This window comes from Coprobacter fastidiosus (assembly GCF_982245605.1).
Genome location: NZ_CEVCIF010000019.1, coordinates 1 through 57,671, shown reverse-complemented (window position 1 = coordinate 57,671; position 57,671 = coordinate 1). Strand labels below are relative to the sequence as shown.

The following is a 57,671-nucleotide window of genomic DNA, read 5'->3' as shown; positions in this document are numbered from 1 at the left end:
CGACGATTAGGCTGTATGTCCGAAAAGAGTGCAAGCACTCAAATTCAGATGCAAAAGTAGTTATTTTAATTCAAATAACCAATTAAATAGTTTGTAATTATGAGACAATCAACAAAAAACAGAATCCTTTATTTGGTTACTTTTAATAGAGTAACTAAATTTGTAGCAAAATTATTTGGTATGACTTGCAAATTCAAGGACGGAGAAAACGTATGCCTTATATTTGACCGCAGCAAGAAATTTCAAGTGGTTTCAAATATTGTAATTGAGGGTAAGATACAATTAGTATATTTCAACGAATTGTCGGGTAAAATATGCGAGGCGAATATTGAACCCAGATACCTTGACTATTCTTATGTTGAGGGTGAACGTTTGAAAAAGTTGATAGAAAATTCTCCGGACGGTCTTAAAGGGATATTTTGACAGTTTGGAGAGTTCAAATGAAAATCTTATATTGGTGTAAATAGTATATAATTACGTTTCTTATATTCTTCAGGATGATCTTTTGAAAATTTGTCCTTATCGAAAAAAGACAGATGTTTCCGATACTTCAAAGATACTGAAATGAATACAAAATTCTGTATAAAGGATTAATAAATTGAGAATGTAAGATTATATAATAAATGTTGATCATACTCATTTCTATAAAAGTAGAGAAAAGTGCTATTATGATATTAATATAGATGTAGTTAGACTGAAGAGATCACAGTGTAAAGAAGAATATTTGATAAGTTGTAGGAATAATAGATTTTATTTTTCCCCTCGAATATAAATTAGGCTGTAATATTTTGTATTACAGCCTAACTGATATTGTAAGATTAAAGGGGGTTAGTCCTCGATAGCAGCCTGCGCCGCAGCGACCCGTGCGATAGGTACACGATAAGGACTGCAACTCACGTAATTCATGTTGAGAGAGGCACAGAACTTGACAGATGATGGTTCTCCGCCGTGTTCACCGCAAATACCGACTTTCAGTTTCGGTTTGGTAGCACGACCTTTTTCTGTACCCATACGTACTAATTGTCCTACACCTTGTTGATCGAGGATTGCAAACGGATCGTTTTTCAATATTCCTTTTTCTTGATATATTTTCAGGAACTTACCGGCATCATCTCGAGAGAATCCAAATGTCATTTGGGTCAAGTCATTTGTTCCGAAAGAGAAGAAATCGGCTACTTCCGCTATTTTATCGGCAGTTAATGCGGCGCGGGGAACTTCGATCATTGTTCCTACTTTATATTCGATTTGATCGTTGCGTTCCGAGAACACTTTTTCTGCAGTTTGATGAATGATAGCAGCCTGCATTTTCAATTCTTCGACTATGCCTACCAGAGGAACCATGATTTCAGGAATCACTTTTGCTCCTTTGGCTTTTGCATCGAGTGCAGCCTCGATAATGGCACGAGCTTGCATCTCGGTAATTTCAGGATATGTACATCCCAATCGGCAGCCACGATGTCCTAACATAGGGTTGAATTCTTCCAGAGAATCACATGCAAGTTTTACTTCTTCTATAGAAAGTCCCATCTCTGCGGCCAGTTCTTTTTGTGTAGCTAACTGGTGAGGTACGAATTCGTGCAAAGGAGGATCGAGAAGACGTATCGTTACTCCGAAACCGTCCATTGCCATAAAGATACCTTCGAAGTCCTGACGCTGCATAGGAAGCAGTTTCTTCAAAGCTTCTCTGCGGCCTTCTTCATCTTTAGAAAGAATCATTTCTCGCATGGCTTTAATTCGATCACCTTCGAAGAACATGTGTTCTGTACGGCAAAGTCCGATACCTTTTGCTCCGAATTTACGTGCAACGGCAGCATCCTTAGGCGTATCGGCATTGGTTCTTACATCCATTTTGGTGTATTTCTCCGCCAACTCCATAATTTTTGCAAAATCTCCGCTTAAATCGGCATCAACGGTATTTACCTGTCCGTCATAAACTTCTCCGGTCGATCCGTTCAGAGAAATCCAATCTCCTTCTTTATAAATGTGACCGCCCATTTCCAAAGTGCGGGCTTTATAATCTACTTTTATTTCTCCGGCTCCCGATACACAGCATTTCCCCATGCCACGAGCTACTACGGCTGCGTGAGACGTCATACCTCCTCGAGCTGTCAGAATACCTTGAGCTACGTTCATTCCGCGTAAATCTTCCGGAGACGTTTCGATCCGTACCAAAATTACTTTTTTCCTTTTTTCCGCCCATTCTTCTGCATCATCTGCGAAAAATACGATCATTCCGGTTGCTGCACCCGGAGATGCAGGAAGACCTTTGGCTACTACTTTAGCCTCTTTCATCGCTTTTTTATCGAATACCGGATGTAATAATTCGTCCAGTTTTTGCGGTTCCATTCTTTTGAGTACGGTTTTCTCGTCGATGACACCTTCCCGAAGCATATCCATGGCGATTTTTACCATGGCAGCTCCGGTACGTTTTCCGTTACGGGTTTGCAATAACCATAACTTACCGTCTTGAATCGTAAATTCAAGGTCCTGCATGTCTTTGAAATAGTCTTCGAGTTTCTGTTGTGTTTCGATCAGGTCTTTAGCACAAGCAGGCATCGCTTCTTCCAGTGAAGGATATTTGCTTGCACGTTCTTCTTCCGATATACCTTGCAATGCAGCCCATCTGCGAGATCCTTCGATCGTGATTTGTTGCGGAGTTCTGATTCCGGCAACCACGTCTTCTCCTTGTGCGTTGATCAGATATTCACCGTTAAATATATCTTCTCCGGTAGCGGCATCTCTCGTAAATGCAACTCCGGTAGCAGAAGTTTCACCCATATTTCCGAATACCATTGCCTGTACGTTTACGGCAGTTCCCCATTCTTCGGGGATTTGGTTCATGCGACGATAATAGATAGCCCGTTCGTTCATCCAACTATCGAATACGGCACAAATAGCTCCCCATAGTTGTTCCCATGGAGAATCCGGAAAATCTTTGCCTGTGCGTTCCTTTACAGCAGCTTTGAACTTCTTTACTAAGAGTTTGAGGTCTTCGACTTCCAGTTCGGTGTCGTTTTTTACCCCTTTTTGTTTTTTAACTTCGTCCATTACCTCTTCGAACGGATCGATATCTTCTTTACTTTTGGGTTTCATTCCCAATACAACATCTCCGTACATTTGAACGAAACGGCGGTAAGAGTCCCATGCAAAGCGAGGGTTTCCCGATTTTTTGGCAATACCTTCTACCGCTTCATCTGTCAGTCCTAAATTTAATACCGTATCCATCATACCCGGCATAGAGACTCTTGCTCCGGAACGAACGGAAACCAATAAGGGGTTTTTTGCATCACCGAATTTTGTTCCCATCAGATTCTCTACATGGGCCATCGCTTTTTCTACATCAGCCTTAATTAATTTTACAACTGCATCTTTCCCTTCTTTATTATAGGCTGTACAAACTTCAGTTGTGATCGTGAAACCGGGAGGTACAGGAACTCCGATCAGATTCATTTCAGCAAGATTGGCACCTTTTCCTCCCAACAGATTCTTCATGTCAGAACGGCCTTCTGCTTTGCCGTTCCCGAAAGTATAAACACTCTTCATAGTATAAATAAAATTATTAATATGTCTTTGTTCTTAAAATAAATGTAACAAAGGGTTAACTCTTTACAAAAATATGAGTTATGATTAAATATGCAAAAATTCTGAGAATAATTTTGACCTGTCATTGATTTTTGGAATATCCGTATAGATTGTTTAAGAAATATGCTTAACTTTGACCAAATTTGTTTTTGTTTTAAAAGTACTATTTTGGCACGTAAAAAGAAAGAGCTTCCTGTTATAGAACAGGTCGAAATTACAGATGTGGCTGCTGAAGGCAAGGCAATAGCTCGGATTGACGATTTAGTCGTTTTTGTTCCGTTTGCCGCTCCCGGAGATATTGTCGATTTGCAATTATATAGAAAAAAACATCGTTATGCTGAAGGGCGGATATTGAAGTATCATAAGTATTCCGAAATGCGTGTTGAGCCATTTTGTTCGCATTTTGGTGTATGTGGAGGATGCAAGTGGCAGCATATCCCGTATGAAAAACAAATAGCATATAAACAACAGCAGGTTTTTGATAACCTTTCTCGAATCGGAAAAATCGATTTACCGGAAATTTCTGCGATAAAAGGCTCGGAGAAGACTCGTTTTTACCGTAATAAGCTGGAATTTACTTTTTCGAATAAGTCTTGGCTTACTCAAGAAGAATTGCAGTCTACACAAACTTTTGATTCTCGAAATGCTTTAGGATTCCATATTCCCGGAATGTTCGATAAGGTACTGGATATACAAACTTGCTGGCTGCAGGATAATATCTCTAATGACATTCGGTTGGCTATTCGAAAATTCGCTCTTGATCATGATTATTCTTTTTTTGATCTGAGAGAGCAGCGGGGATTGATGCGTAATATCATAATTCGTACGGCATCAACTGGTGAGGTTATGTTGATCGTCGTTTTTTTTGAAAATGATAGGTCTAAGATTGACGCTATGATGGAATATCTTGCGGAGACCTTTCCTCAAATTACTTCTTTATTATATATAATAAACCAGAAAGCTAATGATACGATTACCGACCAAGAGGTTCATGTGTTCAAAGGTCGGGATTATATATTGGAGTCGATGGAGGGATTACAATTCAAAATAGGACCTAAATCTTTTTATCAGACCAATTCTGAACAGGCGTATGAGTTATATAAAGTAGCTCGAGATTTTGCTGGGCTTACCGGAGAAGAACTTGTTTATGACTTATATACGGGAACTGGGACTATTGCAAACTTTGTGGCCTGCCGTGCCCGAAAAGTGATAGGAATAGAGTATGTTCCGGAGGCGATTGAAGATGCAAAGGTAAATTCTGAATTGAATGGCATCAGTAATACATTGTTTTATGCCGGAGATATGAAGGATATTCTTACACAGGATTTTATAAATGAACATGGCCGACCTGACGCTATTATTACCGATCCTCCGAGAGCCGGGATGCATGATGATGTCATAAAGACCATTTTGTTTGCCGAACCTGTAAAAATCGTTTATGTCAGTTGTAATCCTGCAACTCAGGCGCGGGATCTGAATCTGTTGGATGAAAAATATCGTGTCGAAAAAGTTCAGCCGGTAGATATGTTTCCACATACTCATCATGTAGAAAATGTAGTATTGTTGGTAAAAAAATAAAGGGGGAAATAACGTTATCTCTCGTATTCGGAATAAATAAGGAAAATGGAAAGCTCAGGGGGACTTTTTGCTTTCCGTTTCTTTTTGTGTATTGATACTTGAAAAATAATTTAAAATAAGAAGATGGAAAAGGAAAGAACTTTAAGAGATTCTGTTCTCGTGCGTTGGTCTGCGTTGGGAATTGTCGCTTTCACCATGATGGCGGCATATTTTGTAAACGACATTATGGCTCCGCTGAAAACTATGTTAGAAGCTAATTTAGATTGGACCAGTCGTGATTTTGGATTCTTTACGGGAGCATATAGCTTTTTGAACGTATTTTTGTTGATGTTGATTTGGGGCGGCTTGATGCTTGACCGTTTCGGAATACGATTGACAGGAAAAATTGCTGCGATTTTGATGGTGTTCGGTACGGCTTTGCAGTATTATGGCATGACAGCGAATATTTCGACAGAAGCAACGTTTTTCGGTTACAAGCAAGGTGTTTTTATGGCGGCAGCCGGTTATTCTATTTTTGGAGTCGGAGCAGAAGTCGCAGGGATTACCGTTACTAAAATTATTGCAAAGTGGTTTAAAGGGAAAGAGCTCGGTACTGCGATGGGAATTCAAGTAGCATTGGCTCGTATAGGTTCTCAAGTCGCTTATTCGGTATCTATTCCTTTGGCAAAGAGTTTTTCTATATCGACTCCGGTACTTTTAGGTTTGGTTTTGTTAGTTGTCGGATTGGTGACGTTTTTTATATATGCTGTGATGGATCAAAAGCTTGATAAGCAAGAAGATTATGCAGAAGAGGAAGACGAGAGTAAGTTCAGTTTCAAAGATGTAAAAAATATTTTGATTAATCCGGGTTTCTGGTTGATCGCTTTATTATGCGTATTATTCTATTCCTGTGTATTCCCGTTCCAGAAATTTGCTTCCGAACTTATGATCAATAAATACGGAATCAGTGATAATTTGGCAGGTACAATTGCCGGATTGCCGGCTTTGGGAGCATTGATCCTAACACCTGTATTCGGTATTTATCTCGATTGCAAAGGAAAAGGTGCGAGTATTATGATGTTGGGGGCAGCAATGCTTATCGGAGTTCACTGTATCTACGCATTACCTTTCATCACCAATTATCTCGTGGCGATAATCCTGATGATTATTTTAGGTATTGCATTTTCTCTTGTTCCGTCAGCGATGTGGCCGAGCGTTACTAAAATTTTCCCTGCTCGCCAGTTGGGAACAGCGTATGCACTTATCTTTTTTATTCAGAATATAGGTTTGTGGGGAGTACCTAACCTTATCGGATGGGTATTAGATAATTATTGTATTGTCGGGAATGAAAATAATGCAAATCTTTATGATTATACGGTACCTATGTTTGTCTTTACCGGTTTTGCCACTTTATCGTTTATTGTTGCCTATTTGCTGAAAGTTGCAGATAAAAAATACGGCTATGGGTTGGAGAAGCCGAATATGAAAGATTGCTAAAAGTCGGAACAGTATTGTTGTTTATCTGTCTATAAGGAAATATGAAAGTACGAGGTAATCGGAATTTTAAGTGATGTTTATAAGTTAGACGAGTTAAATATTATCCGATTATAGAAAAGGTTCAAAATGATCTGCACCCCAAAAGTTAGACAAAAACTTTTGGGGTGCAAATCATTTTAACCGGTTACCTGTATTTTTATATCTTATTTTTTGAGATCAAACTAAAGGAAGTGGCTATAAACCTTGCATTAATTTTTTTATTAGAAAAATACACCGATACCGATTTTAAATCCGTATTCATTCCTTTGGTCGGTGAAACTGTATTTCCAATAAACGTCTGGTTCTATTGCGACATTTTGAGATACGAATATCGAATATCCCAAATCAGCTCCGAAATAAAAATAATCTCTTTTTCGGGTAATATTCGAACTGTATTCTCTAAGCCATACCTTGTCATACCCCAATTCTGCCGACAAATATAATTTCGAAAAAAGATAATATCGCAATCCCGTGTTTAAGTTTATGCTATTGTCCTTATAATCATTTTGTCGATCGACTTTAAATCCTACACCTACTAATAAAGCCAATCTGTCGCATAAAAAATTACCGCCTTTAAAACCCATTCCGAGTTTAAATCGATTATCTTTATCCAGATCGTTGTTTGTTCCGCTTAAGTCAAATGCCGTGAATTGCGGATTCAATAGCCAATGTCCTCTCTCTGTCTGGGCTGAAATAGAAAAGCTCAGGCAGATCAAACATGTGATGATTATTATTTTCTTTGACATATCGGTTTTGTTTTAGTTATTCAGATAAATCTTGTTGCTGTTGCCGTTCTCTTTTTAACCGTTCTTTTTTACGCAAAACGACCCTAAGTAAAAATATTACGATTAGAGTAACTAATATAATCGCAAAATATTCGACGTATTGGCCGGCTTCGATAAATTTGGGCCAGCCGATATAAGCCATAACACCCAAATAAATTAATAATATGATAGTTATTAAATTTGATTTTTTCATTTCTGTAATATACTGAATTAAAGCGAAATTAAACTATCTCTTGCAATGCAGATCTGTTTTTATAAAAATCAGAAAAACACTCTGTCGAAAGACTTTTATATATACGGACACAAGCCCATGCGTCGGTTGCTGCATATCTTTTTTGGGCATCAGAAAGTATATCGGCTTCCCAATTGGATAATCTTTGAGATTTGGATATTTTCTTTCCGAAAAGAATAGCATATATCTTTTGCAAGCTCATGTCTTCTATATTGAATTGTTTCACGTAGCTTTGCAGTTCGATAAAACCTTTTGGCTCGAACGGTGCTATTTTGTGAAGCATAGAAAAATCATCTTTTAATGACAACCCGATTTTTGTAATGTTCGGATTCTCGAATAGTGTTTTCAGTGTAGGAGTAAAACCTGTTCGGTTTATTCTGAAAAGAAAACAAGTATCTTCTGTTGCGATTTGTATGAGAGCTACAGTATGAGATTTCCCTTTTCTAAAAGAGGGACGGGTTTCGGTATCTACTCCCAGAATAGGAAAATCCGAAAGATATGAGATCGCTTTTTCTATATCTTGTTCATTTTGAACCACGATAATACGTCCTGAAAAAGCGTCTGTTTCCAGTTTAGATATTTCTTCTTTTGATATTTTTATTGGTTTGTATTTATTCATTCCATTTATTCCATTCATCCATGTTCATATCTTCCTTCCATGATTCTTGGCGTTGGGAAAATAGATTATTTCCGTTTGTCGGTTTTATGTTGTCATGATGATGCGTTTCTATATCTTCCGACTCTTCTGAGGAGTATTTTAACGAATGTAAAGCCCTTAAAACATTTACGAGTTTCTGTCCCCAATAATCCATAAAATTGTTTTTACATTCGTTCAAGGATACACGCATACATTCTTCGTTTCCCAAACTATATACCGATATGAAATCTTTAATATCTTGATATATATCGGTAAGATCTTCAGATATATATGCAATGATAGGACTTTCACTGTATTGCATATCTGCATGGAAAACCTCAAGATATGAATCTTGTTCACCTAATATTTGTTCTATACTATTGCGAATATATTCATAAATTTCTTCAGTAACAAAATGTTCTATATTTATGTCATATTCTTCGTTCTCCTCATTTGAGTCCGGAAGCAATATCGCTTTGAGATAGAGCAAAGGAAGAATCTTTACGGTGGTATCTATAAATTCGCATTTTTCGCTTTCCTGAACTTTTTCCATTAAGGCGCAAAATTCGACACCGACTGTAACAAACTCGATTGTGTTTTTTGAAAAAATATAGTTATCCATAATTTATGTTTGCGGTTGATATAATGCCTTTGACAGAATATATCGATATACATTCGAAGGCATATAATAGTTCATATTTTTTCCTTTGGAAATACCTTCTCTAATAAAAGTTGAAGATATTTCGATTATCGGACTTTTGGCTATTTGAATATTTTTGCCGTTTAAGGAATTTTTAGAAGTTATTTCATATCCGAGACGAGGATATATAAAAATAGGATAATTGTCTAAAATTTCCTGGTAGTCTTTCCAACGGTCGAAAATGAGCCAGTTATCCGAACCTATGATTAAATGAAATTCATTTTCGGGATATTTTTCTTTTAATGTTTTTAATGTTCGTACAGTGTACGAGGGTAGAGGCAAAGAAAATTCTATATCACAATATTTGAATTTCCGGTTTCCACGGATAGCTTTTTTTACCATCGTTATTCTGTGAATGTCCGATAACAAATCTCTCTTGGATTTCAGCGGATTTTGAGGTGATACGACAAACCATATTTCGTCCAGCTTTTCAAACTCGCAAAGATAGTTGGCGATAATTAGGTGTCCTGTATGTATCGGATTAAAAGATCCGGAGAATATTCCTATTTTCATGGTTTAATGAGCCGTAAAATTCTGTATAGCTTGTAACGCTTGTTTTTGAGCGTCTTCCAAATTATCATTGACGATAACAATATCGAATTGGGAAGCAAAAGAAAGTTCGTATTCCGCTTTGTTCAATCTGCACTCGATAACATCCGGAGCATCTGTCCCACGACCTGTTAATCTTTGGCGTAAGACTTCCACACTTGGAGGTTGGATGAATATCGATAAAGCCCGATCTCCATAAAACTTTTTTATATTTATTCCGCCAACAACATCGACATCGAAAACAACATTTTTTCCTTTGGCAACAAGTCTCTCCACTTCACATTTTAATGTACCGTAAAATTTATCCGCATATACTTCTTCATATTCGAGAAATTCGTTGTTGGAGATTTTTGTTTTGAATTCTTCCGGACTCATAAAATAATATTCTACTCCGTTCCTCTCGTTTCCTCTCGGAGCGCGGGATGTTGCGGATATAGAAAAGGCCAGGTTGAGATTTTGTTGTAACAAGTAATTTATAATCGTCGATTTCCCTGAACCTGATGGCGCTGAAAATATGATTAGTTTCCCTTGCATAACAATTACATTACATTAAGAACTTGTTCTTTGATTTGCTCTAATTCATCTTTCATGCGAACGACTATTTTTTGTAATTCCGCATGGTTGGCTTTAGAACCTAATGTGTTGATCTCTCGCCCCATTTCTTGACTGATAAAACCGAGTTTTTTCCCCTGTCCTTTACCGGAGGCCATTGTTTCTATGAAATATTTCAAATGATTGTCCAGACGATGTTTCTCTTCGTTAATATCTAATTTTTCGATATAGAAAATCATTTCCTGTTCAAATCGGTTTTTGTCATAATCGAAATTTTCTATTTTGCTTAGGGCTTCATGTATTCTGACTTTAATTTTTTCAACGCGTTCCTGTTCATATGGCTCAACCTCTTTGAGAAGAGATGCGATATTATCGATCTTTTGGGTAAACAGTTTTTGGAGCATTGCTCCTTCTTGTTGCCTGAACTCTTCCAATTGTCCGATTGCCTTGTCTATTGTTTGCATCAATATATCTCCTTCGTTGTCTTCTAATTCCATTGTATCGGTTTTCATCGATTCGGGAAGACGAAGCAATGTTTGAAACCAGTCTGTCGGTAAAGCTATCTTCAATGTTTCAGAAACCTCTTTAATTTGTTGATAATATCCTTCTATGACAGGCATATTGAGTTGAGTACAAGCATCCCGACCGATATTTTCTATAAAAATAGAAAAATCGACTTTCCCGCGCTCTAATCTTTTGGCGATTTCTGATCGTATTTCCATTTCTTTCTCACGATATATAGCTGGAATACGAGTCGATAAATCGAGTTGTTTACTATTTAGAGATTTTATTTCTACTGTGATTTTTCGATTGGGCAGTTCGGTAATAGCTTTGCCGAACCCGGTCATTGAATGTATCATTGTAATTAATGTTTTTGCAAAATTAATTTTAATTCTGTTTCAATGGTCATTAAATAAAAAAAAATGCTTATTTTATTGGTATCAATGTTTTTTGAGATTAGAAACTTGTCTGCACGATTCTTTATCGGACGAGAAATTTTATACTGAGTAAATGTGTTTGTTTTATTATCTTGATTTATAGATATATTATTGATATTTTAAGTAAATATATGAGTAAAAATGTCTTTATTGTTTTAAAATAATATCAAAAATAAATTTTTTGTTCAGATTTATATCTATTTTTATTGTTGAGAAAGGTACGGAAATACAAAACTCCCAGTGTGTAGTTCTGCTTGTGTAAGTATAAAACCTCCATCCAGACACGCAAAGAGTTGTTGTGTTTCTGTACCTTTCTCATTCAGACAGAACGGATGGAGGTTTCTTTTTGTTTAATGTTAGTTTGACAAGCAAATGGAAAACTTTAATCTGGACAAGGAGTCGGGGAAGTTTCAAACTCTTTTATTCAAATTTATAGTTTTGTTGACACGAAATCGGGATGAAGCTTTAAATATAATACAGAATGTAAATTACCTGATATTTAAAAATCGGAATAAATTCAGACTATGGCAATATCCATCGAGAATGTCATTTACTTTTATAAAGAACTATTTTATCTCCCGATCAAGAAACAAAAACAAAGTTATGTATTTAAAACAAGAAAATCAATATTCTATTTTTGATGAGTATGATGTTGCTCTTTATAATCGCATTTTTATTCTGAATATCGTAAAAAATATGAATGTTAGAGATCGTGTTTTGATCGGATTTTTGATCCTAAGAAAAAATTATGATGAAATTGGTCGTGCGTTAGGAATAAATGAAGAACAGGTCAAAGAAAGAGTGTATAATCTCAGAGAGAAGATAGAATGTTTGTTTCCTGAACTTTTTAATAAGTGATTGGAATATATTCTGAATCATACAGGGAAAATGAAAAAAAACAGCTACTTTTGCAAAATAAAATATTAATTATTACAAGAATAGATGGCGACTCTTTTAAATATAGAAACTTCTACATCTGTCTGTTCGGTGGCGTTGACACATGAAGGACAAGTTATATTTCGCCGGGAAAATTATGAAGGACCTTCTCATGCTTCATGTTTGGGCGGATATGTACAGGAAGCTATCGATATGGCAAAACATTACGGTTTTAAGTTAGATGCCGTTGCTGTCAGTTGCGGACCGGGGTCTTATACCGGACTCAGAATCGGAGTATCTATGGCAAAAGGTCTTTGTTTCGGGTTGGGAATACCGTTGATAGGTATAAATACTCTTGAAATAATGACTTGTCATGTAATGTTTAGGGAAAAATATCCAGAAAATACTTTGTTTTGTCCGATGATCGATGCACGGCGCATGGAGGTCTATTCTGCTATTTATGATTTATCTTTAAATCCTGTGAAGCCCGTATCTGCCGATATTATCGAAGCCGACACTTATGAGAACTTTTTGAGAGAACAATCTGTTTTATTTTTTGGCAACGGAGCTGCGAAGTGCCGTTCGGTATTGACAAATCCGAAAGCCCTTTTTTTAGATAAAGATATAAATCCTTTGGCCTCTGATATGTTGGCTTTGGCAGAAAAAGCTTTCAGAGAGAGAGATTTTAAGGATGTTGCTTATTTCGAACCTTTTTATTTAAAGGAGTTTGTAGCAACTAAGCCGAAACATAAAGTTTTATAACTAAATATTTTTAATTATGCCCGATTATAATACACAACAAAAAAAGTTGATCATGCCCGAATATGGACGTAATGTTCAGCAAATGATAGATCATTGCGTGTCGATAGAGGACCGTGAAGAGCGTACTCGTTGTGCAAATACGATTATAAACATCATGGGAAACTTGTTTCCCCATCTTAGGGATGTCGATGATTTTAAACATAAATTGTGGGATCATTTGGCTATTATGTCCGATTTTAAGTTAGATATTGATTATCCTTATGAAATTATTCGGAAAGAGAATCTTCGTACTAAGCCGGATAGAATTCCGTATACTTTAACTCCGATTCGTTATAGACATTATGGAAAAACTCTTGAGCGTATGATAAAGAAATGTGAAGATTACCCCGATGGCCCGGAACGGGATCAACTGATTTCTTTATTGGCCAATCATATGAAGAAATCTTTTCTTACTTGGAATAAGGAGGTTGTTGATGACGATAAAATATTCAAGGATCTAAGAGAATATTCCCATGGTAGAATCGATCTTAGTCCGGAAACTTTCCGATTGAAGGAGTCGAAAGAGTTTCTTCAGAAAAAGAATAAAAATAATATGAGAAAAGCGGGTAGATAACCGCTTTTTTTGTATCTTTCACAAAAACAATCAAATTCCGACACAATATGGCATCGTTTGTTATAGAAGGGGGACATCGTCTACAGGGGGATATTGTTCCGCAAGGCGCTAAGAATGAAGCTTTACAGATTATTTGTGCTACATTGCTTACATCCGAAGAAGTTAAAATTTATAACATTCCCGATATTTTGGATGTAAATAATTTGATACAATTATTGAGAGACATGGGAGTCACAGTGCAGCATATAGGGGTTAATGCCTACAGTTTTAAAGCGGATAATGTGAACTTGGATTATCTGCATTGTGAAGATTTTTTACGGCGTAGCGCATCATTGCGAGGTTCTGTTATGATTGTCGGACCGTTGGTCGCTCGTTTCGGGATGGCGGTTATACCCAAGCCGGGAGGTGACAAGATCGGCCGGAGACGGTTAGATACTCACTTTATCGGTATTCAAAAGTTAGGGGCAGATTTTACATATTATCCCGAACAGCAGTTGTATGAAATTACAGCGAGAGAATTGAAAGGTGCTTATATGTTATTGGATGAAGCCTCGGTGACCGGTACAGCCAATATACTTATGGCTGCAGTGTTGGCAAAAGGTACGACAACGATATATAATGCAGCGTGTGAGCCTTATTTGCAGCAGCTTTCCAAAATGTTGAATAAAATGGGCGCAAAAATTTCGGGTATCGGATCAAATCTGCTGACCGTCGAAGGAGTAGAATCATTAGAGGGATGTTCTCATACTATATTGCCCGATATGATAGAAGTCGGGAGTTTTATCGGGATGGCGGCAATGACCGGTTCTGACATTCGGATTAAAAATGTTTCCTATAACGATTTGGGAATTATTCCGGATAGTTTTCGCCGTTTAGGGATTACGTTAAATCAGGAAGGTGACGATATACATGTGCCGCATCACGATTATTATGAAATAGAAACTTTTATCGACGGGTCGATCATGACTTTTGCTGATGCGCCTTGGCCGGGGTTGACTCCAGATTTGTTGAGCGTATTTTTAGTTGTTGCGACACAAGCAAAAGGAAGTGTGCTGATTCATCAGAAAATGTTCGAGAGTCGTTTGTTTTTTGTCGATAAATTGATTGATATGGGAGCTCAAATTATATTATGCGATCCGCATAGAGCAGCTGTAATCGGGCAGGGGAAATCTCATACATTACGTGCGGCGACAATGGTTTCTCCGGATATTCGTGCAGGTATTGCCTTATTGATAGCCGCCATGTCGGCAGACGGTATCAGTACGATTCATAATATTGATCAGATAGATAGGGGATATCAGGATATTGATAAAAGGTTGAATAAATTAGGGGCGAGAATTACCCGTTTGTAATCATGATTACGAGAGAAGAATTAATAAAAATCGGACAGTTCAATAAGCCTCACGGCATACACGGAGAAATATCTTTTTCTTTTACCGATGATGTATTTGACCGTACGGATTGTCCTTATATTGTGTGCGAGATAGATGGTATTTTTGTCCCGTTTTACATAGAAGAATACAGGTTTAAGAGTGAGATGACCGCCCTTTTCAAATTAGAAGATGTCGATACTGACAGTGATGCCAGAGTTTTTACTAATTTGGACGTTTATTTCCCGAAATCTTATTTAGAAATGGAGGGAGAAGATTATATTGCTCCCGGAGATTATTTCTTGGGATATACAGTCGTCGACAAACATCATGGTATCTTGGGGAAAATTGTACATATAGATGATTCGACAATAAATACGTTGTTTGTTGTGGGTCGTGATGCCTCTGAACTGCTTATTCCGGCGAATGATGATTTTGTGATCTCTGTTGATAGAGAAAATAAAATTATAAAAATGGATGTCCCGAATGGATTACTGAATCTGTAAGTTTTTGAAAGAACTTCCCAAAATGAAATAAAGGGCAAGACCGAATATTCCAACCTTGCTCTTTATTGAGAAAATTATTGGATATTAGGCCGGCTCTTAACGTTTATCTAAAGGAATAAAGGGAGCATCTTCCGACACGTTTTTATATGCTGGGCGGATAATACGTTTGCTGTCAAAGTTAAGTTCTTCGATTCTATGTGCCGTCCATCCTGTAATACGAGACATCGCAAAAAGAGGTGTATATACTTCTTTAGGTAAACCGATCATTTCATATACAAATCCGGAATAAAAATCGACGTTTGCACAAACCCGTTTTTTTACTTGGTTCCCTTTGAATTTCATAAAAGTCTCTATTGCACGCTCCTCTATCAATTCCAGAAATGCAAACTCTTTGTCCAAACCCTTTTCCTTTGCAAGATTGCGAGCCCATTCTTTAAGCAATAAGGCACGAGGATCGGAGATAGTATATACTGCGTGACCGATGCCATATATTTTTCCGCTTTTATTGTATCCTTCCTTACGTAGCATTTTAGTCAAATAAGCATCTATTTCATCTTTATCTGTCCAGTCGCTGATTACTTCTTGCAGATGATGGAACATATCGATAACCCTAAGGTTTGCACCTCCATGTAACGGACCTTTTAAAGAGCCTATTCCGGCTGCGATAGAGGAATAAGTATCTGTTCCCGATGAACTGGTAACCCGTACGGTAAATGTAGAGTTATTCCCTCCGCCATGATCGGCGTGAAGCATTAGTGCCAAATCGAGAATACGTGCTTCCGATTGGGTATATTGAGGACCTTTCAACATAAACAGAAAATTTTCCGCGATAGAAAGATTTTCTTTCGGATGTCTGATGTGCAAAGATCTCCCTTGTTGACTATGTCTTAAAATGTTATAGGCATATGCTATGATTGTGGGAAATCTGGCTATCAATTCTATAGATTGCCGCATCAGATTGTCTCTGGATGTATCGTCGGGATTAGGGTCGAACGTGTACATTTCGAGAACACTCCGAGCCAGAATATTCATAATATTATGTCCCTCAAGATCCAGAATATTCATCGTCGTTTTTTGCTCTAAAGGCATAGATTGGTTAAGCAAACGGGTAAATGTTTCCAATTCGTCTTTATCCGGTAAAAAACCTGAAAGAAGGAGAAAGGCCGTTTCTTCAAAGCCGTATCGGTTTTCCTTTTCGATGCCTTTGACCAGATCTTCGATATTGATACCCCGATATACGAGCTTTCCCGGAATAGCTTTGAGACCGCCTTCCGGCATACGTTCATATCCTACGACATCTCCGATTTTTGTCAATCCGACAAGTACACCTGAATGATCCTCATTGCGTAAACCCCTTTTTACATTATGTTTTACAAACAGTTCGTTATCTATATGGCTTGTACTCTTGATAGAATCAGAGAGTTTGTATATCATATATTCATCTTTCATATCTTTATAATCTTTACTCTCTTGTTATTACAAATTTCGGATAATTTCATCTCTGAATTCGGTTGTTGTCAGAGTTTTAGAATCGTCCATAAACCGGGCTAAATCTATGGTTGCTTTATGTGACTGGAATGTCTTTTCTAAAGCGTTGACGATATTTGCTGCGGCCTCTTGCCAGCCTAAATATTCGAGCATCATTACTCCTGATAGTAGGAGTGAAGACGGATTGACTCTGTTTTTACCGGCGATATTAGGAGCTGTACCGTGTGTAGCTTCGAATATGGCATGTCCTGTAATGTAATTTATATTTGCACCCGGTGCAATTCCGATGCCTCCCACCATGGCGGCTAACTGGTCGGAAATATAATCTCCGTTTAAGTTTAAGGTCGCAATGACCGAATATTCTTCCGGAATTAGGAGAGTGTTTTGAAGAAAAGCATCAGCAATAACATCTTTAATAATAATTTTTCCTTCTTTTATTGCTTTTTTCAGGGCATTTTCAGCAGCCGGTTCTCCATCTGATTTTTTTAGCCGTTCATACTGCATCATAGTGAATACTTGATTACCGAACTCTCTTTCGGCCATTGCATATCCCCATAATTTGAATCCGCCTTCGGTGAACTTCATGATATTGCCTTTGTGTACAAGAGTCACAGACGGGAGTTTGTGTTCAATAGCATATTGAATAGCAGATCGTATAAGTCGTTCGCTTCCTTCAATAGAAACAGGCTTCACTCCGAAAGAAGAGGTTTGGGGAAATCTTATTTTACTCACTTTCATTTCATTTTGCAGAAAATGAAGAAATTTTTCAGCTTCGGGACTTCCTTGCTGCCATTCTATGCCGGCGTATATGTCTTCCGTATTTTCCCGGAAGATATGCATATTGACTTTATGGGGTTCTTTTATCGGAGAAACGACGCCTTTGAACCAGCGTACCGGACGTAGGCATACATATAGATCCAGTTCTTGCCGTAAAGCAACGTTTAGCGATCGAATACCCCCGCCTACGGGTGTGGTTAACGGGCCTTTGATTCCGATCAGGTATTCTCGAAATGTTCTCATGGTCTCTTCCGGAAGCCATGAGCCTGTTTGTTTAAAGGCTTTTTCTCCGGCAAGAACTTCGAGCCATTCGATTTTTCTTTCTCCTGCATAACATTTTTTTACAGCGGTATCGATAATAGATTGTGTAACAGGCGATATTTCCGCTCCGACACCATCGCCGGCTATGTATGGAATAGTTATATTATTGGGGACTACCAATTTCCCGTTTTCTATTTTTAGTTTTGCCATGATCACTATTTTTTATTTGCTAGATAGTTTAATGCGCTTCCTGCTTTAAACCATTCGATTTGTAAATTATTATATGTGTGAGAAGCTTCAAAACTTTCAAGACTTCCATCCGGATGAATAATTTCTATTGTCAGATTTTTATCTGGAGCAAAAGATTCCAGCCCTTTGACTGATAAAATATCTTTTTCCTTAATTTTATTGTAGTCATCCTTATTGACAAATGTCAGAGCCAGCATGCCTTGCTTTTTTAAATTGGTTTCATGAATACGTGCAAAAGATTTGCATAAAACCGCTTTTACGCCAAGAAAACGAGGCTCGAGGGCTGCATGTTCCCGAGATGATCCTTCCCCATAATTTTCTTCAGCTACGACTATTGATGATATTCCGTGCATTTTATAACTTTTCGCGGTCCCGGAAACGGTGTCGTATTCATTTGTCAGTTGGTTGAAAACTTCGTTTGTTTTACCGTTAAAAGCATTTACTGCACCCATTAGTAAATTGTCCGATATGTTTTCGAGATGTCCCCTGAAACGTAACCAAGGTCCTGCCATTGAAATATGATCTGTCGTACATTTCCCGCTTGTTTTTATCAGTAAAGGCATTCTTTCGAAATTCAACGGATTAAACGGTGCGAAAGGTGACAGTTTTTGTAATCGTTTAGAGTTCGGATCAATGATAATATCAGAAGAAGATAGGCCTTTGTCCGGAGCTATGTAGCCGGGATCTTTGACATCAAAACCTTTAACAGGAAGTTCTTCTCCTTCTGGCATATCCAATTTTACAGACTCCCCGTTTTCATTGATTAAGGTATCTGTCAAGGGATTAAAGCACAGATTTCCGGCGATTGTCAAAGCTGTGACGATTTCGGGAGAAGCGACAAATGCATGTGTATTCGGATTGCCGTCTGCACGTTTTGCAAAATTTCGGTTAAAAGATGTCACAATCGAATTTGCCCTTTGATTATCATCCGTATGACGTTTCCATTGTCCTATGCAAGGACCGCAAGCATTTGTCATGACAATACCTCCGATCGATTCGAAATCGGAGATCAATCCGTCTCGTTCTGCTGTATAACGAACTTGTTCTGATCCGGGATTAATTCTGAATTCGGCCTTTGCTTTTAGATGTTTTTTTGATGCTTGTCGGGCTACAGATGCCGCACGGCTTAAATCTTGATATGATGAGTTTGTACAAGACCCGATCAGACCTACTTCCATAGTTTGCGGATATCCGTTTTCTTTAACGATTCGGCCGAATTCCGAAATAGGATGTGCCGCATCCGGAGTAAAAGGTCCATTGATATACGGCTCGAGTTCGGAAAGATTGATTTCTATGATCCGATCATAATATTTTTCGGGATTGTCGATTACCTCTTTGTCCGCTTCTAAATAATCTGAAAGTTTGTTTGCCATTTTGGCAATTTGTTCGCGTCCGGTAGCTTTAAGATACCTTGCCATGCTCTCATCGTATGCAAATAGGGATGTTGTCGCTCCTACTTCAGCACCCATGTTGCAAATAGTCGCTTTCCCTGTTGCCGACAGATTTTTAGCCCCTTCACCGAAATATTCTATAATGGCATTTGTTCCGCCTTTTACAGTGAGTATTCCGGCTAATTTTAAAATGACATCTTTGGGAGAAGCCCAACCGTTCAGTTCACCGGTTAATTTTACTCCTATTATCTTGGGCATTTTCAATTCCCATGGAATACCGGTCATGACATCTACCGCATCTGCTCCTCCTACACCGATTGCTATCATACCTAACCCACCGGCATTGGGAGTATGAGAATCTGTCCCTACCATCATACCTCCCGGGAATGCATAATTTTCTAAAACGACCTGATGTATGATTCCAGCTCCCGGTTTCCAGAAACCGATCCCGTATTTGTTTGAGACATCTTTTAAGAAGTCATATACCTCTTGATTGGAAACAAGAGCTTTTTTTATGTCGTTACTTGCATCTATATCCGCTTGTATAAGATGGTCGCAATGTACGGAAGAAGGTACGGCTACTTTATCTTTCCCTGCAATCATAAATTGTAATAAAGCCATTTGTGCCGTAGCATCTTGCATCGCAACTCTGTCCGGAGAAAAATTGACATAGTCGATTCCTCGTATAAACGGTTTATGGGGATACTCATTATTATACAAATGCGCATATAAGATCTTTTCCGTAAGAGTCATCGGACGACCTAATAATTGACGGCTTTTTTCAACCTTTTCTGCATACGAAGCATATACTTCCTGTATTAATTCTATATCAAATTGCATATTTAAAAATGTTTTGTGCAAATATATATCATTTTGTTTATTCTATATCTGTTTTTATATTATTATTTTTGATTTTATTATTTGTATAGAGAAAAATGAATTCTATTATGTATATTTATGTGTTATTTATGCGTTTTTTGATAAAAGTAATTATGATATAATATAATAATCATTTTGATATCCCTATATACGTTATTTGTATATATTGACGGGGATTTGTCCAATTTTTTTTGTGGTATAGATTGTTTTGGTGTCAGATTAAAATATATTCAAGTAATTATTATATATTTTGTAAATATATTTCTATATATAATAGGATTTTATTATTTAATTTTATATCTTTACTTTTAAAACATAGAATGGTTCGATTTAAAATGGAGAAACATGAGTTTTGATGTGGATCATACGGTTACTGGTTTGGGATTTCAAACATATTTTGTATCCCAAGGCAGTACATATCAAATATCTTCCAATGGTAGAGAGATTGAATATATAGTTGCTGGGGCTGTTCGTTATAGGGCTACTACAGCGGGAGAATTAGGTGTTGAAGTAACTGTTACCGAATTTTCAATGCATGGGAAGGTTGCACCAAAAGTTTATTAAATTTTAAATCTAAATATATGGACTTTATAGATTTATTTTTTAGTTATGGACCACTGATTTTGATGGTTATTATTTATATTATTCCTATAATAGTAGGTTGCTATTTATTTCGTCATTATAAAGAAATATCCGTAGGAACTAAAGTGATTTGGTTTGTTATATTGTTGATTACTAATTATATTGGGCTTATTGGGTTGTACATTTATTTAAATACTAAAAAAATGAGGTGAGAAAATGAATAAATTTATCTCGGTTTAGTTTAAGGGTAGTCCTTAGAACCTGTCTAAATTTTGCTCGGGCCAGGTTTGGGAGTTTTTTGAGGATATTTTTTTTTTGTTTTTACGAGGAGGATAGCGGGTTATCCGACGAGGGAAAACAGGAAAAAGACCAGAATAAAACATAAAGATGACCTGATAGTATTTTTTTATTGGAAAGTTTAGACAGTTCTTAAAAGAGAATAGAAATTACTGTATCATTTAAAGGGGGTACAAAAAATCAAAACTGAATTGGTAAAAGTTACAGATTGTAACAAAATAAATAAAGAATGCCACTTTACACCTAATTTTTATAGGTGAAAGTAGCATTCTTTTTATAATCGAAGCCTATCAGTTCTAAATTGAAAGTTTGAATTTGAACTTTCTAACTTTTTGAACAGCCCCTGTTTTTCATAAACTATCCATTTTCTATTTAGAAGGTTGAATATCTTTTATCATCAATTGAATATTTTTATTATGAGTGTTTTCTTCAATTGTATAACAAATATCGAAAGGGTGATGAGCTTTTATATATTCATTATGTTCATGCATACCGAAAGCAATACCGTTCATTATGTTTTCTGAACGGCTATCGACCATTTCTAATTTTAAGTGTTCCAATTCACGTCCGACTAATCGACTTGTTCCGTAGTCCAAAACCCGTTTGGTGCAAAAAATAGGTTTGGTGTTTCCGGGTCCGAACGGATTGAATTGTTTTAACGTTTTCAAAAAAGAGGGGGTTATATCTTTGAAATCAATTGTTGCATCGATGTCTATTTGGGGCATCATTTGTTCCGGAAGAATATTTTCTGCTACATAATTTTCAAAACGTTCTATAAATGTCGGAATGTTCTCTTCTTTTAGAGAAAGTCCGGCAGCATATGTGTGTCCACCGAAATTTTCCAATAAGTCTCGACACGATTCTATTGCTTTGTAAACATCGAATCCTTGTACCGAACGTGCCGAACCGGTAACTAATCCATTGGAAAATGTCAGAACTATTGCGGGGCGATAGTAGAGTTCGGTAAGGCGAGAAGCTACGATGGCGATGATGCCTTTATGCCAGTCCGGATTATATATTACAATAGATTTATGCGATTCGAAATCCTTCAGATTCTCGAGGATTTTATTGGCTTCTCCGGTGACCTGCTTGTCTATTTCTTTTCGAGTTTCATTATATTGGTTGATGTTTTCCCCTTTTTCTTTAGCTCCTTCAGGATCTTTGGAAATCAGAAGATCCACTGCCTCTTTGCCGGATTGTACTCTGCCTGAAGCATTGATACGAGGACCTATTTTGAAAACGATATCGCTGGTAGTAATATCTTTGTTTTTCAAACCGCAGAGGTCGATAATGGCTTTTAATCCGTTGCTTGGATTGGAGTTGAGTTGTTTAAGCCCATGAAAAGCCAGTATTCGGTTTTCGTCTGTTATCGGTACGATATCCGAAGCGATGCTTACAGCCATAAGATCGAGTAAAGGGAAAAGATATTCTTTTATACTTAGATTGTTGCTTATTGCGAAAGCCTGCATAAATTTAAATCCGACTCCGCATCCTGATAAATGTTGATAAGGGTAGGTCGAGTCATCTCTTTTGGGGTCTAATACGGCAACAGCTCCGGGAAGCTCTTTGTCCGGAACATGGTGGTCGCAGATAATAAAATCTATCCCTTTGCTTTTTGCATATTCGACTTTTTCTATTGCTTTTATTCCGCAATCAAGAGCAATGATCAGGGAAAAACCGTTTTCTTCAGCGTAATCTATACCTTTTATCGAAATACCGTACCCTTCGTCATATCGGTCAGGTATGTAGCAGTCCAGACCGGAATAGAAATTCTGTAAAAATTTATACACTAAGGCGACAGCTGTAGTGCCGTCCACATCATAATCTCCGTAAATTAGTATTTTTTCTTTGCTCCCCATCGCCTTATTCAGACGATTTACAGCTTTGTCCATGTCGTTCAGTAAAAACGGATCATATAGATCGGATAATTGGGGGCGGAAAAACTTTTTTGCATCTGTTTCGTTTGTCACCCCCCGCAGTACCAATAGCTCGCATATATAGGGATCTAATCCCAATGTCCGGGATAGAATCTCTTTGGCTTGTTTTTCTTTTTCTGTAAGGGGTAAGTAATTCCATTTACTTATCATTTATATGTTTTTTATTTTATCGAGGTCGGCAAGTTGCAATTCATGGTTTGTATGACTGTGTGCAACTTGTATCATCATTATTAAATTAAATGATGATTTTGTATAATGCTAAAGCGTTGATAATTAAATATTAGCATTATAATAATATACTCTTTTTTATGCCTGTTTTCTTGTAGCCTATAAAAGAGCAGCTGTAAAGATAGTAAATTATGAGCTAAAAAAAGAGGCTATCTGTCGCAAAAAAATAAAAAATGCGGCAACAAAATTTTGTTGCCGCATTTTTTATTTTTTTACTATTATTCTTGTCCTTTTATAACATGCACATCCATTTGCGGGAATGGTATATTGAGCCCGTATTTCCCAAATTCCTTATAGACTCTTTCGTTCATATCGAAATATACAGACCAGTAATCTGAAGTTGCTACCCAGGCTCTAACGACAATATTTACAGAGCTATCTCCTAAGCTGTGTAAGGCTATAAAATATGCCGGATCTTTAAGAACTCGTGTATCTTCATCGAGCATTCGAGATAATACTTCTTTAGCTTTGTCGTAGTCATCACCATATCCGATACCGAAAGTCCAATCCACCCGGCGCTTACCTTCTTTCGAATAATTATTGATAATACCTGTTGACAGTCCTCCGTTTGGTACAATGATTGTCTTATTATCAGGTGTATTTAAAATAGTATTGAATATTTGTATCTCTTTTACTGTTCCGCTTTGTCCTTGAGCTTCGATATAGTCTCCTACTTTATAAGGTTTGAAAAGGAGCACCATGACTCCTCCGGCAAAATTCTGTAATGTCCCGCTCAATGCCATACCGACAGCGATACCTGCTGATGCAAATAACGCGACAAATGATGAGGTGTTGACACCGAGGATGCCGATGATGATAACGAGCAATATCAGCATAAGCGATATGTTGATAAGGCTTAGAAGAAAAGTGCGTAATGAAAGCTCTACATTTCTTCGTATTAAAATGTTGGAAACAAAATTCCTGATTTTTTTCATCAACCATTTCCCTACCCAGAATATGACTAAAGCGATCAGTATTTTTATGGAAATATGTATTATTCCACTGACCATTTGCTCTAATAACTGTTGCAGAGACATATTGGAAGCACTGGAAAGTTTTTCAAAAAAGGAAACAACCTTAGTCGTGTCTGCCGGTGCCGGTACGGTTGTCGGGAGACCCCCGCTAATGAGTAAATCAAGCATTATCGTAGTATTTTTAAGTTTGACTTTTGCAAAATTAATATAAAAAAATTTTATATCTAACTAATGCATTAAAAAACACGATATGAGATGTTTTTGTTTGGTATAGATTTTTGACTGATTCTTATAAAAATATAATTCTTATGAATTTGCGGTATTTCGATATTTCATTACTTGCAAAATAGGTATTTTTGCTTCTTATTCATAAAAAGGCTAATCGATTATGAAACGTATATTGTTTTTCGTTTTCTTTATGGCAGATTTTTTGTTTGTTTCGGCTCAGACTTATAATGAATGGATCGATAAATCGTTTGAATGTATCGAGTCAGAAGATTGGGCAGGAGCAGAAAAAGCTTTGATCGGAGCATTGAGAGTTCAACCGGCTAATCCGCAAAATGCTTTGTTGCTGTCTAATTTGGGAACTATTCAAAGAAAGATGGGAAAAAACGATGAGGCGTTGAAATCCTATACGAATGCGTTGATGATTACGCCTCGTTCGGTAACATTGTTGATGAACAGAGCTGCATTATTTTCGGAAATGGAAAAATTTGATGATGCCTTAAAAGATTACAATCAGGTCTTAATGTTAGATGATAAAGAAGAAGATGCTCTCTATTTGAGAGGATTGATTCGATTGGAGAAAAATGACACAACGGCCTGCCGTAAAGATTTTGAACAGCTTCTTAAAATTAATCCGAAAAGTTCTGATGCTCGTATCGGATTAGCTGCTTTGATGAAGTTAAGAGGTTATTATACCGAGGCGATAGACCTTTATACGCAAGTAATACGGGTTAATCCCGAACAAGCGTCGTTATATTTGAATAGAGGAGAAGCTTACTTATTGAACCGTCGTTTGAATAAGGCCGATGAAGATGTAGCTAAAGCGTTAGAGTTAGATCCAAAAGATCCGTTAGTGTATGTTTTGCGTGCTAAATTGAAGTTGGCTCGTTATGAAAAAGAGGATGCGAGTCGAGATTTGGACAAGGCTGTATCATTAGGTTTTGACAGAAAAAATGCTGATATTCTTTTAAATAAAGAACAATCCGAAAAATAATTCGAGAATCAGGAGAAAATTTCATGATAGTATGATTTCTAATTCTACAGAAAAATAACTACATTTGTACTGATGTTAGAATTAGTAAGACATATTGAATATTTGCTGACGGAACATGATTGTGTTCTTGTTCCGGGGTTGGGAGGTTTTGTTTTACAATATGTTCCCGCACGATTTAGCGAGGACCGTAAGTCGATACAACCTCCTGGAAAACAAATAACTTTTAATTCTTCTTTATCGTATAATGATGGGTTATTGGCTCAATCGTTGATGCGAACATTGGATATAGATTACGGAAAAGCTGTGGCAATGATAGAACATTGGGTTGATGAAATAAAACGGAGTTTTTCAGAACCCGGTGATTCTTATGCTTTCGGGGAGTTGGGAACATTTGTCCTTTCAGATGAAAGATCATTGATATTCGAGCCACCGGCATCTTGCTTGTTCGGTATTTCTGCATTCGGATTAAAAAAGTTAAATATCTGTCCGTTAGGTCAGTTACATAAAGATGAAAATGTAGCAGAACCGAAGCTCAGAAGCAAGAAACGTGATGTTGTATATATCCCCGTAAATAAATCTTTTGTTCGACAATTGATCGCAGCTGCGGCTATAATCATTCTGCTTTTAATGATTTCAACTCCTATGTCTGAAATGAAAACGACATCGGATTATGCAAGTCTTGTTTCTTCTGAATTATTTGAAAATGGAAAAGATGGGGAAATAGAAATAAATGATATCGTATCGTTGCAACAAGGGAATGATTCTGTTATAGCGGCCGAAAATAATTTTTCTACGGTACAGAAATCAGAGCAAGACAATTCTCAAGTTGCTAATATATCTGACAGTGATGTTGTGCGTCCTTATATTGTGGTCGTTGCAACACTATCGGGAAAACAAGCTGCCTTGCGGCAATTAGAGCAATTTAAGCAGCAAGGTGTAACGGCCGATCTGAAAATATATGAAACTTCTAAGAAAGTTAGAATATATATAGATTCTTTCTCTGAGAAAGAAGAGGCTCAGAAATTTTTGATGACTTTAAGAAATGGTGATTCGCCTTTTTCTGATGCGTGGGTAATGTCTGTGAGAAGATAAACAACAAGCACTATAATTGATAATAGAGGGGGTGCACTTCAAAGCAAAGGCACTCCCTTTTTATATACCTTTAGTTATTTTCGCGGCCTCGATTTGTTATAATAATTGCAGTGTTTTTTGTCAAGTCGTTTTTGACGCTTCTGGAAAGAAAAGTTTGCGGAATAATTTGATAAAAAATGTTATTATTTATATTATGTATAAATAAAAAGATAGATATGTTATGTAGAATCAGAATAAATAGTGATCTTTGTAACGCAAATTAGGTATAACTTAAAAAATAAGAGTAGTATGCGTTTATCCGATCTGCAAACTGGTGATGAAGCTGTAATTGTCAAAGTTTTGGGACATGGAGCTTTTCGTAAACGTATTACAGAAATGGGATTTGTCAGGGGGAAAAAGGTTTCTGTTTTATTGAATGCTCCGTTAAAAGACCCGATTAAGTATAAAATTTTAGATTATGAAGTTTCTTTAAGGAGAAGTGAAGCTTCTATGATAGAAGTTCTTACGGAAAATGAAGCTGTAGATTTGGTCTCTTGTGAAGATCCTAATGTGCTTCAAAACGATGATGTTATCGGAAAAGCGGTGGTTCGCTCGGGAAAAACGATTAATATAGCGCTCGTGGGGAATCCTAATTGTGGAAAAACCTCTTTGTTCAATGTGGCATCTGGTTCACACGAACATGTGGGAAATTATAGTGGAGTAACGGTCGATGCAAAGAAAGGATATTTCAATTATAAAGGGTATCATTTTAATATTTATGATTTGCCGGGGACATATTCGTTGTCGGCATATTCTCCTGAAGAACTATATGTGCGTCGTCATATATTTGAACAAACTCCCGATGTTATTGTAAATGTCGTTGTCGCTTCTAATTTAGAGCGGAATTTATATCTCACTACCGAGCTTATCGATATGGATCTTAGTATGGTTATCGCTTTGAATATGTATGATGAGTTGGAGCAAAGTGGGGCAGTACTGGATTATAAGACATTAGGTGAAATGATCGGAGTACCTATTGTCCCCACAGTTTCGCGTTCGGGCAAAGGAATCGATAATTTGTTCGATACGATTATTCGGGTATATGAAAATCAAGACTTGACCGTGAGGCATATACATATCAATCATGGGAAAGTAATTGAGTCGGGTATTAATGTGTTAAAAGAAGAATTGAAGACCGATCCTCAAATAAAACAGCATTTCTCACCTCGTTATTTGGCGATAAAACTTCTTGAAGGTGATAAAGAGGTTGAATCTATATTGAAAGATAAGGCAGATTATAATGACTTGATTACATTGCGAAATAGAGAGGTGCAGCGCATTTCAAAAACTTTGGGAGAAGACGTGGAAACTGCGGTTTCTAATGAGAAATACGGATTCATTTCGGGTGCTTTGAAAGAGACCTTAATTCCTGGAGATAGAGAAAAAGCTCGTACCACTCATATAATAGATTCGTTGGTGACGAATAAGCTTTTCGGTTTTCCTATTTTTATTCTACTCATGTGGGTTATGTTCGAAGCAACTTTTAAATTAGGAGCGTATCCGATGGAGTGGATCGAATCAGGAGTTGCATGGATAGGATCTTTGGTGGAAAGATATATGAGTGACGGCCCTTTGAAAGATCTGATTGTGGATGGTGTTATTGGCGGAGTAGGAGGTGTTATCGTTTTTCTTCCGAATATATTGATATTGTATCTTTTTATTTCCTTTATGGAAGACTCGGGATATATGGCTCGGGCGGCTTTTATCATGGACAAGATTATGCATAGGATAGGGTTGCACGGTAAGTCTTTTATTCCGTTAGTTATGGGTTTCGGATGCAATGTTCCTGCAATTATGGCTTCTCGTACGATCGAGAGTCGCAGTAGTCGGCTTATTACTATTTTGATAAATCCTTTTATGTCTTGTAGTGCACGTTTGCCTATATATGTTTTATTGATCGGAACATTTTTTCCCGATCATGCAAGTCTGGTTTTCATAGGACTTTATTTGTTAGGTATCATTGTGGCTATCATTACAGCACGTTTATTGCGGAAGTTCTTGTTTAAAAAGGATGAAACACCTTTTGTTATGGAATTGCCACCTTATCGTATTCCCACGGCAAAAGCTACTTTACGTCATATGTGGGGAAAAGCTGAACAATATTTGAAGAAAATGGGAGGATTGATATTGGTTGCATCTATTATCATCTGGTTTTTAAGTTATTACCCGAGAACTTCTATTTCAGATACTGTATCTGAAACTACTGTAGAAGAAAGTTTTGTTCAGCAGCAAAATTCATATATCGGGAGAATAGGACAATTTATCGAGCCGGTATTAGAACCACTCGGATTTAATTGGAAAGTTAGTATCGCTCTTATTTCCGGTACGGCAGCAAAAGAATTGGTTGTGAGTACTATAGGAGTTTTGTATTCAGAAGGTGCTTCGGATGATGATGCGACACTGTCGGCGAAACTTACTGCACCTAACCCACAAACAGGACATCCGGACTTTACACCATTGATTGCAATTAGCTTTATGGCATTCGTTTTGTTGTATATTCCTTGTATCGCTACAATTGTTGCAGTGGCTAATGAGGCCGGAAGCTGGAAATGGGGATTATTCACAATTATTTATAATACCGGAGTTGCTTGGATTGTCTCTTTTTTGATCTATAATATCGGAAAATTGTTTATATAAAAAGAAAGGGTATATATGAATCAGAATATAATTGTCGGGATTATCGGTATATTGGTAGCTTTATATTTATTGAGAGCTATTATTCGATTTATTCGTAAAGATAAAAAATCTGCATCTTGTTGTAGTTGTTCGGGTTGTGGAAAGAAGAGTGATTGTTGTAAAGACATATTGGAAGGAAAAGTCTCTAAATAGTAAAATAAAAATTATCATTTGTCTTGCAGATTAAAAAAAATACATTACCTTTGCAATCGCAAATGAGAAATAAGGTTCCTTGGCCGAGTGGCTAGGCACCGGTCTGCAAAACCGTTTACGGCGGTTCGAATCCGCCAGGAACCTCAATATAAGCTCTAAAGTTGTTGAAAATCAATACTTTAGGGCTTTTTGATTTTTTAGGGGACGGGAATGGGGGCGACGAATTAGTAAAATACAAAAGTCAGACAATCAAAAAGGTGAAAATATCACAACGGTTATTTCTTCTATTCCTTTCTCTAAGGTCCTGTCTAAATTTTACTCGGGTCAGAGTTGAGAATCTTTTTTGAAGAGGTTTTACAATGATCTTCCGATAGATATGTTGATCCTGCATTACCTTATGGATATAGAATATGTGATATGGAAAAGGCTTTTTATTTGGCTGAAGAAATACGACATATTGATTATCGGTGACATGTATCTATATATTATTTTCCTATAGGTTGTATGTCTTTACGTATGTTTCGGGATATTTCCAGGAGAGTATAGAATTTCTTTTTACTTTCTATAGAGATTTTATTTTCTTCGTACCGTTTATTGGCATATTCTTTTGACTTGTTAAATATCGTATATGAAATTTCGTTTTGGCTTTTTCCTACCATAGTCGAGTCTAATTGTTCTTCAGGGAAAAAATCATCTAAATTGACATCACCTATCATTGTAGTTTCTAAAAAATTTTTTTTCGTGTGGCTTTTATCCAGATAATATCCCACGAACATGTGACCGGGCATTCTTACCAAGATAGGATCTATATTGATTGCTTTCAGTAATGAGGCAAATAAAACGCTTCCGTCCACACAATTTATTTGAGCAGATTCCAATACATCCTCGAATAAACGTACTCGTTGAGAAAAGACTACATTTGAAGACAAGCTTGAAGAAGATATAGAACTATATTTCAAATTTCGTTTTTGCAGAGCATTCCAGATTGCATAAACTTGTTTTTCTACATACTTTCCCTGATATTGATAACCGAGAAACCGGTTTACTATGCGTGTATTTAATGCTTCTCTTAAAATAATATCGATCATCGGATGGTCTTCATTTACATAAGCTGCAAAAAATATTCCGGTGTCATGGAATTTTTGTTTTTCATCGATATAACCCAATAGACATTCGTTTATACTCCTTACAGACATGGTTTTAACATGTCTTCCCATTTTCTTGTAGTTCATTTCGACCTGTATTGCTACACTGACAGGAGAGGGCTGTATGGCCTGTTTTAAAGCATCGTATTTCCAAATAATATCCGGATATATCCTATATTCGGTTTTAGGTTTTTCCAAGATAAATTCAGAAACCGATTCTTCAAAAAAAGGTGTCGCACCTACTGTAATTCTGATTTTGCTATGAGGTTTTCCCGATTTTATGAGAATTGCAATTCCCGATTTAGGATTTCCTAAATATGCAGTATCTGCCGGAACGACAATTTGTGTGTCGGAAACCGCAACGGAAAGAATAGCCGAAGGAAATATGTTTCCCCCTAAATCATCGACAATCTCGAATGTTGTGTGCTCATTATTATAACGATACCAGAATAGTCCGGCAATCACCAAAAGAAGTACAGAAAGTATGATCGTGGATACTATCCATGGATTCTTCTCTTTGCTCATTTTAGTCTATTTTAATCTGGGAACAAAGATAACAATTCTGGTTCAAGAAACTCTTGTAGATTTTTTTTTAAATGGGATGAGATAAACATTATTGATTTTTTATCTGTTCTAACTTTCAAAATAACGGAATTATGGATAAAATCGCAATGCAGATACGTTTGGTAAAAATAGAGGAATTGTCTTATAGAGATAAAACAAAATTGGGAGAAGCTTTGAAAGAGCCTGTTTTTGTAAAATTGTTATTGAATATATTACCTGATATTGGTCGAAATATCATAGAACTAATTGTCGGTGTAGTGTATCATACGAATTCTGAAGATTTGCTGACTTATGAAATCAAATCAACTTTCGAGGTAGGAGAAATGGAAGCGGTGGTATGTGTTCGGGATTATAGTGTTTCTGTAGCTCCCGAACTGTTGAGTATATTGGTCGGGGTTTCGATCGGCACTTTGAGGGGAATGCTGGTTTTAAAAAGTGCAGATTCGTTTTTTGCTAACTATCCACTGCCGATAATTAATATTACAGAACTTATCGCTTCCTTACAAACCGAAACGGTAAAACAATCCTCTTATTTCCCGTTTTTTAGATTCAGATATGAGTAGTAGATTCGGCTTCATTTTTTAGAAGTTCGTATATTTCTTGTTGAGCTCTTACCGGTTTTTCAGAATTTTCGACTACAGGAATATTTTGTAGATTTTCATCGATAATACAGGCCTGAGTATTATCCTGTAATTGAAGTCGTAATATCTTTATGATTTTTTGTTTTATCTGTTCATTTGTGATGGGAAACGCAGTTTCTATCCGGCGACTCAGATTCCTTTTCATCCAGTCGGCAGAGCTTAGGAAAACTTCCTCTTTACCATCGGAGTTAAAGTACCAAATGCGGGCGTGTTCCAAAAACTCATCGATAATACGGATAATCTTTATGTTCCGGCTATACGGCTGGTTGGGAACGAGGCAACAGATGCCTCGAATAATTAAATCTATTTTTACTCCTGCTTCACTGGCATCATATAATAATCTGATCATTTCTTCATCTTGTAGGCCGTTCATTTTCAAAATGAGATATGCCTGTTTTCCCTGCCTTGCGAGTTCGATCTCGCGGGCTATTTTTTCTTTTAATGAAGAAAGCATGTTAAACGGAGATACAATTAATTGCTCGAAATGAGGATATGCGGTTTTACCTTCAAGGATGTTGAACAATAAATTCAAATCTTGTATCAGTGTCGTATTATAAGTAAACAAGCCCATATCAGAATATATCTTGGCTGTTTTTTCATTAAAATTTCCGGTACTCAAATAAGCAAAACTTTTTTCAATATTTTCACCTCTTTCCGAACGGCGTAGAATCAATGCTACTTTTGCATGAACTTTCAATCCGGGAGTACTATATATTATTTTTATTCCATATTTTTTCATTCGTTCAGAAGTGGCGATATTGTTTTCTTCATCAAATCGGGCTTTCAACTCTACGAAGACCGTGACTCTTTTCCCGTTTTTCGCAGCAGTGATAAGAGCATTTACTACTGCCGATTCCTCAGCAACCCTATATTGGGTGATCTTTATCTCATCGACTTTAGGATCATAGGCGGCTTCGGTAAGGAAACGGATTAGATAGTCGAACGATTGATAAGGGTAGTGCAATAAGATATCTTGGTTTTTTATGACCTTGAACATCGAACCTGATCGGTCGAATAGAGCAACCCGCATGGGGGAGAATGTTCGGGATGAGAGACTGGGAGAACCTGGATTAGGAAGTTTGATAAGGTCTTCCAACGTCAAATAACGTCCGGCCGGAATACACTGAGATTCCGGGATATGATATGTTTCACATAAATATTGGAGCATATCTGCCGGCATTCTATGATTGTAAACCATGCGGTTTGCTCTTCCCGTTTTTCTCTTTTTTACGCTTTTTTGGATCTCTTTCACCAGATCATAATTCCGATGCGGATCGATTGAAAAGTCTGCATCTCGGGATATTCGAATACTATAATAAGAATCTACGATAAATCCCGGAAATACGATGTCTAGATTGTATCCGATTGCATCGTCTATGAACATCAAATAATGAGTTTCTCCGATAGACGGAAGAGAAATGAATCTGGGGACTTTGGAAAACGGAATTTTTATTAGAGCATAACATAGTTCGGCATTGCTTTTTTTATAAAGTTTTATGACCAAATAAAGTCTGTTATCCCGCAAAAAAGACGAAATATCATCTTTTAAAATTAGAACGGGTTGTAAAAAAGGGAATATTTCGTCATAAAAATAGTTTCGGATAAAAGCTCGGTGCATTTCTATTATAGGTTGTTCTCCTTGGTATAAAATGATATTATTTCGGGCGAGTTCCGGTAATATTTCATCTCGAAATATAAAAAAGAAATCTTGCATTTGTCGACTTACCTCTTTGTTGATTTCATATAGAGTCGCTTTTGCGCGAGATTTTAGCTCGGGTTCGTTGTTTTCCTGAGCAATGGTTTGACGATATTCCGATATGCGTATTTTGTAAAATTCCTCTAAGTTCGAAGAGAATATAGATAAAAATTTAATTCTTTCGAATATTGGTAATTTCTTATTTTGGGATTCTGATAGAACCCGATAATTAAAAGATAACCAACTGATATCTCTTTTAAAAAAAATTCGATTCTCGTCCATCCGTGTAAACTTTTATACCAGATAGGTAAATATAAGATTTATTTCGTTATTTTGTATCCGATTTTTTGAAAATAATTAAACAGAGTGTCGAGATATTTTGTTTTGTCTTGATGAAAGATGATTATTTTGAAAAATCGAAAAAAAAGTGTAATATAGCATCCGAATTGTTTAAATAATGGTTACGTGGAACATAAACAATTTATAGAAGAACTTCAAAGCAGATTGGGAAAAGATAAAAAAGAAATAGATAATCTTTTTTCGGATATGTTGCAAATATTAAAAGATCGTTGCGGCCAGATGGATACATTGTCTATACAAGGATTCGGGACTTTTGAGCCTCGGAAAAAAATGGAACGGGTATCAGTAAATCCGGCAACCGGCAAACGAATGCTTATTCCTCCCAAAATAGTATTGGGTTTTAAACCGGGAACGGTAATCAAAAATCGATTAAAAGATATTTCTGGAGATGAACAATAAAATAACTATGCCCGATTTGGCGGATCTTCTTGCTCAAAAGGCCAGATGTACCAAGAAAGATGCAGAACTTTTTTTAAAGGAGTTCTTTGGGTTGGCGTCTGAAGTTATCTCCAAAGGAGAACCTTTGAAAATTAATGGGTTAGGTGTTTTTAAAGCTATCTGGGTAGAGAAGAGGGCTAGTGTCAATATCCAAACGGGATTGCCTTTTGAGATTCCCGGACATTATAAATTGACTTTTATTCCGGATAAAAATCTTAAAGAAGCGGTTAATGCTCCGTTCGCTTGTTTTGAAGCGGAAATCCTTCCTGATGATGTCATGACCGATGCCGCTTTGACAGAGGAGGAAGATGAGGAGAGTGAAGATCTTTTGGATTTTGATGAGGATGAGGTCGGTGTGATAGATGGCGATGAAGCTGCAATGAAAACTGTAACTTTGACTTCTCATGAAGATCGTGACGAAAAGGAAAAATATTCTTCATCGAAATCTGAAAGTGTTTCGGAATCTGTTAATGAGGAAAAAAATACAGATGAAAAGGATGTTTCATTACAGCCTTTGCAGAAGTCTGTCCGGCCTGAAAATATAGATATAAAAGGTGAATTTAGACGCCGTACCAAAATGGGGTATATTTCAGGATTTCTGTCTGCTTGTCTTCTTATTTCATTGCTCGCTTTGGGTTGGTTATATTTTGATAAAGCGGATTCGTATAAAGAAGTGAATCTGACAATGCATCCCGTGACTTTTACCATAAAAAAGAATAAAACGGACGTAAATGAGAACAAAGATTCTTTGTCAGTTGTTGAAACGATGGTAACAGATTCTATAAAAGCGACGGCAGTAATGAAACGGAAGTCGAATGCGGTGGATGAAGTTGTAAAGCAAAGGAGTGATGTCCGAGATGAAGAAAAATATCAGAATGTTGATTCGGTAGATTTGCAACAACATCAAAAAGAAGTAGAAGAACCGAAAATCCCGGTTACTGAAGTTGTAAAGCCCGGCATTTTTTTGACAACTATTTCGTTAAAACATTACGGACACAAGACTTTTTGGGTTTATATCTATGAGGAAAATAAAATGAAAATAAAGAACCCGAATAATGTTCCGATTGGTACGGTCTTGGTTATTCCCGATCCGGATAAATATGGAATAAATTCGGGAAATAAAGAGTCTGTTGATAAAGCAAAGGCTCTCGCGGCGGAAATATTGAAAAGATATGAAAAATGATCTATAATAGACTAAGTCGTCCGTTGGATTCAGCCGGTCGACTTAGTTTTTTTTAATATATAGTTCTTTCTTTTTTAACATCTAAATTGTTAAATGTAAAAGCAACATGGCTACTTTTGCAACGTTACATAGAATAAAATAAACCGATAACTATAAATAACTCATTTAAAAAGAAAAAATATGAGTCAAACAGTTGATATTCGAGAACTTAATGAACTTATTGCCAGCAAAAGTTCTTTTGTCAATATGATTACAATGGGCATGGATCAGGTCATTGTGGGGCAAAAACATCTTGTGGATTCTCTTTTAATCGGATTGTTGTCTAACGGACATATTTTGTTAGAAGGTGTTCCCGGATTGGCAAAGACATTGGCTATTAAGACACTTGCTTCATTAATTGATGCTAAGTATAATCGTATTCAGTTCACTCCCGATTTACTTCCGGCCGATGTGATCGGTACGATGGTATATAGTCAGGCAAAAGAGCAGTTTCAGGTAAAGAAAGGGCCTGTTTTTGCAAATTTCGTTTTGGCAGATGAAATAAACCGTGCACCGGCAAAAGTACAGAGTGCTTTGTTAGAGGCGATGCAGGAACGTCAGGTGACAATCGGAGAGGAAACTTATAAATTGGATGATCCGTTTCTTGTCTTGGCTACTCAAAACCCGATCGAACAAGAAGGTACATATCCTCTGCCTGAAGCACAAGTTGACCGTTTCATGTTGAAGGTAATCATAGGTTATCCTAAAAAAGAAGAAGAAAGATTGATTATCCGTCAGAATATATCCGGAGAAAGAGCCAAAGTTCAACCTGTATTAAAGGCTGAGGAAATTATCGAGACGCGTAATATCGTCCGGAAAGTATATATAGATGAGAAAATCGAACGCTATATCGTTGACATCGTATTTGCAACTCGTTTTCCTCAAGACTATGGTTTGGGAGATATAAAGGATATGATTTCATTCGGAGCTTCGCCACGTGCATCTATCAATCTGGCTTTAGCAGCTCGTTCGTATGCATTCTTGAAACAACGAGGATATGTGATTCCTGAAGACGTTCGTGCTGTATGTCATGACGTGATGCGGCATCGTATCGGTTTAAGTTATGAGGCAGAAGCAAACAATGTTACGTCTGAGGAGGTGATCAGTGAAATATTGAATAAGGTAGAAGTTCCCTAAATAAGAATATTCCGGAGAATTATAACGTATGGAGACGACAGAATTATTAAAAAAAGTCCGCCAGATCGAAATAAAGACGCGGGGACTATCCCGTAATATCTTTGCGGGGCAGTACCATACGGCTTTTAAAGGGAGAGGTATGGCCTTTTCCGAAGTTCGGGAATATCAGTTTGGAGATGATGTTCGGGATATCGATTGGAATGTAACAGCCCGTCATCACAAACCTTATATCAAAGTTTTTGAAGAAGAGCGGGAGTTAACAGTTATGTTGCTTATCGATGTTTCCGGTAGCCGTAATTTCGGTGCTGTAGGTGAATCGAAAAAGGAGGTGATAACTGAGATTGCCGCAACATTGGCATTTTCTGCAATACAAAATAACGACAAAATAGGAGTCATCTTTTTTTCGGATCAAATAGAGAAATTTATTCCGCCGAAAAAAGGAAAGAAGCACATTCTCTATATTATTCGGGAGTTAATCGATTTTCAGCCTGAACACACGGGCACGAATTTGTCTTTGGTATTAGAATATCTGACTAATGCTATCAAAAAAAGATGTACGGCATTTTTTATCTCGGATTTTATTACCGAAGAAAATTTTAAAAATGCTTTATCGATAGCCAACCGTAAGCATGATGTCGTAGCTGTTCAGGTGTATGATAAGAGAGAGACCGAACTTCCGAATGTCGGATTGATGAAAATGCAGGACTCCGAACGGGGTGAGGAAAAGTGGATCGATACTTCTTCCAAGAGGGTGAGAGATACATACTCGCAATGGTGGTCTCAACGTCAAAGTCGTGTGTTGGATGCTGCTCGCAAGAGCAGAGTCGATATAACTGCTATCGCTACGGATGAAGATTACGTATTGGCTTTGATGAATCTGTTTAAGCATAGGGGATGATAAACCTTATAACGGATAAAAATAGAAATTCTGAAATGAAAGATATTTATAAGGAATTATTGATGAAGTTTTTCGCAGTGGTGTCGGCTATCTTTATAGTTTGTCCGGTTTTTGCCGGAGACCCTGTCGTTCGAGCTCGGATGGATTCGGCATCTATATGGATGGGAGAGCAGACGCGGATACATCTGGAACTCGTACAGGATAAAAATAAAATGATTTCTATGCCGGTTTTAAATGATACATTGGTTACCGGAGTAGAAATATTGAATGTTTCGAAGCCTGACACCGTGTTGTTGGGCAATGATCGCATTCAAATCAATAGAGATATTTTAGTAACCTCTTTTGATTCGGGTTTCTATTATATACCGCCATTTCGGTATATTTTAAACAATGATACATTTTCTACTCAGACATTGAGTTTGAAAGTCGTTCCGGTAGAAGTTGATACGACTCAGGCTGCAATTGATATAAAAGGAGTACAAGAGCCTCCGTTTGTATTGTTCGATTATATTTCGGATACACTTCTTACAATTATAGGTATCATTATTTTATTGGCTTTGATCGTTGCCGGATATCTTTATTATAGGAAGAAAAAGAGACCCGAAGAGAAGACTGTTTCTCCGGAGGATCTGTTGCCTCCACACGAGCGTGCATTAAAAGCTTTGGCGGTTTTAAAGGAAGATAAACTTTGGCAGAATGGGCAGGAAAAAGAGTACTATACTCGGTTAACTGAGATTTTGCGTGAATATATTGATGATCGTTTTCATATTAATGCAATGGAGATGACATCATCTCAGATTTTGTCTGTTTTGCGTTCTAATAAAGAGACTAAAGCTGTTGATACACAGTTAAAACAAATTTTGGAAATGGCTGATTTTGTGAAATTTGCAAAAATGAGACCACTTCCGGATGATAATGAAGCAACAATGCGGGATGCAATAACTTTTGTTGAAGAGACGAAAGTTGTTGAAGAACAGCCCTCTACAAACGAAGAGAAAAAAGAAAACGGAGTACAGGTCGATGAAGATAAAACCTCTATATCCGGTTCTGATAAAAAAGATGAATTATGATATTTGCGAATCCTCTATATTTATGGTTGTTACTTTTGCTTCTTCCGGCAATAGTCTGGTATATTATGAAGCAAAAAAAAGCCCAAGCCTCATTGCAGGTTTCGTCAACTTTCGCTTTTGATAAATTGCCGACGACTTATAAGGCTTATTTGCAACATTTGCGTTTTATTTTGCGTTTAGGCGTTGTTGCATGTGTGATTGTAGCGTTGGCCCGTCCTCAATCGACAGATAAGTGGGAAAACCAAACGACAGAAGGGGTTGATATTGTCGTCGCTTTAGATATATCGACAAGTATGTTGGCACGAGATTTTAAGCCCAATCGTATCGATGCGGCAAAAGATGTTGCGGCACAATTTATAACCGGGCGTACGCATGATAATATCGGGTTGGTAATATTTGCAGGAGAAAGTTTTACAATGTGTCCGATGACTACAGACCATGCCGTCTTGTTGAACTTATTGAAAGATGTTCAGTGCGGTATGATTGCCGATATGACAGCCATCGGAGACGGACTCGCAACAGCTGTAAATCGTATTAAAGACGGTCCGGCAAAGTCGAAGACGATAATATTGTTAACAGATGGTACTAACAATGCTGGGGATATTGCTCCGGTTACGGCTGCACAGATTGCAAAATCGTTCGGTATTCGAGTATATACGATTGGAGTAGGAACACAAGGAACTGCTCCGTATCCGGTTCAGACCCCGTATGGTATCGAATATCAGAATATTCCAGTAGAAATAGATGAAGTTACTTTGAAACAAATTGCCTCTACTACGGGAGGAGAATATTTCAGGGCTACGAATAAAGGTGTTTTGAAAAATATATTCTCAGAAATCGACAAGTTGGAAAAAACAAAATTGACGGTAACGGAATTTAGCCGTAGAGAAGAGAATTTTATGCCGTGGGCAATGATGGCTCTGATTTTGTTGATTTGTGAGATTGTTTTGAGAAATACTCTATTAAGAAACATTCCTTAAATGATTTGATTATGTTTCGATTTGCACAACCAGAATATTTATATCTTCTTCTTATAGTACCGCTAATATGGGTGCTTTACTTTTATAGTGTGTACAAAAAAAAGAAAAATTTGGCAAAGTTTGGTCATGTAAAAACACTTGAACCTTTAATGCCGGATGTTTCAAAATATAAACCGGGAACAAAGTTCTTTTTACAACAGTTGGCATTGATTGTTTTGGTATTTTTGATTGCCAGACCTCAAATGGGAGCAAAAGTGGAGACTGTGAAAAAACAAGGTGTAGAAATCGTAGTGGCGTTGGATGTTTCTAATTCGATGTTGGCTCGTGATATTAATCCGAGTCGTTTGGAAAAAGCCAAGATGATGCTATCTAAGTTGGTTGATGAATTGGATAACGATAAAGTCGGATTAATCGTGTTTGCCGGAGATGCATATACGCAATTACCGATAACTTCAGATTTTGTTTCGGCAAAAATGTTTTTGTCCAGTATCGATCCCAATATGGTTCCTACTCAAGGGACAGCAATAGGAAGGGCGATTAGTTTGGCAATGAATTCGTTTACTCCGGATGAAAGTGCCGATAAAGCGATTATCGTGATTACAGATGGAGAAAATCATGAAGATGATGCGGTTGCAATGGCTGCAGAAGCTGCAAAAAAAGGTATTCGTGTGGATGTGATCGGAATAGGTTCTCCACAAGGATCTCCTATTCCGATGAGTAATGAAAGTAGTGATTTCAGAAAAGACAATGAGGGAAATGTTGTCATTACTAAATTGAATGAACAGATGGGACAAGAAATTGCTAAAGCCGGAGAGGGTATTTATGTAACGGCGGATAATACGAACAGCGCTTTGCGGGCTCTGACCAGCCAGATAAAAAAAATGAAGAAATCAGATATCGAAAGTAAAGTATATTCGGAATATGACGAACAGTTTCAAGGACTTGCCTGGATTGTACTTTTGTTGTTGCTGGTTGATATTTTTATTTTAGATCGGAAAAACGAGTGGATGAAGAAATTTAATTTCTTTACTAAATAAAATTGTTTTTGGTCGATAAATAGACCGGACACTTAAAACGGAAAGGTTATGAAATATATAATAATGATAGTTTCATTGTGTTGTTTTACCGTACTTTCTGCTCAGAATTCGGCAAAAGAACCTATGTCCTCAAGTAAAGAAGTAAATAAAAAAGCTGAACGAAACAGCATTCGTGGCGGAAATAAACTATATTCCGATGAGAAATATACCGAATCGGAAATTGAGTACAGAAAGGCATTGGATGCCAATCCCGACTCATGGATGGGAATGTATAATTTGGGAAATTCATTGTTTCGTCAAGGAAAATATGAAGCAGCCTTCGAACAATATAAAAAAGCGGCGACATTGGAAACCGATAGTATAAAAAGTGCTCAAGCTTGGTACAACATGGGAAATGTATTTATGCAGGATAAAAAATATGCTGAGAGTATAGATGCGTATAAAAATGCATTGCGGCGTAATCCGAAAGATGACGAAGCACGCTATAATTTGCGTTTGGCTCAGTTGCTTTTAAAGAAACAACAACAAGACCAAAAAAATCAGGATCAAAATAAAAATCAGAATAAGGATAATAAAGACCAAAAAGACCAAAATAAAGATAATAAGGACCAAGATAAAAATCAACAGCAAAATCCTAAAGACAATAAACAGGATAAGAAAGACCAGGATAAACAACAATCATCTTCTCCTCAAATGTCTAAAGAAAATGCACAACAGATATTGGATGCTATGCAGCAAGATGAACGGAATACTCAAGAGAAAGTCCGTAAAGCTATGATGCAACAGCAGAAACGAAAGAAGACGGACAAGGAATGGTAATGATAATGTAAAGATTAAAACTTATTCGGCATGATAAAAAAAGCAAAATTCATTGTGTTCATATTTTTTCTCATAAGTGTTGCGACTTATGGAAGAAATAATGTGCGTTTTGAATTGATTGTTCCGGAAAAAGTTTATTCAGGTCAGGAATTTACGCTGATTTTTCGTCTTGAAAATGCTGAAGGACAAGATTTCAGAGCTCCGGAGTTTAGCGGATGCCAAGTAATAAAAGGACCTGTAGTTTCTCGTCCTTCACAATATATAATGGAGTGGGGAATAGGCTGGTCTCAGAGTTATACAGATTATACATATATCTTGAAAACCGATCGTAAAAAGAAGGTGAAAATAGGTTCTGCGACAGTCAGAGTTGATGGAAATTTATTGAAGACTACCTCACGTACGATTTTACTTGACAAATCCACGGAACAAGAATATTCTGATAATGTTATATCATTTATAGCTGTTGTCCCGGAAAAAGTAGAAGTGGGGAAAACATTTAAGGCTGTTTTTGTTTTAAAAAATGCTCAAGGAGAAAATTTTAATCTTCCGATAGTAAAAAATTGCGAATTGGTTTACGGACCAGAGGTTTCTCGCAATGGAGGTTTTTCGTTTTGGGGGCGTACCCCGATCGAAACGGTATATACATTGATATTGAAGGCAAAGAAGACCGGAAAAGTTAAGTTCCCTTCTGCTTCAGTAGATGTAAATGGTAAGGTTTTGAAGACAAAAAAAGTAAAAATAAAAATATTGCCGGAGAGTGAAAAAACTCGTGAAAAGAGGTTTAATGAAGCTCAACGGAAATATCAGTCTATATAAGTAATAAAAAATAGTATATATAAAAATGAAAAAATTATTTTTCATAATAGCGGTTTTTTTCAGTACTATTTCATCCGGTTTTGCTGATGGGGTGAAATTTTCTGCTTCGGCGCCGGGACAGGTAATTAAAGGGCAGACATTCCAGATAACATTTACGTTAATCAATGCAAATGGTCAAGATTTAAGAGTCCCGGAATTTCCCGGATGTAATGTTCTTTTTGGTCCGGCAGTTTCTCAAGGGTCGCAGTTTACCAGTATAAATGGAAAAACAACAACTCAAACAGAAGAATCTTACACTTATACGTTAAAGGCGATTAAAGAAGGAACTTATAAGATAGGATCTGCAACTATTCGGGCAGGCGGAAAACAATTGACATCCAATACTCTCAATTTAAAAATTTTGCCTCCGGATAAAAATTCCGATGGTGGTTCTGATGATGACAGGGAATATGCACCTTCGGCTCAGAGTTCTGCAGGAACAGACGCAACGACATTTGCCCGTTTGATACTTTCAAGAACAAAGGTATATGAGCAAGAAGCTATATTGGCAACTATAAAATTATATACCAAAGCTGCCAATATGGGACTTGAGAATTATACTTTTCCGAGTTTTGACGGCTTTGTAGTTCAGGATATGCCGATTCAGAATCCTCAGTTTGAGTTAGATCACTATGACGGAGCTAATTATACGACAGTTGTGATTAAGAGAGCTTTGTTATTTCCTCAACGTTCGGGGAAAATAACGATTAATCCCGGTAAATTCGATATGGCATTACAGGTCGTTCGTCCTATGAGAGGACCTTTCGGTATGATGCGAGGTTTGCAGGAAGTAAAAAAGACAGTGCGTACACAACCGGTTACGGTAGAAGTATTGCCGTTGCCTGCAGGAAAACCGGCCTCATATATGGGAGCAGTAGGAACATTTACGGTTACATCTTCTATAAATAGAGAGAATCTGAAAACCAATGAAGCCGTAACTGTAAAATTGCAGATCAAAGGGGTGGGAAATCTTAAATATGTAAAGAATCCGGAGATCAAATTCCCTGCAGATTTTGAGGTTTATGATCCAAAGATTGATGTGAAAACTCAAAATACGATGTCCGGAGTAGAAGGTGTCCGCACGATAGAATATACAGCTATCCCTCGTAATGCAGGAGATTTTGTTATTCCGGGAATCGATTTTTCATATTTCGACGTTCATTCGAATAGCTATAAGACTTTGACAACACCGGAATATCATTTAAAAGTAGAAAAAGGCACAGGCGGTTCTTCATCTCAGATCTCCAATTTTACGGATAAAGAAACTTTGCAAATGTTGAATCAAGATATTCATTTTATTAAAACCGGAAATTTGCATTTGCAAAAATCTCCGTCTATTATGTGGGGAAGTACGGGATATTGGCTGTGGTATATTTTGCCTGCATTGTTTTTTATTATATTTGTAATTATCAATCGGAAGCAGGCTCGGGAGAATGCAAATGTTACTTTAATGAAAACGAAGAAAGCCAATAAAGTAGCGACTCGAAGGTTAAAAGCTGCGGGAAAATATTTAAAAGAACATCAAAAAGAAGCGTTTTACAATGAAGTCCTGCAGGCTGTATGGGGATATTTGAGCGATAAATTAAGTTTACCGTTATCAGAATTGACTCGGGATAATGTGGCTACCGAATTAGCTAAATATGGAGCAAGTGAAGATTTGGTAAATCATTTTATGGAAATATTGGATACCTGCGAATTTGCTCAGTATGCACCTTCCCAATCAGACAGTGCAATGGATAAACTGTATGCGGATACGGTGGAAGCGATAGGAAAAATGGAAAATACCGTAAAAAAATAAATAGAGATATCGATATGAAAAAAATATATAGTATTCTGTTTTTTTTCTGCCTCACTGCTGTTGTTTGGGGACAAGAATTATTGAATCAGGCAAATGAATCATATAGTCGAGAAGATTATAAAGAAGCAGCAGAATTATATGAGAAAGTTCTTCAGGATGAAGGAATCTCTTCAGATTTATACTACAATTTAGGAAATGCCTATTATAAAGATAAGCAATATGCAAAAGCTATATTGAATTACGAAAGGGCATTATTGCTCTCTCCGGGAAACGAAGATGCACGTTTTAATTTGAATATGGCGAACAGTCATATAACAGATAAAATAGAACCGGTAGGCTCATTCTTTTTGACCGTTTGGATTCATTCTCTGATAAATACTTTGTCGTCAAACAGTTGGGCTATATTAGGTATTATTAGTTTTCTGCTTTTTATTGTAGGTATTTATTTGTATTTCTTTACAAGAAATGTATTATTGCGGAAAATAGGATTTTTTGCCGGATTATTATTGTTATTGGTTTCCATATTTTCAAATAGTTTTGCATCGGAACAAAAAGATAAAATAACCGAGCGTAACGAAGCCATAGTCTTTGCGCCGACGATAACGATTAAAAGTTCACCGGCTGAAAGCGGAACAGATCTTTTTGTTTTGCATGAAGGTACGAAAGTGAAACTTTTGGATAAAGTTGGAGATTGGTCTGAAATTTTGTTGGCAGACGGAAATAGAGGTTGGATACCGACAAATCAAATCGAAATAATTTGAAGTAAAAATATAAAGAACGCTTATTAAATTACACAAAACGGCGGAAGCATTTTGTCGCTTTGTGTGATCTTATTTTATAAAGACATTATGCTTGAGGAACTTATCAAGATAGATCAACAAATATTGTTATTGTTCAATCGATATCATACTGTATATTGGGATCAGGTTATGTGGGTATATACCGGAAAATATATCTGGATACCGCTTATTTTGTCATTTGTTTGGGTGTATTTTCGAAAAAATTGGAAAGATGCGTTATGGACAATATTAATGATGATTCTTGTCGTTACTGTATGCGATCAATTTGCTTCGACGATTTGTAAACCTTATTTTGCCCGTTTCAGACCGGCTCAAGATCCGGACTTTTCTCAGTTCGTTACTATTGCAAACGGATATCGGGGCGGAAAATTCGGTTTCATATCGAGTCATGCTGCGAATGCTGCCGGTTTGGTAACTTTTACTGCGTTATTATTCAGAAATAAATTATATACGATTACTGCTATTATATGGGCTTTGCTGACATGTTATTCCCGTATGTATTTAGGAGTTCATTATCCGGGAGATATTTTAGCAGGAAGTGTTTGGGGAATATTGACCGGATGGGGAGGTTATTATCTATATGTTACGGGGCGCAGTAATGCAGTAAAGCGAGGATGGCTTCAAGGGAATCTTTCTCCTTATTATAATAATAAGGATGTTCGTATAATTGTTGCTGTAATTTATGTTACGTTTTTGGCTATATTGATTCTATCTCCTTGGATTAATTTCAGAATAAAGTAAACCCTGTTAATTTATACTGAAAAACTCACAGAAAATTTTCCCTGTGAGTTTTTTTATTAGAATGAACGATAAAAAAGTCCGATAAATTTGGAAATGTGGATTTTTAAATATAAATTTAATGCGTATTACAAACCATAGCTATTAACCATTTAAAACATTAACGACTATGACTAAAACAATAACATTTAATGAACTTCGCCGTATCAAAGATTGTTTACCCGATGGTTCTATGCACAGAATTGCAGATGAGTTGAATGTAACAGTACAAACAGTACGTAATTATTTCGGTGGAAATAATTATGAATACGGGAAAAATTGCGGTCTGCACATAGAACCAGGTCCTGACGGTGGTATAGTCGTATTGGACAACACTACTATATATGATATGGCGATGTCTATTCTTCAAGAAGAGAATAGCATGGCCGAAGAAAAATAGAAGTAAATAATTTTTAAACTTTTGCGTTATGGGCGATGATAAATTAATCACTATAGCCATTTATACGTACGAAAAGGCTCAGATTATAAAAGGCATTCTGGAGAACGAGGATATCCCGGTGGCTATCCAAAACGTAAATCTGATACAGCCGGTAATATCGTCAGGCGTACGCGTAAGAATCAGAGAACAGGATTTACCGCATGCTCTTCAAATTTTAGAACAATATTCGCTTTTCGATGATAAAGATCATCAAAAAGATAAAAGTAAAAATCACGAAAAGAAAATTCTAATTCCGGTCGATTTTTCCGACTATTCTTTTAAAGCCTGTCAGATCGGCTTTGATTTTGCAAAGGCTCATAATGCCAAAGTGATGCTATTCCACGCTTATTTCAGCCCGTATTTTCCGGGTGCTATACCAATCACCGATACATTTACTTATGAAGTTTCTGAAGATGAAGCGCTGAAACAGGTGCAAGATCGAGTAGGAAAAGATATGGCTCGTTTTGTCGAGACTTTACATAAGCAGATTGCCGAAGGGTTACTGCCGGACGTAGAATTCGATTATATTCTTCGGGAAGGCATTCCGGAAGATGAAATCAATCATTACAGTAAGGAATACAACCCTATGTTGATTGTAATGGGTACGCGCGGAAAAAGCCAAAAAGAACTTGATTTGATAGGAAGTGTCACGGCAGAAGTTCTGGACTCTACAAAATTCCCTGTATTTGCCGTTCCGGAAAGTGTTCCGTTTACTATGATTGATGAGGTAAATAACATTGCGTTTTTTACGAACTTCGATCAACAAGATTTGATAGCGATAGATACATTTATGAGGTTATTCGGTTCGTATGATTTTAAAGTCAATTTCGTTCATATGAATACGAAGCGGGACGCTTGGAATGAGATCAAATTGGCAGGGATGAAAGAATATTTCGATAAACATTACCCAGGACGTGAAGTTGCTTATATGATGTTGAATGGAGATGATTTCTTGAATAGTGTAGAAAAGTTTATCAGAGATGAGAAAATAGACATATTAACAATGACGACACGAAAGAGAAATATATTTGCAAGGTTGTTCAATCCGAGTATTGCTCATAAGATGTTATTCCATGCAGATACACCATTATTAGTAATTCCTTCTGTCGGCTGGTGAAGGTTTTTAAGCAAGGTAAAAATATATTCCCTGAAATACAATAAGTAATTTCAGGGAATATATTTTTTAGATACAGTTTAAAATCTTATTTCGTATTTTATTTTGTGAGGATGATAGAGCGGGGCTATCTGATGAGTGAAAACGGGAAATAGAACGGAAGAAAACGTAAAGATGACCAGATAATATTTCTTTGTTGGAAAATTTAGGCAGGTTCTTATAGTAACCGAAAACGAATAGTTAAAAAAATCTTTGTGTGAGATTTTGATAACCGATATCTTGGATAAATAATTTATATATAGTAAGATATATATTGTTTTATCATTTAAATTAATATCTGTATTATCCCTTTTTTCTTGAGAAATTCAGAGAAACTCTAAAAAAATCTGCTATTTTATATCGCTATTACGATCATTTTGCATAATTTTGGTTCATTAATAATACACACAATTGACCTCAGATGAAAAACAAAACTTCATTATCGGCACTTCTCGCAGTGCTGTTCGGATTCTTTATCATGGGATTCTGTGATGTAGTCGGTATGGCTACCTCTTATGTAAAAAACGATTTCGGATTGTCCGAAACATTAGCAGGTTTTATCCCTTCTGCAGTATTTTTCTGGTTTTTACTTCTGTCCGTTCCTACAGCTATCGTGATGAATAAAATTGGACGGAAGCGGACAGTTTTGGTAAGTATGGTTATAACCATTGTGGGAATGATGTTGCCTTTTATTTCTTACAACTTGGTATCTTGTATGGTCGCTTTTGCGTTTTTAGGAATTGGAAATACGATTTTACAAGTTTCTTTAAATCCGTTATTGACCAATGTCGTAAAAGGCGATGCTTTGACCAGTTCGTTAACCGGAGGACAAGTTATTAAGGCAATATCATCATTCTGCGGGCCGTTTATTGCCGCATTTGCCTTGAGCTTTTTCGGATCTTGGGAATATCTTTTCCCTATTTTTGCTGTAATAACTTTGATTTCTACGCTTTGGCTGTTGGTTAGTCCTATTCAGGAAGAAAAACCCGATTCAGCTTCGTCATTCGGAGCGACATTCGGATTATTGAAAGATAAAACGATTTTGCTCCTTTTCTTAGGAATAGTATTTGTCGTAGGTACAGATGTAGGAATGAATACTATTGCTCCGAAATTGCTAATAGAACGTTGTGGCATGGCTGTTGATGCCGCGGGATTCGGTTCGAGCGTATATTTTGCTTGTCGTACGGTCGGGGCTTTTGTCGGTACGGCCTTATTAGCGAAATATTCACCTGTTAAATTTTTCCGGATCAATATTCTTATAGCGATTTTAGGTATGTTAGCTCTGTTTTTTGTGAATGATTTGATGTTAATATACACAATGATCGGGTTAGTAGGGTTTGTATGTTCAAGTATTTTCTCTGTTATTTACTCTATGGCATTACAAAGTCGTCCCGACAAAGCGAATGAAATTTCCGGTTTAATGATTACGGGAGTTTTTGGTGGAGCGATTGTCCCTCCTTTAATGGGATATGCTACGGATTTGGTTGGAAGTCAGAACGGATCTGTCGCAGTTATTTTGGTTTGCATATTATATCTGACATATTGTTCTTTCGGCATTAAGGTGAAGAATAATTAAGAATTTAATAATTTATGAGGTTCCGGGAAGTTACATTGTAGCTTCTCGGATTTTTTATGAGATATAGCCTAAAGTTCTATTTAAGATATGAATTTTTTACAGACAGAATAAGCAGAAAAAATATTTCCATAAAATTTAGATAGGCTCTAAAATAATTTTGTAATAAAAGTATTATCTTTGCTGCGCTTCGGTTCATAGTTTCTGTTCAGAGACATGATTAAAAGGGAATCAGGTGAGAATCCTGAACAGTCCCGCTGCTGTAAGCTCTGTAAAATGTTTTGATAAAATACTTTGCCACTGTTTATTATATATAAATGGGAAGGCGTTCAAAACAGGAGTAAGTCAGAAGACCTGCCAGGCAGATTCATTTCAATAGCTTTCGAGGAATAAGCTTTTGAGTATTATTGCGCGGTATTTTACCATATAATGTTCACTCCCTTATTTTTAGTTGGCTATTTGATTTTGGTTAGAATCAAATAAATATATCAGTATGCAGAGATTTTTACGTTTTAATTGTGAAAAAGATTTTGTTTTGCAGGGGGTGAGAAAGTCCCGAGTATTGCTTTGTTGCAGTTTATTGTCAGTTTCGTTAAATGTGGCGGGGCAAACGACATCAGTGACTAAAGTATTGGAATATGTGCCTGCACCCGGGCAATTCGTGAATGCATCTTTGCCTAAATATGAAGCAGGAGATACGGATGAATCGATTCGGGCAAAGGCAGAATCGACAATGAAAGCCGGTAGTTCGTTTATCGGTTTAGGGGCTTATGGAGGTTATGTGGTTGTCGGTTTTGATAAACCGATTGTGAATGTTCCCGGTGAGTATGATTTTAAGACAGCAGGAAATGCGTATGTAAATAATGCCGAGTGTGGAATTATTATGGTATCTCAAGATAAGAATGGAAATGGTCTTCCTGATGATGAGTGGTATGAATTGGCCGGTTCGGAATATAATAACCCCAAGACAGTTCATAATTATAAAATAACTTATTACAGACCTCAATACGATATAGAAATACGGAAAGGAGAAACTCCTGATGAAAATTATATAAATAATCCGGCTTCATTTCGTACAGAAACGGAAAATAATAATATTGCGGATGTAATGTGGAAAGATAATTTGGGAAATACAGGTTATGTATTACGTAATACTTTCCATAAACAGCAGTCTTATTATCCGATGTGGATCGAATCGGATGAGTTGACATTTTCGGGTTCTTTATTACCTTCAAATGCTGTACAGTCCGGAAATATATGGCAATTTCCGGCTTATGATTGGGGGTATGCCGATAATTGGAGTGCCAATGAGTCAGATGAGAAAATTGGGATGAAAATAGATTGGGCTGTCGATAAATACGGAAATCCTGTTCGTTTGACACATATCGATTTTGTGAAGGTATATACTGCTTTGAATCAATGTGTCGGAGCTGTAGGAGAGACATCGACAGAATTTAAGTCTGTCATAGATCTTCATCCCGATGCTCAAGTATCTGAAGACAAATCTGTTGTTTTGGATTTATCCGAAGCAGTTTTAGATGAATCGACAAAGGTTTCGGATTTTATTTTCGATACAGAAACGAAATTCTTTGATTTTAATGATTTGTTCCGTTTTTCACATTCGGCAACGGATTGGGGTGGGGGTTCTTTCTCTTGGGACGGTTTTGTTTGCAGTAAACAGCAACCCGATCTGAATGAACCTTCGGATTTATACAACCCGGATGGCAGTGTAAATACAGATGTCGTAAGTTCTTGGGAATATTTGCCGCAGAATACTTACGCTGCAGTGACCGGAGCAGGCGTAAACGGGGATAATACCCCATATATTTTCGGATATTGGGACTCATATAGTGATCAAAGTATTATATCTTTTGCAGACGGAATGTCTCATAAAGTAAACGGTGTGTATGTGACGAATGCTGCCATAAATTATATTTCGATGAAATATGGTGATTCTTATGGGAAAAAGTTTGGTGGAGAAAACGGGACAGATCCAGATTTCTTAAAATTGACGGCTGTTGGAAAGAATGGTGATACCGAGACCGGAAGTGTCGATTTTTATTTGGCTGATTATCGTTCAGATTATAGTTGTGACGATTATATCGTCACAGACTGGAGTTGGATGGATTTGTCTTCTTTGGGAGAGGTTTCTTCGATAGAGTTTTCTTTGTCGTCTTCAGATAATGGAGATTATGGGATGAATACTCCGACTTATTTTTGTTTAGATGGCTTGTCGGTAAATCCTCAGGCTTCAGTGCCGTCTGCAATATCGGAAAGTGAGAAAGCAGTTTCTTGGAGTGTATATCCTAATCCGGCATTAAGTTATATTCGCATCAAAGGTGATGAATATAAAAAAGCTGATATTTATACGTTAAACGGAGTTCTTGTTCGTTCTGTTTCAGCATCTGAACAAATTTATGTAGGTGATCTGGCTACCGGACTATATTATATCCGGATTACAGATGATACATATACTTCAACATTGAAATTTATCAAACAGTGATAAGTTAAGTTTTCCTTTACAAATTAATCTGCGCAAAAAGAAGCTGTGTCAAAATATTGACATGGCTTCTTTTATGTGTTTTTTATGAAAAATCCAATTATTTTCCGTTTTAATATAGGAAAATTTATAGATTTTATAACTGCAATATTTTTATTTTAAATGGATTCTAAAATAGATATATATGTTTCTCTTTTCTGTGTTGTTCCAATATGAATAAATAATTACATTTTTATGGTGTAAAACTCGCTATTTATGGTATTTTATTCATATAATATGATAAAATGTATATGATAAGTTTTGAGGTTAAGATAAAATAGTTACTTTTGCACAGTTTTTAATTAAGTGTGCAAAAGTAAAAAACATTTATATGTCTAAAACTCGTGAGATGCTGGTCGATGTAGCACGTCAATTATTTGCTAAGTCGGGGTTGGAAAATACTACGATGAATGACATTGCCATTGCATCTCGTAAAGGAAGACGGACTCTCTATACGTATTTCAAAAATAAAAACGAGATTTATTGGGCAGTAGTAGAATCGGAACTTGCACATTTATTGCAACGGCTTAAAGATATAGCTAATAAAGATCTCCCTCCTGAAGAAAAACTTACTAATTATATTCTTACCAGACTTGAGGCGGTTAAAGAGACCGTTTTGCGTAATGGCACTTTAAAAGCAGAGTTTTTCAGGGATATTTGGAAAGTAGAGCAAGCTCGTAAGAATATCGATATGCACGAAGTTGTGTTGCTAAAGGGAATTTTGAAGGAGGGTGTCGATAGAGGAGATTTTAGAATTACCAGCGTTTCTGCAACAGCGACGATATTGCATTATGCTCTAAAAGGTTTAGATGTGCCTTATATACGGGATAATTTTACCGAGATGGGGCTGGAAAGGCTTCGGGTAAAAGAATATATAGCAGATCTTGTGTTGTATGGAATCAAGAAATAAAGCAACAAAACTAATAAATTACTAATTTAAAATTGTATGTATATTAATGCGACCGGGTATTATATCCCTACAGAAAGAGTGTCTAACGACCATTTTTTTGAAATTAATGGGTTAACCAGTGACTGGATATTACAGCGAACGGGTATAAATACGCGATCTAAGGCCGGAGAAGGAGAAAATTCAGATACAATGGGGTTAGAAGCGATACGGGTTGCCATACCACATTTGCCGTACGACATAAAAGATGTTGATTTGATTGTTTCCGCATGTTATTCTCCTCGTGATACGGTGGCTACTTTGGCTCATGTTGCCCAACGCGAATTTAAGATAGAAAAGGCAAAAGCTTTGTATATATCATCGGCTTGTTCTTCATTCAGTAATGCACTTGAGGTTGTTGAGGGCTATTTTGCCATGGGAAAAGCAACCAAAGCTTTGGTTGTTTGTTCAGAGCATAATACTTATTATAGCAATGAAAGTGATCCCAAATGCGGACATTTATGGGGTGATGCCGCAGTCGCTCTTTTTGTTTCTAAAGATTTGCAGAAAGAAGGCGAAGCGGAGATAACCAGTATTTATACTCGAGGTTTGGGGCATATCGGTAAAGGCCCGGATGCTGTGCATTTGAAACCGAAAGAAGATGGAATTACAATGCCTGAAGGTCGAGATGTGTTCATGCATGCGTGTAAATATATGGTTGAAGTTCTTGAACATTTGACTTCGGATAACCAGATGTCGATTGACGATTTGAATTATATTATATGTCATCAGGCAAATATGCGTATCGTAGCGAATGTCGCTCATCAGTTGAAGCTCGGAGAAGACCGTTTTCTGAATAATATTCGGGAGTTGGGAAATACAGGTTCGGCAAGTGCCATGCTGGTTTTGGCGCAGCATATCCATGAAATGAAAAAAGGAGATAAGGTCGCTGTCACTGTTTTTGGTGGAGGTTATTCAAGTGGCGGATTTTTAGTGAAATTTTGATTTTAATCTATTTAATAAGATAACTTATGAAATTATTGCAAGGAAAAGTTGCCGTTATTACAGGTGCGGCTCGTGGAATAGGCAAAGCGATTGCCATCAAATTTGCAAATGAAGGTGCGGATATTGCGTTTACCGATTTGGCCATTGATGATAATGCAAAAGCTACAGAAGCTGAAATAGCAGCTTTAGGTGTAAAAGTAAAAGGGTATGCTTCGAATGCAGCGAATTTTGAAGATACACATAACGTTGTTACTGAGATTGTAAAAGATTTTGGACGCATCGACATTTTGGTAAATAATGCAGGAATCACTCGGGACGGTCTGATGATGCGTATGTCAGAAGCCCAATGGGATATGGTAATCAATGTGAACTTGAAATCTGCATTTAATTTTATACACGCAGTTTCTCCTGTTATGATGAAACAAAAGAGCGGGAGTATCATAAACATGTCTTCTGTTGTCGGTGTATCGGGTAATGCCGGACAATGTAATTATTCAGCATCGAAAGCCGGTATGATAGGTCTGGCTAAATCTATTGCAAAAGAGCTTGGTTCTCGCGGTATTCGTGCCAATTGTATCGCTCCGGGATTTATCATTACCGATATGACAGGTGCATTATCTGATGAAGTGAAAGAAGCTTGGGCAAAACAAATTCCATTACGTCGTGGCGGTACACCCGAAGATGTTGCTAACGTATGTACTTTCCTCGCTTCTGACCTTTCTTCATATGTTACCGGGCAAGTTATTCACTGTTGTGGCGGTATGAATATGTAAAGAATATTTTATAACATATATTCAGAAGGTAAAAGAATCATTACGATTCTTTTACCTTCTGTTTTTTTATCCCTATCTTTGTTTCATATCTAATGTATATTTTATGACGGTATTGTACGAAGATAATCATTTGATTATTGTAAATAAAACGACATCGGAGATCGTACAGGGTGATAAAACCGGAGATACTCCTCTATCTGAAATGTTGAAGTTATGGCTGAAAGAGAAGTACGGTAAACCCGGAAATGTATTTGTCGGGGTAACCCATCGGCTCGACCGTCCGGTGAGCGGATTGGTGATTTTTGCTAAAACAAGCAAAGCTCTGACACGGATGAATGAGATGTTTCGCAATAATGAGGTGAAAAAAAAATATTGGGCGATCGTAAAAAATCGTCCGCCGAAAGACTCGGATGAGATTACTCATTATATTGTGAGGAATGAGAAAATGAACAAGTCGGTTGCATGGGACAGAATGAAACCTAATGCTAAAGAAGCTGTTCTTGCATACCGGATAGTTGCTCATAGCGATAAATATTATTTATTGGAAATAGATTTGAAAACAGGAAGACATCATCAGATTCGATGTCAGTTGTCTAAGATCGGGTGTCCTATAAAGGGTGATTTGAAGTATGGTGCTGAACGATCTAATCCAGACGGAGGCATTAGCCTGCATGCTCGTCATATTAAATTTATTCATCCGGTATCCAAGGTAGAAATTGATATAACTGCTCCGGTTCCGGATAATAATCTTTGGAAAACTTTTGAGAAGTTGGCCGGATCTTTTTCAGAATAAAGAATTATACACACACTAATTATTTTATATTATGAGAACACATCTTAAATTTGCGGTAGTGTTTTTGATTACCGTATTCGTTTTTGTCGGCTTGTCGGCACAGACCTTTATCCATCCCGGTATCGATATGTGCCGGGAAGATCTTGAGTTGATGAAGAATAAAACATTGGCGGGAGAACAGCCTTGGCGGGGAGCTTTTGAGCGTCTAAAGGCGGAAACACCTCTTTCTTTCGAAGTTAAGACTTATGCGCATGTTATCAGTGGACCGTACGGAAAACCTGATATTGGCGGATCGGATCTTTCTAAAGGTGCGGTAATGGCTTATAATTGTGCTGTTTTATGGTATATTACAGAAGATAAAGCCTATGCTGAAAAAGCGATTGAAATTATAGGAAAGTGGTCTGAATCATTGCGTAGTCTGGACGAAAACAACGCTAAGTTGCTGGTTGCTCTTTCCGGATATAAATTTTGCAATGCCGCTGAAATTTTAAGATATACTTATCCGGGTTGGACTGAAAATCACACAGCGGCTTTTACAGAAATGATTATGAGCGTGTATTATCCGTTATTGAGATTCTATTTCCCTCAGGCAAACGGAAATTGGGATGGAGCGATTATGCATACTTTATTGTCGATCGCTATTTTTACCAATGATCGGCCGCTTTTTGATAATGCAGTTTATCATTATTTGCATGGAAAGGCAAACGGCAGTTTGATTAAATATATTTTTCCGAATGGACAATGTCAAGAAACTACCCGGGATCAGGGACATGTACAAATGGGGCTTGGTGAATTTGCCGGAGCAGCCCGAATTGCCTATACACAAGGCGTTGATCTTTTTTCTGCCGGTGATAACCGTTTGGCATTAGGTTATGAATATACTTCTCGTTTTCTTTTAGGAGAAGATATTTTCTCTTACGGAGAACCTTCTCATCGTGATAAGGATTTACGCAATGATTACGGGATAGAGTATGTCTATCAACACTATAAAGCCCAGGGAATAGACATGCCATATACTCGTTCTATATGTGATAAAGTTCGGGATAAGTCTTCGTTGATATTGCTTACAGCTTTCCGTGCGGCTTTTCAGGGAAAAACGCCCGAGCAGAGACCTTTGATTTGCAGTAAGATTGCTTATCCTGCAGGAGCGTTAAGAGTATCGGATTTTAAAATACCGGAAGGTGCGATTGTCGTATCGCCTGGAGATTCGTTACAGCAAATATTGGATAATGAGGCGGGACACAAGCGTACAATTTTTTTGAAAGCCGGAGAGTACACGATGAATAAAACTCTGAAAATCCATTCGGGGACGCATTTGATCGGAGAAGGTACAAAAACAGTTCTTATGTTTACACCGTCTGTACGAACTGCTGCAATTATGGCTGCCACGCCAGACATGAGTGATGTCGTTATTGAAAATTTGATAATAGAAGGCGCTCGGGAACATGCTGCTGGTTTTGATCCCAATGCCGGACGCTTTGAAAGACAAAGACGTTATGCAAATAATTTGGCCGGAATATCTTTCCGTAGTGAAAAAAATTATTCACTTTCCGGGATAACCTTGAGAAATCTTTCTGTAATTAATTTTTCTCGTACAGGAGTATATATTTCAGGTGCAAAAAATGTAAAAATAGAAGCTTGCGATTTTACTGAGAATGGGACATTTGTCGTACCGGGGCCGAGACTTCAACATAATTTATTGTTGCAGCGTGTTGATGGTGGAGTTGTGCGGGATAGTCGTTTCGATACCTCTTTACATGGAGCAGGTGTTGTGTTGGATCATTGCCGTTCATTAGATTTGAAAGATTGTGAAATAGCCCGGAATGCATGGCATGGAGTTTTATTGTCCGAATGTTCTGGTATAAATATTTCTGAAAATTTGATAGAAGGAAATGACGGTTGTGGTATTTTGTCGGAATTTTTATATAAGGGATCGAGTAATCTCAAAATTCGAAAAAATAGAATCCGCTATAATAACGGATATGGAGTCGAAGCTTTTGCGGTTAAAAATCTTTCTGTGTCAGGTAATTGCTATGATCGTAACGGAAAGTTGGGAGAGCAAGAACATTTATGTTCAGATCTTACTTTACAAATGGAAAAGATCTCAGTCGATTGAAAGAGAGAATAAAATATGTTTGGATAAACAAGTTTTTTATTTGAGAAAAATGATAAATCATTATTGCGTTTGATAAGATTTGTATATCTTTGAGAGTTCTATTCATTTTATTAAAATTAAATAGTCATGTTAAGTAAAAAGATTGAGGAAGCTTTAAATGCTCAAGTAAATGCGGAGTTTTGGTCTGCATATCTTTATTTGTCTATGTCTACTAATTTTGCAGTAAAAGGAAACCCCGGATTTGCGAATTGGTTTGAAACTCAGTTTAAAGAAGAGCAAGATCATGCGTTGATTTTTACAAAATACATTCTTTCTCGAGGGGGAAAAGTAACATTAGCTCCTATTGCCGAGGTAAAGACCGAATGGAACACTCCTTTGTCTGCTTTTGAAGATACTCTCGCTCATGAACAGAAAGTAACTTCTATGATCAATGATTTGTATGCTTTGGCTACAGCGGAAAAAGACTATGCGACTCAAAGTATGTTAAAGTGGTTTATCGATGAACAAGTAGAAGAAGAAGAGACGGCTCAAGGCATTATTGACAGTCTTAAAATGATTAAGGACAATGGATTTGGTATCTATACTTTAGATAAGGAACTCGGTGCTCGTACTTATACACAAGCTGCTCCGTTAGCCGGGAAATAATAAATCCGGCTAGGCTATTATAAAAGGGGCTGTCCAAAAAGTCGGATAGCCCCTTTTGCTATTGTTTATTTCGGT

51 protein-coding genes, 1 tRNA gene and 1 riboswitch are annotated in these 57,671 nt (G+C 37.0%); of the genes, 37 read left to right on the top strand and 15 right to left on the bottom strand.

What is annotated here, in order from left to right:
- Positions 1 to 99 precede the first annotated feature (99 nt).
- Positions 100 to 423: a hypothetical protein gene (locus AC0UMU_RS06760; protein WP_473979895.1), complete on the top strand. Its 324-nt coding sequence runs from the start codon at positions 100 to 102 to the stop codon at positions 421 to 423.
- Positions 424 to 828: 405 nt separating this feature from the next.
- On the opposite strand, the gene ppdK is transcribed toward AC0UMU_RS06760, so the two are convergent.
- Positions 829 to 3,543 (bottom strand): pyruvate, phosphate dikinase, encoded by a 2,715-nt coding sequence (gene ppdK, locus AC0UMU_RS06755; RefSeq protein WP_009316752.1) that lies wholly within the window; start codon positions 3,541 to 3,543, stop codon positions 829 to 831.
- 207 nt (positions 3,544 to 3,750) lie between these two features.
- Here ppdK and rlmD point away from each other — a divergent pair, with 207 nt between their 5' ends.
- Together rlmD and AC0UMU_RS06745 are read left to right on the top strand one after the other, a co-directional pair.
- On the top strand, positions 3,751 to 5,160 hold the full coding sequence (rlmD, locus tag AC0UMU_RS06750; RefSeq protein ID WP_278716207.1) for a 23S rRNA (uracil(1939)-C(5))-methyltransferase RlmD: 1,410 nt from the start codon (positions 3,751 to 3,753) through the stop codon (positions 5,158 to 5,160).
- A gap of 123 nt (positions 5,161 to 5,283) precedes the next feature.
- Positions 5,284 to 6,636 (top strand): MFS transporter, encoded by a 1,353-nt coding sequence (locus tag AC0UMU_RS06745; RefSeq protein WP_278716204.1) that lies wholly within the window; start codon positions 5,284 to 5,286, stop codon positions 6,634 to 6,636.
- 260 nt (positions 6,637 to 6,896) lie between these two features.
- On the opposite strand, the gene AC0UMU_RS06740 is transcribed toward AC0UMU_RS06745, so the two are convergent.
- The 7 genes from AC0UMU_RS06740 to AC0UMU_RS06710 are packed head-to-tail and all read right to left on the bottom strand — an operon-like array spanning position 6,897 to position 10,990.
- Entirely contained in the window at positions 6,897 to 7,421 is a 525-nt protein-coding gene (locus AC0UMU_RS06740) for a DUF481 domain-containing protein (protein ID WP_009316755.1), read from the bottom strand.
- 16 nt (positions 7,422 to 7,437) lie between these two features.
- Entirely contained in the window at positions 7,438 to 7,653 is a 216-nt protein-coding gene (locus AC0UMU_RS06735; RefSeq protein ID WP_022599505.1) for a hypothetical protein, read from the bottom strand.
- 28 nt (positions 7,654 to 7,681) lie between these two features.
- Positions 7,682 to 8,329: a 3'-5' exonuclease gene (locus AC0UMU_RS06730; protein ID WP_022599503.1), complete on the bottom strand. Its 648-nt coding sequence runs from the start codon at positions 8,327 to 8,329 to the stop codon at positions 7,682 to 7,684.
- The gene (locus AC0UMU_RS06725; RefSeq protein ID WP_009316759.1) at positions 8,304 to 8,951 is read right to left on the bottom strand and encodes a DUF5063 domain-containing protein; all 648 of its coding nucleotides are present in this window, start codon (positions 8,949 to 8,951) and stop codon (positions 8,304 to 8,306) included. The genes AC0UMU_RS06730 and AC0UMU_RS06725 overlap by 26 nt, the downstream gene beginning before the upstream one ends.
- A 3-nt stretch (positions 8,952 to 8,954) precedes the next feature.
- A complete protein-coding gene (gene nadD / locus AC0UMU_RS06720; protein ID WP_278716201.1) occupies positions 8,955 to 9,542 on the bottom strand; it encodes a nicotinate (nicotinamide) nucleotide adenylyltransferase in 588 nt (195 codons plus the stop codon).
- A gap of 3 nt (positions 9,543 to 9,545) precedes the next feature.
- Complete coding sequence (gene gmk / locus AC0UMU_RS06715) at positions 9,546 to 10,112, bottom strand: guanylate kinase (RefSeq protein ID WP_278716198.1); 567 nt, start codon at positions 10,110 to 10,112, stop codon at positions 9,546 to 9,548.
- Between the two features lie 5 nt (positions 10,113 to 10,117).
- Complete coding sequence (locus AC0UMU_RS06710) at positions 10,118 to 10,990, bottom strand: YicC/YloC family endoribonuclease (RefSeq protein ID WP_278716195.1); 873 nt, start codon at positions 10,988 to 10,990, stop codon at positions 10,118 to 10,120.
- Positions 10,991 to 11,671: 681 nt separating this feature from the next.
- Between AC0UMU_RS06710 and AC0UMU_RS06705 the strand changes: the two genes are divergently transcribed.
- The 5 genes from AC0UMU_RS06705 (at position 11,672) to rimM (ending at position 15,195) form a co-directional block, all read left to right on the top strand.
- Positions 11,672 to 11,926, top strand: a complete 255-nt coding sequence (locus AC0UMU_RS06705; protein ID WP_009316763.1) for a hypothetical protein — start codon at positions 11,672 to 11,674, stop codon at positions 11,924 to 11,926.
- A gap of 84 nt (positions 11,927 to 12,010) precedes the next feature.
- Positions 12,011 to 12,706 carry a tRNA (adenosine(37)-N6)-threonylcarbamoyltransferase complex dimerization subunit type 1 TsaB gene (tsaB, locus tag AC0UMU_RS06700; RefSeq protein ID WP_009316764.1) on the top strand — a complete coding sequence of 232 codons (696 nt, stop codon included), beginning with the start codon at positions 12,011 to 12,013 and terminating at the stop codon, positions 12,704 to 12,706.
- A 16-nt stretch (positions 12,707 to 12,722) separates the two neighbouring features.
- Positions 12,723 to 13,319, top strand: coding sequence for a DUF4290 domain-containing protein (locus AC0UMU_RS06695; protein WP_022389801.1), 597 nt, complete (start codon positions 12,723 to 12,725; stop codon positions 13,317 to 13,319).
- Positions 13,320 to 13,366: 47 nt separating this feature from the next.
- Positions 13,367 to 14,671, top strand: coding sequence for a UDP-N-acetylglucosamine 1-carboxyvinyltransferase (gene murA, locus AC0UMU_RS06690; protein WP_022599495.1), 1,305 nt, complete (start codon positions 13,367 to 13,369; stop codon positions 14,669 to 14,671).
- A gap of 2 nt (positions 14,672 to 14,673) precedes the next feature.
- Complete coding sequence (gene rimM, locus AC0UMU_RS06685) at positions 14,674 to 15,195, top strand: ribosome maturation factor RimM (protein WP_022389800.1); 522 nt, start codon at positions 14,674 to 14,676, stop codon at positions 15,193 to 15,195.
- A gap of 96 nt (positions 15,196 to 15,291) precedes the next feature.
- Here the strand turns inward: rimM and AC0UMU_RS06680 are convergent, their stop codons facing one another.
- Genes AC0UMU_RS06680 through AC0UMU_RS06670 form a run of 3 tightly spaced genes read right to left on the bottom strand, consistent with a single transcriptional unit; the run spans position 15,292 to position 20,201 of the window.
- Positions 15,292 to 16,644 carry a citrate/2-methylcitrate synthase gene (locus tag AC0UMU_RS06680; protein ID WP_022389799.1) on the bottom strand — a complete coding sequence of 451 codons (1,353 nt, stop codon included), beginning with the start codon at positions 16,642 to 16,644 and terminating at the stop codon, positions 15,292 to 15,294.
- A 27-nt stretch (positions 16,645 to 16,671) separates the two neighbouring features.
- Positions 16,672 to 17,931, bottom strand: a complete 1,260-nt coding sequence (gene icd, locus AC0UMU_RS06675) for an NADP-dependent isocitrate dehydrogenase (RefSeq protein ID WP_009316769.1) — start codon at positions 17,929 to 17,931, stop codon at positions 16,672 to 16,674.
- A gap of 5 nt (positions 17,932 to 17,936) precedes the next feature.
- Positions 17,937 to 20,201, bottom strand: coding sequence for an aconitate hydratase (locus AC0UMU_RS06670; protein ID WP_009316770.1), 2,265 nt, complete (start codon positions 20,199 to 20,201; stop codon positions 17,937 to 17,939).
- A gap of 384 nt (positions 20,202 to 20,585) precedes the next feature.
- Here AC0UMU_RS06670 and AC0UMU_RS06665 point away from each other — a divergent pair, with 384 nt between their 5' ends.
- Entirely contained in the window at positions 20,586 to 20,804 is a 219-nt protein-coding gene (locus AC0UMU_RS06665; protein ID WP_009316771.1) for a hypothetical protein, read from the top strand.
- A gap of 683 nt (positions 20,805 to 21,487) precedes the next feature.
- Here AC0UMU_RS06665 and recJ read toward each other — a convergent pair.
- A complete protein-coding gene (gene recJ, locus AC0UMU_RS06660) occupies positions 21,488 to 23,206 on the bottom strand; it encodes a single-stranded-DNA-specific exonuclease RecJ (protein ID WP_009316773.1) in 1,719 nt (572 codons plus the stop codon).
- A 296-nt stretch (positions 23,207 to 23,502) separates the two neighbouring features.
- Positions 23,503 to 24,426: a mechanosensitive ion channel family protein gene (locus AC0UMU_RS06655; protein WP_278714564.1), complete on the bottom strand. Its 924-nt coding sequence runs from the start codon at positions 24,424 to 24,426 to the stop codon at positions 23,503 to 23,505.
- 220 nt (positions 24,427 to 24,646) lie between these two features.
- Between AC0UMU_RS06655 and AC0UMU_RS06650 the strand changes: the two genes are divergently transcribed.
- The 5 genes from AC0UMU_RS06650 (at position 24,647) to AC0UMU_RS06630 (ending at position 29,581) form a co-directional block, all read left to right on the top strand.
- Positions 24,647 to 25,477: a tetratricopeptide repeat protein gene (locus tag AC0UMU_RS06650; RefSeq protein ID WP_278714562.1), complete on the top strand. Its 831-nt coding sequence runs from the start codon at positions 24,647 to 24,649 to the stop codon at positions 25,475 to 25,477.
- A gap of 72 nt (positions 25,478 to 25,549) precedes the next feature.
- Positions 25,550 to 26,569 (top strand): HU domain-containing protein, encoded by a 1,020-nt coding sequence (locus AC0UMU_RS06645; RefSeq protein ID WP_009316776.1) that lies wholly within the window; start codon positions 25,550 to 25,552, stop codon positions 26,567 to 26,569.
- 288 nt (positions 26,570 to 26,857) lie between these two features.
- On the top strand, positions 26,858 to 29,245 hold the full coding sequence (gene feoB / locus AC0UMU_RS06640; protein ID WP_009316777.1) for a ferrous iron transport protein B: 2,388 nt from the start codon (positions 26,858 to 26,860) through the stop codon (positions 29,243 to 29,245).
- Between the two features lie 15 nt (positions 29,246 to 29,260).
- Positions 29,261 to 29,437, top strand: a complete 177-nt coding sequence (locus AC0UMU_RS06635) for a FeoB-associated Cys-rich membrane protein (RefSeq protein WP_009316778.1) — start codon at positions 29,261 to 29,263, stop codon at positions 29,435 to 29,437.
- A 73-nt stretch (positions 29,438 to 29,510) separates the two neighbouring features.
- Positions 29,511 to 29,581, top strand: a tRNA-Cys gene (locus AC0UMU_RS06630).
- A gap of 341 nt (positions 29,582 to 29,922) precedes the next feature.
- Here AC0UMU_RS06630 and AC0UMU_RS06625 read toward each other — a convergent pair.
- Complete coding sequence (locus AC0UMU_RS06625; RefSeq protein WP_009316779.1) at positions 29,923 to 31,107, bottom strand: hypothetical protein; 1,185 nt, start codon at positions 31,105 to 31,107, stop codon at positions 29,923 to 29,925.
- Positions 31,108 to 31,238: 131 nt separating this feature from the next.
- Between AC0UMU_RS06625 and AC0UMU_RS06620 the strand changes: the two genes are divergently transcribed.
- Positions 31,239 to 31,709 (top strand): hypothetical protein, encoded by a 471-nt coding sequence (locus tag AC0UMU_RS06620; RefSeq protein WP_039927622.1) that lies wholly within the window; start codon positions 31,239 to 31,241, stop codon positions 31,707 to 31,709.
- On the opposite strand, the gene ppk1 is transcribed toward AC0UMU_RS06620, so the two are convergent.
- Complete coding sequence (gene ppk1 / locus AC0UMU_RS06615; RefSeq protein ID WP_022390761.1) at positions 31,696 to 33,765, bottom strand: polyphosphate kinase 1; 2,070 nt, start codon at positions 33,763 to 33,765, stop codon at positions 31,696 to 31,698. The genes AC0UMU_RS06620 and ppk1 overlap by 14 nt on opposite strands.
- Before the next feature lie 183 nt (positions 33,766 to 33,948).
- Between ppk1 and AC0UMU_RS06610 the strand changes: the two genes are divergently transcribed.
- From AC0UMU_RS06610 to AC0UMU_RS06505, 22 genes are all read left to right on the top strand, one after another.
- Entirely contained in the window at positions 33,949 to 34,242 is a 294-nt protein-coding gene (locus AC0UMU_RS06610; RefSeq protein ID WP_009316782.1) for an HU family DNA-binding protein, read from the top strand.
- Positions 34,232 to 35,464: an HU family DNA-binding protein gene (locus AC0UMU_RS06605; RefSeq protein ID WP_195596419.1), complete on the top strand. Its 1,233-nt coding sequence runs from the start codon at positions 34,232 to 34,234 to the stop codon at positions 35,462 to 35,464. Before AC0UMU_RS06610 ends, AC0UMU_RS06605 begins: the two co-directional genes overlap by 11 nt.
- A 180-nt stretch (positions 35,465 to 35,644) precedes the next feature.
- Positions 35,645 to 36,640: an AAA family ATPase gene (locus AC0UMU_RS06600; RefSeq protein ID WP_009316784.1), complete on the top strand. Its 996-nt coding sequence runs from the start codon at positions 35,645 to 35,647 to the stop codon at positions 36,638 to 36,640.
- A 28-nt stretch (positions 36,641 to 36,668) separates the two neighbouring features.
- The gene (locus AC0UMU_RS06595; RefSeq protein ID WP_195596421.1) at positions 36,669 to 37,538 is read left to right on the top strand and encodes a DUF58 domain-containing protein; all 870 of its coding nucleotides are present in this window, start codon (positions 36,669 to 36,671) and stop codon (positions 37,536 to 37,538) included.
- 35 nt (positions 37,539 to 37,573) lie between these two features.
- Entirely contained in the window at positions 37,574 to 38,608 is a 1,035-nt protein-coding gene (locus AC0UMU_RS06590) for an LPXTG cell wall anchor domain-containing protein (protein WP_303008536.1), read from the top strand.
- Positions 38,605 to 39,588: a vWA domain-containing protein gene (locus tag AC0UMU_RS06585; RefSeq protein ID WP_195596425.1), complete on the top strand. Its 984-nt coding sequence runs from the start codon at positions 38,605 to 38,607 to the stop codon at positions 39,586 to 39,588. Before AC0UMU_RS06590 ends, AC0UMU_RS06585 begins: the two co-directional genes overlap by 4 nt.
- An 11-nt stretch (positions 39,589 to 39,599) precedes the next feature.
- A complete protein-coding gene (locus tag AC0UMU_RS06580; RefSeq protein WP_122337814.1) occupies positions 39,600 to 40,625 on the top strand; it encodes a vWA domain-containing protein in 1,026 nt (341 codons plus the stop codon).
- Between the two features lie 48 nt (positions 40,626 to 40,673).
- On the top strand, positions 40,674 to 41,444 hold the full coding sequence (locus tag AC0UMU_RS06575) for a tetratricopeptide repeat protein (RefSeq protein ID WP_031258029.1): 771 nt from the start codon (positions 40,674 to 40,676) through the stop codon (positions 41,442 to 41,444).
- A gap of 30 nt (positions 41,445 to 41,474) precedes the next feature.
- A complete protein-coding gene (locus tag AC0UMU_RS06570; protein ID WP_195596427.1) occupies positions 41,475 to 42,260 on the top strand; it encodes a BatD family protein in 786 nt (261 codons plus the stop codon).
- A 25-nt stretch (positions 42,261 to 42,285) separates the two neighbouring features.
- Positions 42,286 to 44,097, top strand: a complete 1,812-nt coding sequence (locus tag AC0UMU_RS06565; RefSeq protein ID WP_195596428.1) for a BatD family protein — start codon at positions 42,286 to 42,288, stop codon at positions 44,095 to 44,097.
- Between the two features lie 14 nt (positions 44,098 to 44,111).
- Positions 44,112 to 44,858: a tetratricopeptide repeat protein gene (locus tag AC0UMU_RS06560; RefSeq protein ID WP_303008534.1), complete on the top strand. Its 747-nt coding sequence runs from the start codon at positions 44,112 to 44,114 to the stop codon at positions 44,856 to 44,858.
- 87 nt (positions 44,859 to 44,945) lie between these two features.
- Positions 44,946 to 45,638 (top strand): phosphatase PAP2 family protein, encoded by a 693-nt coding sequence (locus AC0UMU_RS06555; protein ID WP_009316793.1) that lies wholly within the window; start codon positions 44,946 to 44,948, stop codon positions 45,636 to 45,638.
- Positions 45,639 to 45,804: 166 nt separating this feature from the next.
- Complete coding sequence (locus AC0UMU_RS06550) at positions 45,805 to 46,074, top strand: hypothetical protein (protein WP_009316794.1); 270 nt, start codon at positions 45,805 to 45,807, stop codon at positions 46,072 to 46,074.
- A 28-nt stretch (positions 46,075 to 46,102) separates the two neighbouring features.
- Complete coding sequence (locus tag AC0UMU_RS06545) at positions 46,103 to 47,230, top strand: universal stress protein (protein WP_009316795.1); 1,128 nt, start codon at positions 46,103 to 46,105, stop codon at positions 47,228 to 47,230.
- 457 nt (positions 47,231 to 47,687) lie between these two features.
- Entirely contained in the window at positions 47,688 to 48,842 is a 1,155-nt protein-coding gene (locus AC0UMU_RS06540) for an MFS transporter (protein ID WP_009316796.1), read from the top strand.
- Between the two features lie 170 nt (positions 48,843 to 49,012).
- Positions 49,013 to 49,215: riboswitch (cobalamin riboswitch) on the top strand.
- Positions 49,216 to 49,332: 117 nt separating this feature from the next.
- A complete protein-coding gene (locus tag AC0UMU_RS06535; protein ID WP_473979894.1) occupies positions 49,333 to 51,342 on the top strand; it encodes a DUF4465 domain-containing protein in 2,010 nt (669 codons plus the stop codon).
- 361 nt (positions 51,343 to 51,703) lie between these two features.
- Positions 51,704 to 52,288: a TetR/AcrR family transcriptional regulator gene (locus tag AC0UMU_RS06530; RefSeq protein WP_031258025.1), complete on the top strand. Its 585-nt coding sequence runs from the start codon at positions 51,704 to 51,706 to the stop codon at positions 52,286 to 52,288.
- Positions 52,289 to 52,324: 36 nt separating this feature from the next.
- Positions 52,325 to 53,269, top strand: coding sequence for a 3-oxoacyl-ACP synthase III family protein (locus tag AC0UMU_RS06525; protein ID WP_022390654.1), 945 nt, complete (start codon positions 52,325 to 52,327; stop codon positions 53,267 to 53,269).
- Between the two features lie 26 nt (positions 53,270 to 53,295).
- Positions 53,296 to 54,042 (top strand): 3-oxoacyl-[acyl-carrier-protein] reductase, encoded by a 747-nt coding sequence (fabG, locus tag AC0UMU_RS06520; protein WP_022390653.1) that lies wholly within the window; start codon positions 53,296 to 53,298, stop codon positions 54,040 to 54,042.
- A gap of 103 nt (positions 54,043 to 54,145) precedes the next feature.
- Positions 54,146 to 54,835, top strand: coding sequence for an RluA family pseudouridine synthase (locus AC0UMU_RS06515; protein ID WP_278714595.1), 690 nt, complete (start codon positions 54,146 to 54,148; stop codon positions 54,833 to 54,835).
- A gap of 31 nt (positions 54,836 to 54,866) precedes the next feature.
- Positions 54,867 to 56,951: a right-handed parallel beta-helix repeat-containing protein gene (locus AC0UMU_RS06510; protein WP_278714594.1), complete on the top strand. Its 2,085-nt coding sequence runs from the start codon at positions 54,867 to 54,869 to the stop codon at positions 56,949 to 56,951.
- 126 nt (positions 56,952 to 57,077) lie between these two features.
- A complete protein-coding gene (locus tag AC0UMU_RS06505; RefSeq protein WP_022599451.1) occupies positions 57,078 to 57,596 on the top strand; it encodes a ferritin in 519 nt (172 codons plus the stop codon).
- Positions 57,597 to 57,671: the final 75 nt, after the last annotated feature.

Bases quoted from the DNA above. Each gene is read 5' to 3' on its own strand.
- AC0UMU_RS06625 (WP_009316779.1), bottom strand. From the start codon at position 31,107: ATGAGCAAAGAGAAGAATCCATGGATAGTATCCACGATCATACTTTCT.
- AC0UMU_RS06590 (WP_303008536.1), top strand. From the start codon at position 37,574: ATGAAAGATATTTATAAGGAATTATTGATGAAGTTTTTCGCAGTGGTG.
- AC0UMU_RS06710 (WP_278716195.1), bottom strand. From the start codon at position 10,990: ATGATACATTCAATGACCGGGTTCGGCAAAGCTATTACCGAACTGCCC.
- AC0UMU_RS06645 (WP_009316776.1), top strand. From the start codon at position 25,550: ATGTTAGAATTAGTAAGACATATTGAATATTTGCTGACGGAACATGAT.
- AC0UMU_RS06650 (WP_278714562.1), top strand. From the start codon at position 24,647: ATGAAACGTATATTGTTTTTCGTTTTCTTTATGGCAGATTTTTTGTTT.
- AC0UMU_RS06585 (WP_195596425.1), top strand. From the start codon at position 38,605: ATGATATTTGCGAATCCTCTATATTTATGGTTGTTACTTTTGCTTCTT.
- AC0UMU_RS06730 (WP_022599503.1), bottom strand. From the start codon at position 8,329: ATGAATGGAATAAATGGAATGAATAAATACAAACCAATAAAAATATCA.
- tsaB (WP_009316764.1), top strand. From the start codon at position 12,011: ATGGCGACTCTTTTAAATATAGAAACTTCTACATCTGTCTGTTCGGTG.
- AC0UMU_RS06655 (WP_278714564.1), bottom strand. From the start codon at position 24,426: ATGCTTGATTTACTCATTAGCGGGGGTCTCCCGACAACCGTACCGGCA.
- AC0UMU_RS06515 (WP_278714595.1), top strand. From the start codon at position 54,146: ATGACGGTATTGTACGAAGATAATCATTTGATTATTGTAAATAAAACG.
- AC0UMU_RS06740 (WP_009316755.1), bottom strand. From the start codon at position 7,421: ATGTCAAAGAAAATAATAATCATCACATGTTTGATCTGCCTGAGCTTT.
- AC0UMU_RS06745 (WP_278716204.1), top strand. From the start codon at position 5,284: ATGGAAAAGGAAAGAACTTTAAGAGATTCTGTTCTCGTGCGTTGGTCT.
- AC0UMU_RS06535 (WP_473979894.1), top strand. From the start codon at position 49,333: ATGCAGAGATTTTTACGTTTTAATTGTGAAAAAGATTTTGTTTTGCAG.
- AC0UMU_RS06595 (WP_195596421.1), top strand. From the start codon at position 36,669: ATGGAGACGACAGAATTATTAAAAAAAGTCCGCCAGATCGAAATAAAG.
- AC0UMU_RS06560 (WP_303008534.1), top strand. From the start codon at position 44,112: ATGAAAAAAATATATAGTATTCTGTTTTTTTTCTGCCTCACTGCTGTT.
- rimM (WP_022389800.1), top strand. From the start codon at position 14,674: ATGATTACGAGAGAAGAATTAATAAAAATCGGACAGTTCAATAAGCCT.
- AC0UMU_RS06580 (WP_122337814.1), top strand. From the start codon at position 39,600: ATGTTTCGATTTGCACAACCAGAATATTTATATCTTCTTCTTATAGTA.
- AC0UMU_RS06555 (WP_009316793.1), top strand. From the start codon at position 44,946: ATGCTTGAGGAACTTATCAAGATAGATCAACAAATATTGTTATTGTTC.
- AC0UMU_RS06600 (WP_009316784.1), top strand. From the start codon at position 35,645: ATGAGTCAAACAGTTGATATTCGAGAACTTAATGAACTTATTGCCAGC.
- AC0UMU_RS06505 (WP_022599451.1), top strand. From the start codon at position 57,078: ATGTTAAGTAAAAAGATTGAGGAAGCTTTAAATGCTCAAGTAAATGCG.
- AC0UMU_RS06540 (WP_009316796.1), top strand. From the start codon at position 47,688: ATGAAAAACAAAACTTCATTATCGGCACTTCTCGCAGTGCTGTTCGGA.
- AC0UMU_RS06760 (WP_473979895.1), top strand. From the start codon at position 100: ATGAGACAATCAACAAAAAACAGAATCCTTTATTTGGTTACTTTTAAT.
- ppk1 (WP_022390761.1), bottom strand. From the start codon at position 33,765: ATGGACGAGAATCGAATTTTTTTTAAAAGAGATATCAGTTGGTTATCT.
- feoB (WP_009316777.1), top strand. From the start codon at position 26,858: ATGCGTTTATCCGATCTGCAAACTGGTGATGAAGCTGTAATTGTCAAA.
- AC0UMU_RS06545 (WP_009316795.1), top strand. From the start codon at position 46,103: ATGGGCGATGATAAATTAATCACTATAGCCATTTATACGTACGAAAAG.
- AC0UMU_RS06735 (WP_022599505.1), bottom strand. From the start codon at position 7,653: ATGAAAAAATCAAATTTAATAACTATCATATTATTAATTTATTTGGGT.
- AC0UMU_RS06635 (WP_009316778.1), top strand. From the start codon at position 29,261: ATGAATCAGAATATAATTGTCGGGATTATCGGTATATTGGTAGCTTTA.
- recJ (WP_009316773.1), bottom strand. From the start codon at position 23,206: ATGATAAGTAAATGGAATTACTTACCCCTTACAGAAAAAGAAAAACAA.
- AC0UMU_RS06705 (WP_009316763.1), top strand. From the start codon at position 11,672: ATGTATTTAAAACAAGAAAATCAATATTCTATTTTTGATGAGTATGAT.
- AC0UMU_RS06620 (WP_039927622.1), top strand. From the start codon at position 31,239: ATGGATAAAATCGCAATGCAGATACGTTTGGTAAAAATAGAGGAATTG.
- gmk (WP_278716198.1), bottom strand. From the start codon at position 10,112: ATGCAAGGGAAACTAATCATATTTTCAGCGCCATCAGGTTCAGGGAAA.
- AC0UMU_RS06680 (WP_022389799.1), bottom strand. From the start codon at position 16,644: ATGAAAGATGAATATATGATATACAAACTCTCTGATTCTATCAAGAGT.
- murA (WP_022599495.1), top strand. From the start codon at position 13,367: ATGGCATCGTTTGTTATAGAAGGGGGACATCGTCTACAGGGGGATATT.
- AC0UMU_RS06670 (WP_009316770.1), bottom strand. From the start codon at position 20,201: ATGCAATTTGATATAGAATTAATACAGGAAGTATATGCTTCGTATGCA.
- AC0UMU_RS06665 (WP_009316771.1), top strand. From the start codon at position 20,586: ATGAGTTTTGATGTGGATCATACGGTTACTGGTTTGGGATTTCAAACA.
- nadD (WP_278716201.1), bottom strand. From the start codon at position 9,542: ATGAAAATAGGAATATTCTCCGGATCTTTTAATCCGATACATACAGGA.
- ppdK (WP_009316752.1), bottom strand. From the start codon at position 3,543: ATGAAGAGTGTTTATACTTTCGGGAACGGCAAAGCAGAAGGCCGTTCT.
- AC0UMU_RS06510 (WP_278714594.1), top strand. From the start codon at position 54,867: ATGAGAACACATCTTAAATTTGCGGTAGTGTTTTTGATTACCGTATTC.
- AC0UMU_RS06565 (WP_195596428.1), top strand. From the start codon at position 42,286: ATGAAAAAATTATTTTTCATAATAGCGGTTTTTTTCAGTACTATTTCA.
- AC0UMU_RS06570 (WP_195596427.1), top strand. From the start codon at position 41,475: ATGATAAAAAAAGCAAAATTCATTGTGTTCATATTTTTTCTCATAAGT.
- fabG (WP_022390653.1), top strand. From the start codon at position 53,296: ATGAAATTATTGCAAGGAAAAGTTGCCGTTATTACAGGTGCGGCTCGT.
- icd (WP_009316769.1), bottom strand. From the start codon at position 17,931: ATGGCAAAACTAAAAATAGAAAACGGGAAATTGGTAGTCCCCAATAAT.
- AC0UMU_RS06695 (WP_022389801.1), top strand. From the start codon at position 12,723: ATGCCCGATTATAATACACAACAAAAAAAGTTGATCATGCCCGAATAT.
- AC0UMU_RS06605 (WP_195596419.1), top strand. From the start codon at position 34,232: ATGAACAATAAAATAACTATGCCCGATTTGGCGGATCTTCTTGCTCAA.
- AC0UMU_RS06525 (WP_022390654.1), top strand. From the start codon at position 52,325: ATGTATATTAATGCGACCGGGTATTATATCCCTACAGAAAGAGTGTCT.
- AC0UMU_RS06575 (WP_031258029.1), top strand. From the start codon at position 40,674: ATGAAATATATAATAATGATAGTTTCATTGTGTTGTTTTACCGTACTT.
- AC0UMU_RS06725 (WP_009316759.1), bottom strand. From the start codon at position 8,951: ATGGATAACTATATTTTTTCAAAAAACACAATCGAGTTTGTTACAGTC.
- AC0UMU_RS06550 (WP_009316794.1), top strand. From the start codon at position 45,805: ATGACTAAAACAATAACATTTAATGAACTTCGCCGTATCAAAGATTGT.